A 57,671-nucleotide genomic window follows, 5' to 3' on the forward strand; every position below is an offset into this window, starting at 1 on the left:
GGAACACTATGGACGAGGGGTCGATACGAAAAGCCATCCAATTCCTCCATCGGTAGCGGCCGAGCAGGATACTCGGCTCACTACCTAGGGTACCGACGCGACAGTGTTGTCAAGACAGGGCTTGAACGCGCGTCTTGGATGTTCAGTGGGACGGAATTTTCCTGGCGGCGATCGCCTTCGAAAGTTCATCGGCAAGCGCCGCTTGCACCGACGCATGCTTTTCTCGCAGGACCTCGGCGTCACTCATAAGTTCGGGAAGGTCATTGACTAGAGACGCGATCTCCGCATCGCGTACGGCGGCCAACTCCGCCAGATTTTCAGGCCGCAATGCGCGCTCGAGGACGCCCGCGTCAATGCGGAAATGCTTACTGATCGCCTCGCACGCATGTACGAGCGCGAAAGACACTTGCTTTTCCTCGTCTAAGCCTTTGCTCTTAGGGCAAAAATAGCCCGCGTACAGAACGTCGCCGATTATTTCTGTTGCAACCCAGTCGGTGAGGTCTTCTTCGAACGCTCGCGTGTCGCTGCTGGCTGAAGCAAACATGCGCAACGCGTCCGCCTTTGATACCTCTCGCGAATAGATCTCGACGCGGCCACCTCCCGCCTGAGCGTCTACCCAGATCAGGGCTGTACTGTCGCTCGACATGTTTGCCCCTTTCGTCGGGATCAAAAGAGTTCCTTCTGGGCGAGCGCAAGACTTAGCGCTTCATTTTGGTCCGCCGTCAAGCTTCTCGCTTCGACGCGCTCTCGTTGATGATAGATCATCGTTCCGTACACGTCCGCCAGCACTCTTGCTCTCGGGCAGACAGCGAAGTCATCCGTCGCCGCCTGCCGCGATCGCCAATAGTTGATGGCGTTCTCAATATCAGTGATTGTGTACTCGTTCATCCTGCAGCTACCGTTGCTCGATCAAAAGCGGATGATAGTCCTCTTCGTCGGCTCTTGTCGGCGAGCCTCGACGATCGCATTGCATCCGTTGTGTTTAAAGCAGAGGCAACGGCTTTGGCGAGACGGTTGACCGGCCTAGTGCTTTACTTCGCCTTCCAACTCGAGGGCCAGTTCCGCCGCCAACGCAGCCTGCACGTTTCCGTGCTTTTCGCGGAGTGCTTCGGCACCGGCTAGAAGTTCCGGATGGTCCTTCAGGAACGAAGCCAGTTCGGCGTCCCTCGCGGCACTGAGCGCGGCCACGTTCGCGGGTTCTAGCGCGCGCTCCAACGTTTCGGCGTCGATGCCAAAATGCTCGCTGATGGCAGCGACCGCGTGCAACAGCGGGAACGCCACATCCTCGTGCGCGTCTTTGCCGCCCTCGACGAAGAAGTAGCCTGCGCAAAGCAGGTCGCCCTTGGCCTCGGCTGCGACACGCGAGGCAAGATCATCCTCAATTGCTCGCCTGTCCTTGCTGGCGGATTCGAACATCCGCAGCGCTTCTTCCTTCGTCGCTTCGCGCGAATAAATTTCAACGCGGCCAGTTTCGGGGCGTTCTAGCTGGACATAGATGGTTGCATCGTTAAAGCTGGACATACATTGCTCTCTAGTTAAAGAATCGTTTTGGACCGCGGCCGGTTTTGCAAGCGCGTCTTAATCGCTGCACCTGTCAGGTCCATATCGGCTCGCTTCGTCTGAATCGCGGCCCGCACCGCCTCATCGTTTTCAGTGGCCAGGATCTCGAGGTCGACGATACTGAACAGGCTTTCAAGCTCGGCGCGCATCTCGAACTCGCCGAACCGCTCGTACATCTTGACGAGCTGCCTTGCCTCGGCCGCGCGGACGTTCATCTCTTCCGCGAATTTTCCAAGGAACGTCGCCGCTTTGCGCTGCACGGCGACGTGAGACATCTGAGTGCCGCCTCTTGACTTAATAATCTCTTCGACCGCGCACCTCTTTATGTGGGCGAACATGCTCGCTCGCTCCATATATGCGGCCGTCGTTTCTTGGCTGTGTTGCGTCATTGATCGTTGTCGAAAAAATAGAAGTGGCCTGATGCCGACCCTACCAGTACATAACGGCACTAGAGGGACCGGTTTTGAGTGTTTCTTATACTTTCGTGCTGACCTTCTAAGCCTACCCAACGCCGCTGGAAGTCAAGGCTGCGGCCCGGCCAGCGACGACCTGCAGCCCTTCGTGCGTAATTCGGCGATCGTCTTTTGCGCGCGTCCCGTAGCCCGTTGGCGACGTTGGCGCTGCGATAGCGCGCCGTTTGCCAATGCGCTCGGGGCTCGCCGAGCGCGATGCGCTCATCCACACTGACGCGAGTTGACCACAGCGCGCGTTGCAACGTCAGGCGGGCCCGGCGTGCCACCCCGGTTCGTTAGCTGCGCGCGCGGGGGCAAAAACCGGCGCCCTCGCCGCCTCCATGCCTGATAATTCGTATTATCACCAATGCGTTTAATGGGTAAATGTGGGGCTCGGTGCATCTATGTGCCGTCGGGGGCCTTGGCGAACCAGAGCGGTCGGCTCGATCCGCACCCAAGCAAAATTTCTCGAACCGCCCAGACGGTGTAACCTTTGCATTAAGCGGCCAAGCCGGCGAGCACTTCGCCGGCGCAGCGCAGGAAGCCGTCGACTACTGTGACCAACTCGCTTGGTTCCTGGGAAGATGCTCGTTGGGGTCGTTGACCTCAATTGAATTGCCGTTAGCAAGTCGATCGATGAACACCACCACGTTGGTGCCCCCAGTGTGCGCTTGACTCGGAAAAATAATTCCGGTGCAGCCGATGTCCCGAACTAGGTCGCTCAATACCCAGGTCGGTGGCTCGACGTGCTGCTCGAACTTCCAGTACCGCCAGTCCTCGCGCCAATCGCGCCAAAGCTCATCCCAATTTCCTGTGTCGAGTTGACGCAGGTCTACCAGGCCCTTGAGATCGGCGACGTAAGAGCAAATCGTGCAAGGCGGAAGGAAAGGGGAAGTCTGCTGGTATTCGTGCAGCGCGGTTAGTACTTCCAGCGACAAGTACAGCGCCTCGACGCCTTCGCGGTTGAAGCGTCCACCCTTCAGCGCGGCGCCTGCGCCGCTCATGGGGCGGTCGGCCCAGCGCGGGGTGTGTGCGCGATAGAGCGTGGTTCCCTTCGCCAGATCGGTGAGGATCATCCAATGAAACCTGCGCTGATGGATTCCAGGTAGTCGATCGCATCGTCGGTCCGGCCGTCCTGCACCAACTGGAGGATCGTCCTATGCCGAAACGCCGGGATTGGATGGTTCTTAATAAGGAACAACGCGCGTTGAAGGTCCGGTTGAAGCGCGGCAGCCGCCGACACGACGCGCATCAAATCGCGAAGAGCGCCTTGCAACTTCGGCGACTCTGGATGCGTGCGCAGCGTGTTTCGGTGCACGCCGGCTATGGCGGCTAAATCTTGCTGCTGCAGGCCCAGCATGGTGGCGAGGTTTGCCGCCGAAAGCCGGGAAGTTCCGGCTTCCCGGGCAGATTCCAACACGTCCACAAAGTTGTCTGCGTTCATTTTGCGAGCTCCGGCAGCGATGCGTTGCGCACATTATACGCACAGTATAGGCATAGCGGCGACGTTTGTTTCACGGGGAACAAGCAGATCAGTCGGCTAACCGGAGTGTTAAATAGGCAACTACTTAACGGCGTTAATTATCTTTATGTCAAATCGGACGCGCGAGCGTCTTGCATTGACGCGGCCCATCAAGTCCCTTGTTCTCAATCTGTTCTTGCCAGCGCGCGAGCCGAGCCTTTTCCTGAGTTGTGCCGTACTCCGCTTCGGCAGCAGAGACAACACCGGTATTGCGCCGGCAAAGATCAACGCGCACACTGCCTTCCACGAGGCATGTCCAATATCGTTGGCCACGACACCAGAGCTTGACGCCGTTCCAAGCGTTTCGCTCGCTCAGCCCAAGCGTCGGCGCTCGCGCGAGCACATCCTTGAGAATCCCAACCCCCTGAGGAACCTCAGGAGCGGGACTCCGTGGAAACGCGTGCGGGAAATGTCGTTGCAGCGTAGTCACTGCGCGCGCGGCGGCGTCAGCAGACGTCCGCGGAGGTTTTAGCGGCTTCTTGTTTTCCCGTGTGACGGTCAATGGCGATGACGTCGAGGATGAAGCAACCGTTTTGCTGCTTTCGCCTCGGTTCATCTGCGCTTTGAGCGCAGCGAGCTGTTCGAATCCCATCGTGCGCGCCTGAAATCAGTCGGCTCATTTTGACCAGTCGCCTTCAAATATCACCGTCTTCAATCCCAACAACTGCAACTGCTCCGCCTGACCCTGAAGCCGAGACTAAGGCGACAAAGTTGACAAACGCGACAAAAGCGGTCATTGTGCTGGTATTGTGTCTCGCACGAGGCCGAACCATGTCCAAGCCAATGCCCGCCATGGAGTTCCCAGAAATCACCGCTGAAGACGCTCATCGTTTTGAACGTGCCGTACGCATCAATGACGAGGATGCCTTCATCGCCGAGCTGAACGCGTTGATTCGAGAGAAATTCGCGGAGGCCGCGCCCTCGCCGCGCCAGCTCACCTCGGACCTGCGAGCGAAAGCACGCGCGCTTCGGGCCGAGTCACCCTGGCAGCCGTCGGCGACCGATGCGCAGCGCGGACGTGCAGCGTTGTTGCGCGCATACGATGCACCCGGGAACATTCCGCTGACGGAGTTTGCGCGGTTCGCACACAAGTCGCGCCAACAGATCTATAAAGATCTGTCAGCGCAGCCTCGGCGCCTTCTCTCATTAGACGTGGGTCGTCGGGGTCAGCGACTGCCCGACTGGCAGCTTGATCCGCTGAAGCTGAAATTCACGCGCGAAGCGCTCGCCCGAGCGGCGTCGGTTAACTCATGGACGCTCTATCGTGCGCTGTCGTCTGGAAATGATGCGCTCGGTGGTCGCTCACCTATCGAAGCCGTGACGCCAGGCAACTTCGATCAACTTGTCGAGGTTGTCCTGAACACGGTCGGTATTCACGGTGAGGAAGCGGTTTGACTTCGTCGATTCCAAGCCGCGTCATTGCGGCCGGAGAACTGCTCCAACACATAAGCCGAATCGAATACGCCGCTACACCGCTCTATTTTGGCAGAAGCTCCGCAAATCGATACGATGATCCGACGGGTGACTATGGAGTCCTGTACTTGGGCTTCGACCTCCCGACCGTATTGATGGAGTCGGTCTTTCATCAGCACCAATGGCACCGAAGCCGTTCGCGGACCATTACGCTAAGCGAGGTTCGTGGACGCATTGTGCGTGCTGTCGGCGTAGTCGAGCCACTGAACTTGGCTGACATGACCGCGCCAGGCGTTATGGCGCGGGAGTTCGGCCTCAAATCTCGGCCAACTGGCGAGCCGGCGTTACATCCACACGCAGCGTATCTCTCGACAGATTTACGAGGCGCTCGACAACCGCGGCATCCCAGCCTTCGACGGTCTGCTCTATCCCTCGCGGAACAATTTCCCCGCGACATGCATCGCTCTCTTTTACCGGGCGCGAACGAAAGTCGTGGTGGTCGACGATCTCCCGCTGGCGCAACATGTCGACTGGCCCGCTTTCGTACATCAGTTTCGCATCGGGGTGGCCAAGGTCTGAGGCCGTTGACCGTTCCACGGGTCTTAATGCTTCCCCTTCCGCCCGCGTCGGTTCTCAAAGTTAGGAAAGCGGAAGACAAGAGGTCGTATTTTTTTCTTCAAAACGTCGAGATTTGAAGCCGCGGTCCGATCTATTTAGTATTACCAGGCGGTAATGATCAATAGGCGAAGTGGTCGAGCGTGTCGTGCAATGGCATCGCCGCCCAACAGGTAACCATTTACCCCATTCAAACAAAGGTGGGCTATAGGTCAGCGGGTCAACGTTGAAGCGCTTCTTATAATCCGCCTTGAAAGTGCGCCCTTCTGATGTTTGTTCAAGCACCGCACCGCCTTGAGCGCTCGGGCTGCTTGCGGTGTTCGCGCTGCTGGCCGTACCTTCAGTGAATTGCGGGCGTCGCCATTTTCGTCAAGGAACACGTTTGAACCGCCTTCTTGCATTTCCTATCAGCCACGTAAAGGGACACACATGACTCAGGACTGGAAACACTGAACGGGAAGCTGCATGGCCTTGCCGTCGCCATCAGCGTGATTGCGGAGGCACTGCCCCAATCGTCGTCGGCCGATGTGCAGGAAACCCTGCACGATCTGATCGGCGAAACCGCCTCTGCGGACCTGCCGGGCGCGACGCGGGATTCGATGCACGCCGTTGTCCGCCAGATCATCGATTCGATGGAAATCGGCTTGCGCCGCTGATTACGCAGCGCGAGCCGCCTTCGCCGGGTTCTTCACAGTCTTCGCGCGAGCAGGCTTGACCGCCGTCGCGCTCGGCTGAGCTTCCAGTCCGCCGACGATGAAGCTCGTCAACTGCTCGAGCGTTTCGTTCGCGTCCGTCGGATCGCATGTGTTCTTCGACAGCACGTCGATCCGATGCGTATCCGAGAACGCATACAGATACGCACCGATCATCGCCGTGACGCGCCAGTAGAGATCTCTCTCAGCCAGGCCGGGCAAGGCTCCGCGCAGTGCGCCGACATACGCATCGGTCGAATCGCCGTATGCGGTGCTGCGCAGGGCGTATGAAAATTCAGGCGGCTCGGTATGAAGACGCGCCTGCAAGCGGATGAACGCGCGGCCGCCGTCGGACTTGCGCAGTCCGACGAGCGGCAGCAGAAACGCCCGCACTATCTCGCGCACGCTCGCGGACTGACCGCTGTCAGTAAGTTCGTTCAGACGCTGCATGCGCTCTTCCGAAATCAGCGTCGCTCGGCGCAGGAAGACCTGTTCGAACAACTGCTGCTTCGTGCCGAAGTAATACGTGATGAGCGCCTGCGTGACGTCGCAGGACGCCGCGACGTCCTTGAGCGACGTGCCGGCATAGCCGCGTTGCGAAAAATCGACCTCGGCGGCGTCGAGGATGTTCTCACGCTGATTGACGTTGCCGATCGGACGGCCAAGCCTTTTGCGCGTGCCCGATGGGCCGCGTGGACCACGCACGCCGTGTGGTCGAACCTGTTGCGTGTCGTTTTTTTTCATGCGCCTGGGACCGAAGGCTCGACGCACTTAGAACGCGTGCCGCAACCCTGCAATGACCGCGAGTTGCGTTCCCGTCGACGAGGGCGAGAGCGTGTTGATCATTGCGTTGCTCAACGCGGAGCCTGCGGGCGCGCCATGCACATGCTGATAGACGCCCTCTAGATACACGTCGCTGCGCTTGCTCAAGGCGTAGCTGGTTTGCAGCATTCCCGTGTGCCAGACCGGGGAGGCGTTAGTCGCGCCGTCGCTGTATGCGCCGTCCGTGAAGGTATAAGCGGCGCTGACCGACCAAGCCGGCGTCACGGCATAGTGCGCATTCACTTCGTAGTTGTCGAGCCGCAGCGTGCCGCCAAGAGGCAGATAGCGGCCCGCGCCAATCGAGAGCACGCTGGCCATATCGTCGATTTGTGTATGGCTCCACAACGCGCCGACCGTCGCCGCGCCGAAAGAATAATTGGCTCCGGCGCCCCAGATCCGCTGCCGCCCCGCGATGAAATTCGCGCTGCCGTCCGTCGACGACAAAGCGCCCGCGGGATTGATGTCCCGCGCGCCGCCACCCGCATCGTTGAATTGCAGATAGCCGCCAGCGATCGCCAGGCCGCCGCGCGCGAACGAAACGGCCGCGCCATACGCGCGATTGTCGGCAAAGCCGCCCGCGGCATTGCTCATGGCATACATGCCTTCAACCGTCGTGCCGTAGAACTCCGGGCTGACATACTTGATGACGTTGTTCGGCACGACCGAATCTGCTGCCAGGTTGTCGTTCTCGAACGGATGAGCGGCAAGGCTGCCGCCCCACGTGTTGAAGCTCGCAGAGATAGGACCGAGCAGATCGTTGACGACATCGAACTGGCGGCCGAGCGTCAGCTTGCCCAGAGAGTCACTCTGCAAGCCGAACCATGCTTGCGAGCCGAAGCCATCGCCAGCAAAGGCTTGCGTACCGTTGTTCGAGTTGAAGCCTTGCTCGAGTGCGAACTGGGCATGCAGACCACCGCCGAGATCCTCGATGCCCTTCAGGCCGAAGACCGTATTTTGCGTCGACGCGCTGGACACCTGCCAGTTGCTGTATCCGCCTTGGTTGTTCGAATAGACGATCCCCGTGTCGATCAGACCGTACAGTGTCACGCTGCTTTGCGCATGCGCGCCGCCGCATAGCGCGGAGCAGGTAGCGGCGATGCTGAGAGAGAGAAATTTCTTCTTCAATTTTTCTTTTCCTTGGTCCTGTCAGAAGCGCAGCACGGCTTTGACCACTTTGCCGCTTTCCGAATCTTCCATGGCACGATTGATTTCACTGAATGGATAAAAGGCGACCAGCTTGTCCAGCGGGAAGCGTCCTTGCCGATACAACTCGATGAGTTGCTGAAAGAAAACATCCGGGTTGGACTCGCCTTGCACGATGCCGCGAAACGTCTTGCCGTGCGTCATGACATCGACGATATCGAGCGTCACATCCTTCTCGCCCGCGGGCACGCCGACCGTGCCACATACGCCGCGCGGCGCCAATGCATCGACGCATTGCCGGAGGATCTTTGCATGCCCGGTCGTATCAAAGGCATAGGCCACTCCCGCGCCCGTCAGTGCCTTGATCGACTCCACCACGTTCCGCTCGCCTGCGTGGATCGTGTCGGTCGCGCCCAGCGAACGCGCCATTTCCAGTCGCGCCATGTTCAGATCGACGGCAATGATCCGCGTGGCACCCGCCGCGCGTGCCGCCATGACCGCGGCGAGGCCAACTGAACCTGCGCCGAACACGGCCAGGGAATCCCCCACTTTCACTTTCAGCGCGTTCAACACAGCGCCCGCGCCAGTTTGGATGCCGCAGCCAATCGGCGCGAGCACGTCGAGCGGGAGATCGTGAGCGACCTTGACGACGTTGCGTTCGCGGCACAGGCTGAAGTTCGCGAAGGACGACTGCCCGAAAAAGTTGGCGAATGCCGGACTGTGCGACGCTTGCAAGGTCGCGGTGCCGTCGCCGCGCAGCCCGCTGAAGTTAAACTTGAAAAAGTGGTGACAGTAGGCCGGCGCATGCTCAATGCAACTCGGGCAAGCACCGCAAGAGTCGTAGTGCATAATGACGTGGTCGCCCACCTGCACCTTTCTGACGTTTGCGCCTACCCGCTCCACAATTCCCGCGCCCTCGTGTCCGAGCACGAGTGGGTGCGGCACCGGAAACTGCCGGTCACGCATGGCGGCATCGGTATGGCAGATGCCGGTTGCGACCAGCTTGACCAGAATCTCGTCGTCGCGCGGATCCTCCAGTTCGAAAGACTCGATCGATAGCGGCGCCTTGATGTCGCGTGCAATAGCTGCTGTTATTTGCATGACTGTCCTCTCTCAAAATGGGTAATGCGGCTGGCCTGTTTCGATCGTCATCCAGCGCAGTTCGGTGAACTCATGCACGCCCGCGCGCCCTCCTAGACGTCCATATCCGCTTGCCTTGACGCCGCCGAATGGCATAGGCGCTTCGTCATGAACCGTCGGGCCGTTGATGTGGCACATGCCGGATTCGATCTGCCGGGCGACTCGGATCGCGCGGGCACCGTCACGACTGAAAACGCCGGCAGTCAGGCCATATTCGGTGTCGTTGGCAATTCGCACGGCGTCGGCATCGTCGCCGGCCCGCACTATCGATACGACCGGCCCAAACGACTCTTCGTGATAGATACGCATCTCCGGCGTCACGCGGTCGAGGGCCGTCGCCTGCATGACCGGGCCACTGCCCTCACCGCCGGCGAGAAGAATCGCGCCCTTGGACACCGCGTCGTCTACCAGTTCGCGAAGACGCTCGACGGCCTGGGCACTAATGACGCTGCCCAGCTGAACCTTGTCCGTACGCGGGTCGCCCGCCTTCAAGGCGCGCGCCCGTACGCCAAACCGCTCGACGAAGGCATCGGCTACGGCGTCCTGCACCACGATTCGCTCGGTCGACATGCAGATCTGACCTTGGTTGAAGAACGCGCCGAAGATGGCCGCGTTCACTGCGGCGTCCACGTCGGCATCGTCGAGCACGACCAGCGGCGCCTTGCCGCCGAGTTCGAGCACGGCGGGTTTGAGTTCGCTTGCCGCCAGTTGCGCGATGATGCGCCCCACGCGCGTCGATCCCGTGAAGCTGACGCGCCGCACCGCCGGATGCGCCACCAGCGCGTGGACGACTTCCTGCGCGTTTTCGGGCGCATTGCTGACGACGTTGACTACACCCGGCGCCATGCCGGCCTCTTGGAGGACTTCCCCGATCAGCGCGTGAGTCTTCGGACACAACTCCGACGACTTCAGGATCACGGTATTCCCGCAAGCGAGCGGCAACGCGATGCTGCGCACGCCGAGAATGATCGGCGCATTCCACGGCGCGATGCCGAGCACGACGCCGGCAGGCACCCGCATCGCGACCGATAGGCAATCGTGGCGTTCCGACGGGATCACGTCGCCTTGAATCTGCGTACACATGCTGGCTGCCTCGCGCAGCATGTTGGCCGCAAGGCGCGTATTGAAAGCGGCCCAGTCGGCCGTGGCGCCGGTCTCGGACACCATGGCATGCACGAGCTTGTCTTTGAACGCCTCGAAAACATCGGCCGCTTTCAAAAGCAATGCGCGCCGTGCGCTCGGACTGAGCGCCGCCCACGCCGGCAGCGCGGCGGACGCGGCGTCCGCGGCCGCGCGTGCATCGCCGACGGACGCCGCAGCGGCGACGCTGGCGGTGTCGCCCGTCAACGGATCGCGTCGCTCGAAGCACCGGCCGGCTTCGGCCGCGCGGAGTTCTCCACCAATCAACAGGGATGCTTCCAACACGAGTTTCTCCAGAGGTGAATGCCGGCGTGCGATAGGCGCCGGCGCAATAGATCGATCGGTTTGACGCGCTTGCGTCAGTCGACGCGGGCCACGGTCGCAGCCGTCAGGTTCTTACGGTGACGGCCAGTCTGCCGCGCGAGCACGTAGTACACCGGCGAGATGACAAGAACGCCCACCAGCCATGAGATATCCGCACCGTTGAGCCACTTGGCGACTGGTCCCGTGTAGAGCGCGTTCGAGACGAATGGAACCTCGATGAGAATGCCGATCACATAACACGCGAGCGCTGGCGCGTTATATTTGCCGTAGATGCCGCCGTCGGGCTTGAAGAAGGCGTCCACGTCGTAACGGCCTTTGTGGATCAGGTAGTAATCGACGAGATTGATCGACGTCCAGGGGATCAGCACATAGAGCAGCAGCAGAATGAAGTTCTCATAGTTCTGCATGAAGTCTTCGGTCGCCGCGAGGCCCACTGCCATGCCGGCCAGGAACAGCACGGTGCCGATCGCGCCTCGCGAACCGGCGCGCGGCTTCCACTGCGGCCTGAAAGTTTGCACAATGGTGATGACCGACAGCGTCCCGCAATACAGGTTCATGGCGTTATTGCACGCAATGCTCAGCGCGAAAATGATGACGATGGGCAGTGCGATGGCGCCCATGGATGCGACGAGGCCCGACACCGCATCGCCTTTGAGAGCTACCAGCCCTACCAGCGCGCCGAGGATCATTGGCAGGATCGAACCTAGGGCGGAGCCGGAATAGGTCGCCCAGAAGGCCGGCTTCACGCCAGTATCGGCCGGCATGTAGCGCGTGTAGTCGGAAACGTAGGGCGCGTAGCCGAGTTGGTAAAGTGTCGCGATCGACAGCATTCCGATGAAGCCGGTGATCGTGAAGCCGCCCTTCGCCAGTGTCGTGGCCGGCATGCCATGCACGAGAAGGAGCCATGCGAAGGCCGCGAGCAGCGCGATGCCTGACACCCAGGTGAGAATGCGGCAGTAGGCGTGGATCAGGTCGTAGCCATAGATGGCGGCAGCGAGGCTGATCAGGCCGATGGCAATCAGGATCGGCCCGCTATGGGCGACGTGGAGGGCTGCGGCAATCGACAGCGCGCCCAGAACCGAATTTGCGGCGAAGAAGCCCACATACATGAACACGACGACGGCGATCACGAAAATGGCGCCGAACGCGCCGAACTGGCCGCGCGTTTGAATCATCTGCGGCACGCCGAGCTGTGGCCCCTGCGCCGCGTGCAACGCCATCAGCACGCCGCCTAACAAGGTGCCGGCGAGGATCGCGACAAGCGTCGATCCGGTGTCGAGCCCGAACAGCGTCGTGCCGAGCGCGCCGGTTATGATGGTCAGCATGTTGATGTTCGAGCCGAACCAGATCGTGAACAGATCCTTGAAGCTCCCGTGACGCGCCTCGGCAGGCACGGCGTAGATGGTTTGCTGCTCGACTCCTATTGCGCCGTCGTTTTTGTGTGACGTGTTGTTTCCCAGCATTATGTGCTCCGGTAGATTGCGCAACGCATCGCGGGTCCCGAACACCCATGCCCGCCGATCCGATCCTTGATAGCGGTCAAATTATATGGCCGTAAAATTAATAAACGCAACTAAGTCAAAATAGGATTTCGTTGAACGCGAGGCGACTTTTTTTTTGTTTCCCTTCAACTGCCCCAGGCTCAACGCTACTGTGCGTCGCCACGTGGGCCCGCAGGCGCGGAAGATGTCCGCGACCTCCAACATCGGATCCGACCGCGTGTCCGCTACTCGAGGCGCAGGCGCTCCAGCGGGCTGACGACTTCTTGCAACAAGTCGGTGGCGACCTGGGCGTAAAGTGCGGTGGTCTCAAGCTTCTTGTGACCCAGCAGCACCTGAATCACGCGAATATCTACCTTCTGCTCGAGCAGGTGCGTGGCAAAACTGTGGCGCAGCGTATGCATCGATACGCGCTTGTCGATTTGCGCGGCTTCGCCCGCAGCGCGAATCGCGCGATTGAGTTGCCGCGGAGTCAGCGGGTCGACAGGATCGAGTCCCGGAAATAGCCAGCCGCCATCCGGCATCTTGCCCTGCGAGCGGGCCACGCGCCACCAGACCCGCAAGCGCTCGAGCAGCACCGGTGAGAGCATCGCGTAGCGATCCTTACGGCCTTTACCCTGTTCGACACGCAGCGTCATGCGCTGGCTATCGATCTCGCCCACTTTGAGCGCGACCACTTCGCCGGCCCGCAACCCGGTGCCGTAGGCGAGCGACAACGCTGTCTGATGCTTTGAATTACCTGTTGCCGCAATCAGTCGCCGGACTCCTCGGGGCTGAGGATAACCGGCAGTACGCGCGGCACGCGCACCGGCTGCATCCGAGCCATCAATTGCGGCTTCTGAAGCGTAATGTCGAAAAAGAACTTCAGGCCGGTGATTGCAGCATTGAGAGAGATAGCCGATGTTCCGCGATCGACCAGATACAACTGGTAGTTTCGCAGGTCTTCGACCGTCGCGGTGTCGGGCGAGCGTTTGAGATAGCGAGCGAATTCACGCACGATGCGCAAATAGTTCGCCTGAGCCTTCGTAGAAAGCTGGCGCATGCGCATGTCATCTGTCATACGCTGACGCAGAGGGCTGACGCCCGGTTGAATGGAGGTCATGGTGCGGCTCCGTTGAAGAACGGGGCGGATTGCCCCGACCTTCAACATACGGAACCGCACCATCCACCTCTCAATACCCGCCAAGTCGAACCGCAGCCCCTACCGCGCGAGCGGTTTCGTTCGCCGACCCTCAACTGACGCTCGAAGCCTCATGAGCGCGACGGCCGCTCCTTGATGCAAAAAGACGCTCAAGAGGCCAGGTTGCCGTATGCGAGACGGTGAATTGGATCCGGATAGCCACTGAAACGATTTACGACGCCGCCTATCTCTCGAATCGTTGCTTTTGAGTCAAGGAGATACCAACCAGAGACTCTCAACTTCGGTCGGCCGCGGAGGCGCCGTCGCTTTTTCCCTCAGACAGCGGACTAAGCGTCCAGCGCCTGAACATGATCGTTCCCAATAGTGGGGCAGCGCAGCCGGAGAGAGCTCCTATCCCCAGCGCCCAACGAGGACCAAGTGATTTGCAACCCATCCAACGATGGGCGCGCCTATCGGCGTACCTCCCAAAGCGATGCCCAGACGCAGCGCCATCACTCGACCGCGCATAACAGGCTCGGTCGATAACTGCATCAGGCTGGTGCTTGTATTGGTGAACGTCGGCGCCGCCACGCCGGTGATTACGAGCACCCCAGCGAACATCCAGTAACCCGGCGCAAGCGCCGCAAGTGCGCAGCCCAGACGAAGACCGCGGCGCCGATAAGCAAGGCATGTAAGCCGGGCTTTTCACGGCCCGCAGCCAGGAACGCGCCCGACATCGTGCCGATGGCCATAATTGATGTCAGCAGGCCGTAGCCGCGCGCATCCGCGTGAAACACGCCGACCGCCATCGTCGAAATGAAGATGGGGAAATTTAGGCCGAAGGTGCCGATCAAAAATAGCATGACGAGATTCGCCTTTAGCTCGGGCCGCGACCACGCATAGACAAAGCCCTCGCTCATTCCCTTGCGTGACCGATGCGCGCGCTTGTTCCCCCGCAACTCGGATTGACGGAACCGCGACATCGATACCAGCACGGCGAAGAAACTAGCGCCGTTCAGCATGAACGCCCAGCCCGTCCCGATCGAACCGATGACGACACCCTCTACCTCAGGCCCGATCATCCTGCCCGCGTTGAAGGACGTCGAGTTGAGCGCCACGGCATTGTGCAGGTCGGCGTCGCCGACGAGTGCGCCGACGAAGGTCTGCTGCACCGGACCGTCAAACGCGGATGCGCATCCGAATAGAAAGGCGAACACGTGCACTTGCCACAATTAAACAACACCCGCGACTGTGAGAATGCCGAGCGCGAGAGCAAGCGCGCCCATCGTCGCCTGAGTGATCATGAGAAGCTTTCGCTGGTTCAAGTAATCTGCCGCAAAGCCTGTCCATGGCAGGAGCAATAGCTGCGGCCCGAACTGAAGCGCCATTACCGTGCCCACCGCCGATGCATCGTGATGCGTCAGTTGGGTCCGGAGAAGCCAGTCCTGCGCAGTACGCTGCATCCATGTGCCGACGTTCGATACCAAGGCACCCATCGCCCATAGCCGGTAATTGAATTTCCGCAGCGAACTGAAGGAGCGAAGTAGAGACCAACTTGCTCAATCACAGAGAATCCGGTGGGCAGAAATCCCGCGCATTTGCTTTGGGGGGGAGCGTATTTCTTCATCGGGTTCTCCCCTACACTGATCTTGTCGCTGCATATGGCAACTTAAATTTCCGATCAGGATAAACCATGCGCTCATTGTCCAAAGTCCTCGTTCCGTCTATTTCGCGGTTCCAGCGTAAGCGGCCAGTGAACCCGTTTTGACGAACGACGGATTACTCGACAGGCGCGACAGGCTGCAGTTATGCGGCAGCAATGTTGCCATGTCGCTTGCTTTGTGAGCCGGCAGGCGGGTCAGGATGTCCTTGCGATATGCATGGGATTGGCGCCCGCTGAGTTGCGCCGATCGAATGAGGCTCATGATCGCAGCGGCGCGTTGGCCAGCCCGCAGCGACCCTGCGGACAACCAGTTGGACCTGCCGATGGCCCATGGACGTATCTGATTTTCGACCGATTATGCCGACTCCCCGATTATGCCGCGTCCTGTATGCGCGCGACGGTGGGTAGGGTCGTTCGTGATTGCTGTGTCGGCATAACCGTATGATTTCTCAGGCTGGCTATCTCGCTGGCCAGGAGAGATCAAATGAAGGTGACACGCAGAGTCAGCGAGTCCAGCGGGCTGCCGGCCCGTCATATTGATGCATTTTTTGACCGTCTACGCGCCGCACACTATTCCGAGGTAACGCTTCGCAACAACCGAAGTGTCCTGTGTACGTTCTCTGGGTGGATGAGGAACAGGAACATCGACCTGACTGGTCTTGATGAGTCTGTCACGGCTCGCTTTATGAGGCGCATGATCGAGGCATCACAAGACCGTGCCCAGCGTGCGCGTCCGACGTTGCGACAGTTTATCGCCTACCTGCGCGCCGAAGCCATTCTCTGCCCGCCGACGTTAAGTGGCCAGTCGGAGATTAAGAACCTCTATTGGCGATACTTGGATTATCTAAGGCAGGATTGCGGACTAGCGAAGAACTCGCTGCCTGTCTATGGGTCTTTCATTCGCGACTTTCTCCACAGCCACGCGGCCGGCGACGGAAGCAAATTGCCAGATGCATCTGAGGCGGTAACGATCCGGAATCATCTTCTTGCGCGCAGTAAAGGTGATTGCAGCATGCGGCTCCCTTGAAAAAGGGGCGGATTGCCCCGACCTTCAACATACGGGATCGCACCATCCAACTCTCACTACCCGTCAAGTGGAACCGCAGCCCCTACCGCGCGAGCGGTTTCGTTCACCGACCCTCAGCGGCCGTTCGCGGTAGTACAGCCGCTATGTCTGTTCTGTGCGCGGAGCGGCCCTCCCTAGGCAAAGGACCGGTCCATAGCCGGTTTCTGGTAACCCGCCTTTAATGCGTCGATTACGAGCTGGACCGCTCGCGAAGACTTTCGCCCGGTCGAATAGTAGACGTGATGTCCCACGAAGGTCGGGTACCAGTCATCAAGCACCCATGCAAGCCTCCCAACGTGGACGTACTGCTCGACCAAATCCTTCGGCGCGTAGGCGAGGCCAAATCCTGCAAGAGCCGCATCAACCATTTGATACACGTTGTTGAACGTGAGCTGACCCTCGACTCTTACCTGTAATTCGCGCCGGCCTTTCGACAACTCCCAGGGCAGCAAAGATCCTCGCGTTGGTAAGCGCAGATTGATGCAGTTATGCAAAGTGAGGTCCTGCGGTTTCTTTGCCTGAGGCCTCGACCGCAGGTAGCTTGGTGAACCCACGATCGACATGGTCATGTCAGGTGCAATGCGAACTGCGACCATATCTTTCGCGACCTGGTCGCCAAGCCTTACTCCGACGTCGAAGCGATCGGCCACAATGTCGGACAGGCCGTAGTCATTCACCAACTCGATCTTGAGTTCGGGATATTCGCGAAGCAACGCCTGCAAGCGCGGCCAGACATAGGTGTTTGCGGCGTAATCCGTAGTGGTAATGCGCACGGTGCCGCTCGGCCGATTTGTCATTCCGCGTAAAGAAGCGACTTCTGCCTCGATTTCTTCGAACCGTGGTCTGATCGCAGAGAGCAACTGCTCCCCCGCCTCAGTTAAAGAGACGCTGCGTGTCGTGCGCGTTAGAAGTTGCAGACCAATGCTTCGCTCCAATCCTGCTACGGTTCGGCTCAGCGCCGACTGCGAAACCCCCAGTTGCGCCGCCGCTCGGGTGAAGTTGCGTTCGCGAGCGACGGCGATGAAACCGACGAGGTCGTTGAAATCTTCCTTCATTGATGCTCCCAAGCATAAGGGTATGCCGATTGCGCCATCTAGTGCATGGGTCAACATAGGCTTACATTATGGTCAGTGTTTTTTTCATCGGCGAGGACATCATGCAACTAAAACGCACTGGCTCACAGCCATCAATGAAAGGCCCCGAGGAATGGTTCACCGGTACTGTCCGGATCGACCCGCTCAATGCCCCTCCGCCGCCGGCGCGAGTATCGTGCGCTGCCGTCACCTTCGAGCCGGGCGCACGCACGGCATGGCACACGCATCCGCTCGGGCAGACGCTTCTCGTGACGGCCGGTTGCGGCTGGACTCAATGCGAAGGCGAAGCAAGGGTTGAAATTCGTGCGGGCGACGTGATCTGGTGCCCGCCGGGCCATAAACACTGGCACGGTGCGACATCGACTACGGCGATGACACACATCGCCATTCAGGAAGCACTCGACGGCAAGAATGTCGAGTGGCTGGAGAAGGTGACAGATGAGCAGTATCTCGCGAGCGGTGAACAGCAGTGAGGAAGCGCGCATCGGTGACCATTGCCATTGCGGTGCTGCTATCAGCGTCCTTCTCGGCGTCTGCTGCGGACACCGGGGGCGAATCAATCACGGTCGCGCATAGTGGCTCTCAGCCTTCCGTCTCGGGCGGCACGCAACGCTTTGCCGGCAACGTAAGAATCGACCCACTGTTCCAGTCCAACGCGCCGTCGCGTCTGTCGGGAGGAATGGTGACGTTGGAGCCCGGTGCCCGTACGGCCTGGCATACGCATCCGCTCGGGCAGACGTTGCTGATTACGTCGGGCAGAGGCTCGATCCAGCGGGGGGCCACGAGAAGCAGGAGGTCGTCGCCGGCGATGTGGTGTCAATTCCGCCGGGCGTGAAGCACTGGCATGGTGCAACGTCCACCACCGGCATGACACACGTCGCTCTACAGGAAGCGCTCGATGGCAAAAACGTCAACTGGCTTGAACAGGTAACCGATGCGCAATATCGCCAACCGTGACCCACAGGCACGCCGGATCGCGCGCCTCGTCGTGGTAGTTGGCATGGCGGTGCTTGTATGCGCCTGCGCTGATTCGCAAAGGATGAGAACCGTGCAAGAACCGATTACATCTGCCGACCCGAAGTCTGTATCGCCGGCGTTCGAGCGGTACACGAAGCAGACCGTGCTCGGCGGTTTGTGGAAACGGCCGGAACTCTCCGCACGCGACCGGAGCGTTGTGACACTGTCCGTGCTCATCGCCCGCAACCAGACCATCGAGATGCCGTTTTACTTTGGTCTTGCGCTCGATAGCGGTGTGAAGCCCGCAGGAATCTCAGAAATGATTGCGCATCTGGCCTTCTATTCCGGGTGGGCGAATGCAACGGCTGCTTCGCAGATCGCCAGGCAAGTTTTTGACCAACGTGCCATTGGTCCCGGCGAACTGCCTCCCGCCGATGTTGCACTCTTGCCTCTAAACGAGGCCACCGAGAAACAGCGCGCGGAGACGGTTCAGGAAAACTTCGGCGCAGTCGCCCCCGGCGTCGTTGATTACACGACGGATGCACTGTTTCGCGACCTTTGGCTGCGTCCCGGCCTCGCGCCGCGCGACCGGAGCCTCGTTACCGTAAGTGCTCTCGTAGCCAATGGTCAGGTCGCGCAAATTCCGTATCACCTCGATCGCGCGATGGATAACGGGCTCACCAAAGCCGAGGGGTCCGAAGTACTGACACAGCTCGCGTTCTACGCGGGTTGGCCGAACGTCTTTTTAGCGATGCCCGTGTTCAAAGATGTCTTTCTGAAACGCCCCAGCTAGCCGTCGCGCCGAACGAAAACCATCGGGCAGAAATCTCGGTCTTAACCGGCGCGCCCACGCGGGCCTCTGCTCGCGCGCGCCGACGCGCCAGCACAATATCGAGGTAAGTGGTGAGCGAGAACATTTACCGCAAAGTCGTTGTCATTACCGGCGCAAGTAGCGGGCTTGGCGCCGAGACTGCACGCTACCTCACCCGGCAAGGGGCGAAAGTGGTCTTGGGTGCACGGCGTCTTGACCACTGACTGCGCTTGCGAGCGAATTAGGGCTTGATGCCAAAGCGATAGTGCAAACCGACGTCACGGATCGGGCACAGGTCAAGGCGCTGGTCGATCGCGCTGTCGAGCTAAACGGGCGAATTGACGTGCTGCTGAATAACGCGGGTCTTATGCCGAGTTCCATGCTGGAGAAGCGGAAGGTCGATGAGTGGGATCAGATGATCGACGTCAATATCAAGGGTGTGTTGTATGGCATCGCGGCTGCGCTGTCGCAGATGCAGTCGCAAAAGTCCGGGCAGATCGTCAACGTTTCCTCTGTCGCTGGTCACAAGGTTGGCCCTGGCGGCGCAGCGTACGCCGGCACAAAGTGGGCCGTTCGCGCCATTTCGGAAGGGCTTCGCCAGGAGGTCAAGCCCTGGAGTAACCGCACGACCATCGTTTCGCCGGGAGCGGTGGCGACCGAACTGATCGACACGATCGCCGATCGGGGTGTCGCCGCGGGAATGGCAGCGGTCTACGAGGACGCGATTCCGGCCAGTTCGTTCGCGCGTGTGGTGGCATTCGCCATCGCCCAGCCCGATGACGTTGACATCAACGAAGTGCTATTCCGGCCTACCAGTCAAACGTATTGAGGTCTGGCACATACCCCGACCGGACTGCGCACATCGAAGTTCATTGGGCTCCCGTGCTGTGACGTACCAGAAGAGAGGAAATCATGACAGTAGTCTACGACTTCAAAGGAAAAGTCGCCTTCGTTATTGGCGCTGCAATGGGTATGGGGTTGGCGACGGCCCGCGCCTTTGCGAGAAGCGGCGCGGCGGTTGTTCTTGCTGATCGCGACGGCGATCTCGCGAGTGAGCAAGCCGCAAAGATCGCCGGCGAAGGCGGCGTCGCCTTCGGCGTGCGGTGCGACGTAACCGATGAAGCTCAAGTCGCCGCTGCAGTGGACCGAGCAGTCGCGAAATATGGCAGTCTTGACATGGTTTTAAACAACGCAGGCATTCAAGTGCCCCCCAGCGACGCAGCGGACGAAACAGCGGACAGCTTCCAGAAAGTGACGGCGGTCAACCAGTTTGGTGTCTGGGCTTGCATGAAGCATGAACTTCGAATCATGCGTGAACAAGGCACGGGGGCAATCGTGAATTGCTCGTCACTTGGAGGCTTGGTGGGCTTGCCGGGGCGCGCCTCCTACCACGGTACTAAGCAGGCCGTCCTTGGTATGACAAAAAGCGCCGGCGTCGAATACGCACCTCGCGGCATCCGCACCAACGCAGTTTGCCCAGGGACGATTGACACGCCTATGGTTCGGGACATGCTCAAGGACCAATCCGACGCAATGGCCGAAATCATGAAGCAACAGCCTATCGGCCGCCTCGGTTTGGTCGATGAAATTGCTGCCGCAGTCCTCTGGCTTTGCAGTCCGGGAGCCAGCTTCGTGGTCGGTGTAGGACTGCCGGTTGACGGTGGCTTCACGGCACATTGAGCTGAGATTGCAGGTTTCGCCAACTTTCAACCAACCGAGAAGTCATCACATGCCACATATCATCGTTGAAGCTTGGCCCGGAAAGACAGAAGAGCAAGAGCGACGTCTGGCGGAGGCGATCACGGAAGATGTGATGCGCAATTCTGGGCTGCGGCGAAGCGTCAGTTTCGGTGGGTTTTGAAGAGATTACGTCAGATCGCTGGAAGGATGAAGTCTACCGGCCGGACATCGAGGCGCGCTCGCATACGCTGTACAAAAAACCCGGCTACCCGATGTAAAGGGCAAAAGCAGCCATTTGGACTGACACCTAGGATCCGCCAGGCGAGTGGCCGAAAATGCCCGTTAGCGGCGCTCGAAAGGATAGCAGTGACTGGAACTGCAAACCGGCAATCGATAGGCGAAAGGTAAGCACCTCGCGGCGGCCGTGGTAGACGACTTCCATGCTTCCAGTGGCGGTGGTCCATGAGACGCTGCCCGCGCAAGTGGCGATGACGCCAAAACCTCGGTGCTCAAACGCACTGGGATACGCAGAATGTACCATTTCATGATACGCAGCATCGATCGCGCATGGTGAACGCATCGAGATCCGGCCCAAGAGCACCTGGAGTCAATGCGTGCACTTGTGCTGCGAAAAAGCTGTTCGGGGTAGCCATAGCCAAACCTCCTTCGGCCGCCTGCATGGCGGCATCTTTTGGAGGGCTGGCGTGAACGCCATCGCATAGCTGCCGAAGCAATTAATGACCAATGCATAGAAGCATTTTCTTCCCATCGTCGATGTTGAATTCTGCGACTGGCTTCTCAATCATCGTGGCCTGTCGTCGCGGATCCTCGACCGGCACAAACGTCTGATCTGCAAGTTGCTGCCGGCGTTGGGTACCAACACGGCGGAATGGGACGCTGCAATGGTGCGCGATGCCATCACTTCCGAAGTGAAGCGCAACAAGATTCCCAATGCCAAGTGTGTCGTATCGGCTTTGAGGATATATTTGCGGTTCGTCGCTTCAGTCGGCCTATGCCGCCCAGGACTGGACCTTACGGTGCCGACAGTTGCGCATTGGCGGCTGTCAGCTCTCCCCACATACCTGGCGCAGGCGGACATCGAACGTATCGTCAATTCATGTGACCTTGAAACGGATACTGGAGTGCGTAACCATGCGATTCTGCTTCTATTGGCTCGTCTCGGTTTGCGCGGCGGAGAAATCGTAGCCTTATGTCTTGAAGATATCGACTGGCGCTCGGCGGAACTCCGACTCATAGGTAAAAGTCGTCGAGAAGTCCGGCTTCGGTTGCCGCAAGATGCGGGCGACGCATTACTCAAATATCTCGCGAGCATTCGGCCACCAGCTCCCGTTGATCGCGTGTTCCTATGCATGAATGCGCCGTGGCGGCCATTTGCGACCTCCGCGACCGTGTGTTCGATTGTTGGCGTTGCATTATCCCGCGCTGGTATTGCTAGACCGCCATCGAAGGGGGCGAATCTTCTTCGACATGCAATCGCGACATCAATGCTGCGGGGAGGCGCTAAGCTGGATGCGATCGGGACAGTTCTAAGGCATCGATCACCCGAGACAACGGCGCACTATGCGAAGGTCGATCTAGCGTTGCTACGTGAGATCGCCCAGCCTTGGCAAGGAGGTGTGTCATGCTAACCAACGCTGTTAGTCGTTATGTCGAGCTGCATCGCGCCATGGGGTTCAAGTATCTGGCCCAAGATCGGCTTCTGCGCAGCTTCGCGGTGTTCGTCGATGCCCGCGAGGACGGATACGTTTGAGCACAAAGCGTCATCGACAGGACTGGACTGGCTCGATCTGGAGCGCAACGCCGGAATCGCCTGCTTACGGTGCGACGGTTCGCGTTGGTGATGCAGGCAGAGGTAGACAAGTTGCGTTTCTATCCGATTGTGAAAGTCGGTGTAACTTATCGTTTCTGAGCACCCTCAACGGATAGTCAAAATCAGAACCCGCTGTTGATTCCAATAGCGCGACACTCGTCCGTTCGCGATGCGAAACGAGAGATCCGCACGAAGCCAGCCGTCCGATGTCGCTTAGGCTACGCCGGATCATTGGGGCACATGACTGAGATCAATGAGGTTACTGCTACCGTCCCGGACGTCGCCGTCCAGAGACGGCAATAACGGCGTGGCGTCGTCCTTTTCTAGCCAGTTGTCGCTTTTGTATGTTGCGGTCTTCGCTTGCATGCTCGCGTACCGGTCGGCGGCAATTGCCCGGAGGGTGGAGGCGTCTCGAACGATGACGGGCCTCAGGAAGATCAACAAATTAGTCTTCGCACGACTTTTCGTCTCGTGCCTGAACAATGCTCCCAGAACGGGAATCTTGGATACCCACGGGATTCTGCTATTGCCGTTCGTGTAATTATCGCTAATTAAACCGCCGAGCACGACGATCTGGCCGTCGTCGGCAAGAATGGTCGTCTGGAGGGACCGTTTGTCGATGCTATAACCGCCCGCCTGATCCGCAGTTCCGTTCTGCACACTTGAATCTTCCTGGTAGACCTGCAGTGTGATGGTCCCTCCCTGATTGATCTGCGGCTTCACGTTCAGCATGACACCGACGTCCTTGCGGTCGTAGGTATTGAAAGCAGACACCGATGAGGATCCCGTGGTGTTCGTCGAGTACGAACCGGACTCAATCGGCACATTTGTTCCTACCAAGATTCGCGCTTCGTGGTTGTCGAGCGTAATCAGGCTTGGCGTCGAAAGGACGTTGACATCCGCATTCGACTGCAACGCGCGGAAAAGACCCTTTGTGCCGAGAATGTTTCCGAAGCCGGCGACAAGACCGACATTCGTCGTCGTCCCGGCGACCGCCTGTAAGCCAGCTGTGGTCAGCCATTCAATGCCGAATTCACCTTCTTTATTCGATGAGACTTCCATGATCAGCGATTCAATATAGACCTCCACTTTGCGCTGATCTAGCCTGGCGATGACCGTACTGAGATTTCGGAACACTGGCTCGGGAGCCGTGATGATCAAGGAATTGGTCGATACGTCTGCAACGATTTCACCGCTGCCTTTGTCGTCCTTGTCCTCGGCTAAGCGTGACTGCGTTCCATTAGCGCCGCCGGAAGGACTGCTAGCTTGAGACGACGCCGCACCCACTGAAGACGCGGAATCGGCACCGCTAGGCAACGGAGGCAATGTTCCATTGCTGCCCGGAAGCCCGGATGTACTTTGCGTGCTGCCACCGCTCCCTGTGCTGGGCTGGGGATCACCGCCCGGCGATTGCCCCAGAATCCGTCGAAGCGTCTTCGATACATCAGTGGCGTCTGCGTTGCGCAACGTGACGATATGTATGTTTCCCGGCGCCCTCGTCGGCGTGTCTAGCTTGACGACCAAGTTCTCAGCCTCGTCGAGTCGCGTAGCGCCGCTCGAGCGCAGCACGACGGCGTTGCTTCTAGGATCTGGCGCGATCACGACCTTTTGCGTCGGGTCGCTGTTGCCGATGCCGGTCAAATCGAGCAGCTTCTGAGCTTGTTGAGAGACGGCCGTTGCATCCGCGTAGTTGAGTTGAACCACAGCAATATGCGGGCTCGATGCAGCTTCGATGCCCGCAATAATCGAGGCTATGCGCCGCACGTTGTCCGCATAGTCGGTGACGAGCAGCGTGTTGTTGCTCGGATTTGCGCTGATCGCATTGTTGGGCGATATGAGTGGCCTCAGGCTCGGAAGAAGGCTGTTGGCGGATTCCCGGTGAAGCTGAAAGACCTGCGTGATGATCTGATCACCCTTTGCAATGGGTTGATTGCCGGCATACGTGGGAACGCCTTGCAGTTTTGCATCCGCTTCGGGCACGATCTTGAGCACGCCATGATCCTGCAGCAGCGAGAAGCCTTGCATTCGCAGCGCGGACTGCAGGGTTTTAAGCGCTTCATCCTCCGAAACCGGACGCTCTGAAACGAGATCGAGCTGCCCCTTCACCCGCGGGTCGACGATTATTGTCTTCGAGGTTGAAAGCCCTATGGCGCGCGCTACTTCCGTGATTTCCGCGTGCGAGAAATTCATTGTTACGGCGGCAAATGATGCGTGACAGAACAGCGCCAGGAAGACAACGCCAGCCCACGAAGCCGCGGGAGCGATGAGGCTTGGCGGACAAGTTCGGGCTCTGTAGTGAGGTTCGAGTCGAAATGAATGCAGGCAGGCAATCGTTTGCATTGGGGAGCGAGTTCCGCTGTTCGCGATGGAGAGGTGTCAAATGGATGCGGGCGTATCTCAGCGAAACGAATCGGCTCTGCGAAGCGTTTCTCGAGCCGCTTATCGGACTATCGGCCCGCCGCCACAGATATATGCGACGCGCGCTACATAATGAACCGGGCCTCGGGCGCCGATCTGAACCGGGCCTCGGGCGCCGATCTGAACCGGGCCTCAGGCGCCGATCACTATACTCGACGTACGATTCACAACGCTCGCTTGGTAAGGTTTGGTTAGGCAGCGTACGCCCGTCGGTTGCGCGCAACCTGCTGTAATAAGCGGGTAACCCACTTGCACATTCGTTTCCGTACACTTCGCGCTCTTCGTTACTTGAAACCGAGCGGATATGCGACCGACATTGATCATTGATTCGCTAGAAGGCTTCCGGCTCACGAACGACGGTAGCTTCCTTCTTGCCGACGCGCGCTGCGGAGCATCCGTCGCAATGCACTTTTCCGTCATGCACGAGATGCTCGCTGCGCTCGCCAATGCAATAGCGTGTTCCGAGCGAATGAGGAAAAAGGATCGAGCGCGCAAGTTCACGATGCGTTGTGCAGGGTGGGAAGTCACCGGAGACAAGCATGGCACCGGCGCTTTGATCCTCTCCTTCACGCTCGACGGCGGCGCACAACTCTCTTTTGGAATCCATCGTGAGAGCGCCATCCAGATGCATGAAGTGATCGGAGTAGCCACCGGGCAACTACCATCGTTCACCGTAAGCAGTTCCAACGGCTTCGTGCAGTAACGCGATCGTTCCCTATCTCCTTTCAGAAATACCGAATGAAGCAACACACCCTGCACTCGCTTGCATTTGCCGCAAGTGCGATTGCAAGCGCCCATTCGCACGCGAGCGAGAGTTTCATCGTGCGTGATATCCGTGTCGAAGGCACGCATCGCATCGATCCGACGGCGGTCTTTGCCTACCTGCCGATCAAGCGCGGCGATACGTTCACCGACACGCGTGCAAGCGACGCGATTCGGGCGCTGTACGACACCCATTTGTTCAGGGACGTGAGTGTTTCGACCGATGGAGAAGTAGTGACGGTACGGGTCGTCGAGGCCGCGTCGATAGCCGCTGTCGATTTTTCAGGCGTGCATGAGTTCGATCAGGAGAATCTGTCGAAAGCCTTGAAGGCCGTGGGACTGTCGCCCGGACAGCCTTACGACAAAGCATTGGTCAATCGCGCAGAGCAAGAACTGAAGCGTCAATACTTGACGCGCGGGCATTACGCCGTGGACGTGACGACGACCGCCACCCCGCTCGACCGGGGACGCGTGCAGTTGTTGTTTGCCGTTGCCGAGGGTCCTAGCGCCAAGATCAGGCAAATCAATTTTTTTGGCAACAAGAAATTCGATGCGCGAACGCTGACCGAAGAAATGCAGTTGTCCACGCCGAACTGGTTCTCCTGGTACACGAAAAATGACCTCTATCAGAAGGAGAAGCTTTCCGGAGATCTTCAAAACCTACGCTCTTTCTATCTGAATCGCGGCTATCTGGAATTCAGTGTGGAATCGACGCAAGTGTCGATCTCACCTGACAAAAAGGACATGTATCTCGCCTTGACGCTACACGAAGGCGAGTCGTACACAATTACGAGCGTCAAGCTGGCAGGCAACCTGTTGGGGCGCGAAACAGAGTTGTCGAAGCTAGCTAAGCTCAAGACAGGCGAACGCTTTTCGGCGGAGAAACTGGAACAAGCCACGAAGGCGCTCGTCGACAAGCTCGGAGAATACGGCTACGCATTCGCGACGGTCAATGCGCAGCCCGATATTGACCAGGTTCATCACACGGTCAGCCTCACGTTGCAGGTGGACCCCGGCAAGCGTGTCTATGTGCGTCATGTCGATGTCGTTGGGAATACGCGTACCCGCGACGAGGTCGTGCGCCGCGAAATGCGGCAATTCGAAAGCGCGTGGTTCGACAGCCAGGCGTTGAGGCTATCGAAGGACCGTGTCAGCCGGCTCGGCTATTTCACGGATGTCGATGTCACCACGATTCCCGTTGAAGGCCAGTCCGACCAAGTCGATTTGCAGGTCAAAGTCACCGAGAAGCCGACCGGCGCGATCACGCTCGGGGCGGGCCTTTCATCGACGGACAACGTCGTGCTGTCCGCCGGCATCACGCAAGACAATGTGTTCGGCTCGGGCACGAGCCTCGGAGTAAATATGAACACCGCGAAGACCTATCGTACGCTCAGCGTCACGCAGTCCGATCCCTACTTCACCATCGACGGCATTCAGCGCATCACCGATGCCTACTACAAGACGACCTATCCCCTCTACTATTCGAGTGACTCGAGCTTTCGTATTGTAACTGTCGGTGCAGACACGAAGTTTGGGATTCCGTTTTCCGAGTCGGACATGATTTACTTCGGCACGGGCTTCGAACAGAACCGCTTTAACACCGACTCCTCGACGCCTCAGGCCTATCTCGATTACGTAAGCGAATTCGGCCGCGTGGTGAACAACGTGCCAGTGACTGCCAGCTGGAAGCGCGACAACCGTGACAGCGCGCTCGTGCCAAGCCGCGGCTACTACTTCCAGACCAATGCGGAAGTCGGTACGCCACTCGGTAACACTCAGTACTATAAGACCGATGTCACAGCGCAGTACTATCACTCGTTCTCGCGCGGCTTCGTGCTCGGAATGAATTTTCAGGCGGGCTATGGCGCAGGCATCGGCGGCAAGTCCTATCCGATCTTCAAGAACTATTTTGCAGGAGGAATCGGGTCGGTACGCGGTTATGAATCGAGTTCGCTTGGTCCGCGCGACAAGACCACCAACGACCCGATCGGTGGCTCGACGATGCTCGTTGCCAACATTGAAATGACGTTCCCGCTGCCCGGCACTGGCTACGACCGCACTTTGCGCGTGTTCACATTCGTAGATGGCGGCAACGTCTGGGGCGACTCCGGCAATAGCACCGGCGCCAACGGCTTGCGCTACAGCTACGGCATGGGGCTCGAGTGGATTTCCCCGATTGGCCCCCTCAAACTCAGTCTCGGCTTTCCGATTGTGCGTCACAGCGGCGACACCTATCAAAAGTTTCAGTTCCAGATCGGCACCGCGTTCTAAGGTTTAGATCCTCGTGATACTTTGCAAGCGCCTTGCGCTGCTGTTGCTGAGCGCCCGCGCGCTTGCCATCCAGCCTGCTTCCGCGCAGACCGATTTGCGTTTGAGCACGCGACTGGACGATACACCCCCACCTTCGTTCACGCGCCCCGCCGTTTTTGGAATTTCCGATGCGCTGCGCGCCACGACCGACGTTGATGCATCGCTCAAAGGTCACGCCGAATTGCGCCGCTCGGGCCGCGTAATCAAGGGCGATGCACTGCATTACGGTACGGACACGGATCATGCCGATGCGTATGGAAACGTAAGGCTCATTCGTTCCGGCGATGTGTTCCACGGGCCGGAGGCGCATCTGAGCGTCGACGCGATGGAAGGTTATATGAGCGCGCCGAAGTATCGCTTCCGCTTGTCGAACGGCAGTGGAAGCGCCGAGCGGGCGGATCTCATCGACAGAGACCGTTCCGTCATTCACAACGGTACTTACACCGCCTGTGAATGTACGGATCATCCCGCTTGGTACCTGAAAGCCAGCCGGTTTGATATGGACAACGCCGCTGATAGCGGCATCGCGCGCAACGGCGTGCTGTTCTTTCAAGGCGTGCCCATCTTCGGGAGCCCTTGGCTGTCGTTTCCTCTGGACTCGGCGCGAAGAAGCGGGCTGCTTCCGCCAACCTTTTCCTATGGTTCCAGCAATGGCTGGGATGTCTCACTGCCCTACTACTTCAACATCGCCCCAAACTACGACCTCACTTTGACGACGCGCGCACTGTCGAAGCGCGGCGTCATGTTCACGCCCGACTTCCGCTATTTGTCGCCGACGTATTCAGGCGAACTGCGCATCTCGTACCTTCCCGACGACGCAGTCGCAAAGGCAAGCCGCTATTCGATCGTCTTCAAGCACGATCAGACATTCGGCGCGGGATTCGCGGGATACGTGAGTTACAACCGAGTCTCGGATACCGATTTCACCAACGATCTCGGCTCCGCGACGAATTATCTTGCCGGCACCCAGACCGTGTTCCAACAGGAAGCTGGCCTGACCTACAAGAGTGGGCCCTGGTCCGTCCTTTTGCGCGAGCAGCGCTGGCAGACCTTTGATTCGAGCCCGCCATATAATCGCGAGCCTGAAGCGGACGTCAGCTATGCACGTTACAACGTCAGCGGGTTCGACTTCGGCGCGCAGGCAAACGCGACACGCTTCACGATTTCCACCGCAGACACAACGCAAGGCGACCGCTTCGTCTTCAATCCCTATGTCAGTTACTCGATCAACCGGCCGAGTTTTTTCTTCAAGCCGATGCTGCAGTGGCACATGGCGTCTTATCACCTGAGCAGCATCGGCACCGACGCACCCTCGGGTCAGCCGCGTGACTTCACTGTCAACGTACCGACTGCGAGCCTCGATACCGGATTGGTTTTCGAACGCAACGTGCGACTCTTTGGCACAAATCTCATTCAGACGCTGGAGCCTCGCCTGTTCTACGTCTATACGCCTTATCGTAACCAAAGTTATGCGCCGCTCTTCGATACGGCCACTGCTGACTTCGGCCTTGCCGAAATCTTCACGACCAACACGTTTGTCGGCGGAGACCGCGTTGCGGATCAGGACCGCATGACGGCTGCGTTGACGACGCGTCTTTTAAGCCCAGAATCAGGGGCAGAACTGGCTCGCTTCGTCATCGCGCAGTCGTACTCATTTCGGCAGCAACGCGTAACGCTCGAGCCGAACGACGTCCCTTCGTCGGCTGACCATTCCGATCTAATCGCAGGCGCATCGTTGAACATCGGCGCGCGTTTCTCGATGGAACAGGCACTTCAGTTCAACCAGGAGCGGGATGAACTGGAACGCGCGACTGCGGGCTTCGTGTGGAGTCCGGCCGAGCGGCACGTGCTGAATCTCGGGTATCGCTATACGCGTGCCGATCTGGCAGTACTCGACAATCAGCCGATCAATCAGGTTGTCGCCTCGACGCAATGGCCGCTGACGGGCCACCTTTCGAGCATTGCCCGCGTGAACTTCGACATGCGCGCGCATCGGATCACAGCCGGGCTCATCGGCTTGCAATACGACGCTCAGTGCTGGTCACTTGGCTTTGCAGCGCAACGCTACATCGATTCGTCCGCGAGTTCGACCGCCGGCACGAGTCGCACGCGCGTATTAGTGCAGTTGCAGCTCAAAGGACTATCGACTGTCGATACCGGACTCACCGAGCAATTCAAAGCCAATGTGCCGGGCTATAGCTCCCCGGCATCGAAAGAGGCCGTGCAGTCAACATATAGCAACTATGAATGAGTCGCATGCAGAGCAGTAGAAGCGGCTTGTGGGGGGCTGTAGGTATAGCCTTGACCGCGTATCGTATGGATGAGCCGTGGATTGGCCGGGTCAACTTCGACGATTCTTCTTAGCCGGCATACGAGCACATCGACGGAACGCTCGGAGAGCGTGCATCCTTGCCCGCTCAATTGCTGCATCAGCCAAAGACGCGACATCACCATCATCGGATTGCGCGCGAATAGCGCCATTAGGTCGAGCAGCGTGTCGTGAAGTCTGATCACCTCGGACTTGCGCAGCAACGCACGCTGCGTCATATCCAGCACGAATTCACCGAGACGGAACTGCGTTCCGTTCACCGTCGCAGACACCAGAGGGGGAGATCGATGACGCAGCAGAGTGCGGATGCGTGAGAGTACTTCGCGTTCGTTGCATGGCAAGCGCACGAAATCGTCCGCGCCGAGTTCAAGGCAAATGACTGCATCCATCCAGTTCTCTCCGTCGCCGATGACGAGCATCGCGACTCCTGGATGCATCGAGCGCAGATCGGTCAGGACCGTTGCGATGGGTATGTCGGTCAATCGGTTGCTGAGCACGACGAGCGACGGCTTTGCGAGCTTTAGCGCGGCGTGGAGCGCGGAGCCGTTCGTGCAGGGCGTCGTGTGCGGATAGAAACCATCGAGAAATGCGCACAATGTCTGCAGCGTCGCTCGATCCGGGTCGACGACGACAATGCGATGCGTCATGCGTCGCTCGATCTTCGGGTCGTGCATGGCTCAGGCCCTCCGGAGCTTGGGCCGCCCGAGCGCGGCGGCATCCATGGCGACGTGACGCCGCCCGTTCGCATGGGCCCGCATGCGTTCGCGAATCTCCTGCTCCGTCGCGTCGACGCGCACAGCGAGAAACGATCGTTCACCTCTCGTATTGATCCATTCGATCACGCGGCAGGTCCCACCCCAAGGCCGTTCGATCGGTGCGGATACGCGGCAGCCGCGGATTTTCACTGAGTTGTCGGCCCGGGCGTTCGTGAGACGTCGAAGCTTATCGTCATCGGCCTTCAGACGCTTAATGCCGTGCCCCACCCAATAAGGGCGCTGCGTCGTGGCTTGCTTCCCTGCTGCACTGCGCATATGACTTCTCCGTGGTTACCCTATGAACGGTCTCCAAGATACGGGCCAAAACAGCAACGAGCATGGAGAAAATGTGGAAACCCAATGGAGATTTGTGACGAAGCTGCATGGTGGGAGGAGCCTTCGCTAGAATTGCACACTTATTTGTCATGGGACTCTTGGCCGCAAAGGTGCTGACATTGAAACTTCGCCTGGGAATCGCCTGGAAGATATTTTTTCTCGTGCTCGTTGCGTGTCTGGTGACTGCCCTGACGATGGCCTACGCGGTGCGTGTGAGCTTCGAGAACGGTTTTCTCCACTATGTGCGCGAACGCGATTCCGGGCGCATGAGCGCGCTGCTGACACGGGTGTCAAACGAGTACATCGCGCACGGGAACTGGGACTTCCTGCGCGACAACAACGAGGCATGGCTTGCCTTGCTCGATGACGCGCAGGAGCAATTCCTGAAGCGCGAAATCGACGATGCTCGTTCGAACACTGCCGCGTCGTGGCGGATCTTTCCTGGCAGTGGCAGCGTCGCGCGCATCCTGGGACCGTTGGGTCAGCCTCGCGACGGTCCGCATTGGGGCATGCATGCGCCCAGCCCGCGGCCCGGTTCGCTCTCGTATGCGCGACCTTCGAGCGATGCGTTGCCGCAAGAACCGGTCGATGGAGAGGCGCGACGCCGTGCCCCGCCGCGTCTGCGCGAGCGCCCGCCCTCTGCGTTGTTCGATGCCGACCGCTCGCTGATCGTGTCCACTGGTGATCTTCGCCCGCCTGATGCACCCGCGACGCCGATTCGAGTGCGCGAGCAGATCGTGGGATGGCTCGCGGCTGAGGGACCGACGCCATTGACGGATGCTGCCGACATCGCGTTCCAGGCGCAGCAGGTACGTGCGACATGGCAAATCTGCGGTGTCGCCGTCGTGCTTGCGGCGGCCGTTGCAATCGTGCTCGCCCGCTTCGTCTTGTTGCCTATCCGACGCCTGATGGCCGCAACGAATCAGTTGACCACGGGTGACTTCTCTATTCGAGTGCCTGAAAAGAATCGCGACGAACTCGACAGACTGGCGGCAGACTTTAACTCGCTAGCAGATTCACTGCAGAACGCCGAGCGCTGCCGGCGTGAATTCATCGCGGACGTATCGCATGAATTGCGCACCCCGCTCGCCGTGCTGCGCGGCGAATTGGAAGCGATTGAAGATGGCGTGCATGTATTCGATGCTGCGTCACTTGCGTCTTTGCAAGCGGAAGTGGGCATGTTGAACAAACTTATCGAGGATCTCTACGACCTCTCGCTGAGCGATGTGGGGAAACTCAGTTACCGTAGAGCTCCCGCGCGCGTGCACGCACTGGTACGTACTTCTGTCGAAGGAATGAGGCAGTCGATCCTCGCAAAGGGCCTTGCGATCGACGTGGAATGCGACGGCGGCCTTGCCGATGCGGACGTCGATATCGACGCCGCACGCTTCGTGCAGTTGCTCAAGAACCTGCTGCAAAACTCGCTGCGCTACACCGATTGCGGTGGGCGCATCCACGTCTCATTGACGGGGTCGCCGCGCGAATGGTCGGTCAATGTGCAGGACTCTGCCCCGGGCGTGCCGCCAAGTGTATTGCCGCATCTGTTCGACCGCTTCTATCGCGTCGATGAGTCCCGGAGCCGCCAGAGCGGGGGCGCGGGACTTGGGCTATCGTTATGCAGAGCAATCGTTACCGCACATGGAGGCCGCATTGAGGCGGCTCAGTCGTCCTACGGCGGCATCTCAATCACCGCATACTTTTCAACGACAGTCGAATAAAGAGCATGCCTGGCAACTCCGAAACGCTTGTTTTGATCGTCGAGGACGAGCCGAAGCTTGCGGCCGTGATGAGCGACTACCTTCGGGTGGAAGGCTATTCCGTCGAGGTATTGCACAACGGATTACAGGTTGTTCCGTTCGTTCGCTCGACGCCCCCCGCTTTGATTCTGCTCGACCTGATGCTGCCGGGTCTCGGGGGCCTGGATGTGTGCCGTGAGTTGCGGACGTTTTCTGACGTGCCCGTCATTATGCTGACGGCACGAGTCGATGAAATCGATCGCCTGCTCGGACTTGAGTCGGGCGCGGACGACTACGTGTGCAAGCCCTTCAGCCCGCGAGAAGTAGTCGCACGCGTCAAAGCAATCCTGCGCAGGACGAGGCTCTTATGGACGAATCAGAGTGCGGTCAAAGCGCGCGATCTCACGATCGATGCCGACTATCATCGTGCGACGCTGGACGGAAAACCGCTCAAGCTAACGCCGATCGAATTCCGTCTGCTGCATTTGATGCACTCGGCGTTGGGCAGGATTCTTCCGCGTGCGTACATCCTCGAGAACGTGTACAGCGATCATCGCGTCGTCACTGACCGCACGATTGACAGCCACATCAAGAATCTGAGGCGCAAGCTGCAAGACGTCAGGCCCGAAAGCGAAATCATCATCTCGGTGTATGGAGTTGGCTATAAGTTGGAGCTGTAGTGCGACATATTTTTGCGCGCCAACAATGCGATCGTCACCCGCGGCGAATCATAACTTTGTCCAGATGACGAGAATTGGTTGAATCTGTTATCTTGCCAATGATCGCGCTGCCCCCTTGACTGCAGAAAGTTCAACGAAAAGGAGACACGTTACATGTCAAAGCGCCCTGTTTTCGGGCGCCGTCGATTGTTGCGATCGGCGGGCGCACTCGCCGCGCTTTCCGTGGGTGGTGCGCGCTTCGCCTTGGCCGCTGATGACGCCACGAACAACGCCGCAAAAGCCGACGCGCGCGGCGACGCGATTACCGCGCGACTCGCGCAGTATATGGCGCGGGCTCGTTCGACGCACTTGCCGGCGCCCGTCGTGGTGGCGTGCAAGCACCGCATACTCGATACACTCGGCGCGATGGTCTCGGGTTCGCGCATGCGGCCGGGCATGCTTGCTGCGAAGTATGTGAGGGAGCTGGGCGGCACGCCACAGGCAAGCGTGATCGGCACACGCATCCGAACGAATATTGTCAATGCCGCGCTTGCCAACGCAATGTGCGCGCACTCCGACGAAACCGACGACTTCGAGCCAGTCACCAAGGCGCATCCCGGGAGTTCGGTCGTGCCGTCCGCGCTGGCCATGGCCGAATATGGCGCGCAAAGCGGTGAGGCGATGATCCGCGCCGTCGCGTTGGGCTATGACCTCGCCTGCCGGCTTCTGATGGCTCTGGGCCCTGACATCGTGCGCGGTTCACATCGCAGCGCTGAAGGCACTGCATCGACTTTCGGCGCACTTGGGGCGGCCGCGGCGCTCGCCGACCTCGACGAAACCGGCATGCGCTACGCCATCTCTTATGCGGCGCAGCAGGTGTCGGGCCTATGGAGTTGGGTCAAGGACCGTGACCACATCGAGAAAGCCTTCGACTTTGCGGGCATGGGCGCGCGCAACGGCGTCATGGCGGTCAGCATGGTGCAGTCAGGCATGACCGGTGTGAGCGACGTGCTCGACGGCACACATAATCTGTTCATCGCCCTGTCCTCGAAGCCGTCGCGAGAAGCCATGATCGATGAGCTCGGCTCGCGCTTTTATGTTACGGAGACGGCCATCAAGACCTACTCGGTGGGCTATCCCATTCAATCGCCGCTCGACGCCCTGTTGCATCTGCGCGAATATTACAAGCTCACGCCGGCCAACGTACGCACAATTGCGGTACGCATTCCACCAGACGCGGAAAGCATTGTCGGGGATAGTGCAATGCCCGACGTCAACTGTCAGCATCTGGTGGCGTTGGCGCTGGTGAAAGGCGCGGTGTCCTTCCGCGATAGTCACGACGCTGCGCTCATGCGCGATCCAGCCATCCTCAAGGTGCGAGCGAACGTGACCGTGCAGTCCGATCCGGCCTTGCAGGACCCGGCGGCGCCACGCGGTGCAAGAGTCGAAGTTACGCTCACCGATGGCCGCACCGTCGAGCACTACACGCGCTTTCCGCCGGGCACCAAGGAGAATCCGCTGTCGGACGGAGCGGTTGCCGCGAAGGCGCGCGATCTAATGTCGCCAGTGCTCGGCGCGACGCGCACCGCCGCGCTCATCCAGAAGGTCAGACGGTTGGAAACGCTTGAGGACATTCGTGAGCTCCGTCCGTTGATCGCAGATCGATATCCATTCGGGAAGAGGATACAAGAGCCATGAACACCGTCGATCGTCGCTGTTTTCTAAAAGCGAGTGCTGCCGGCGCGCTAGCATCGGCCACTGCTGGAACCCGCGCATTCGCGCAAGACAGCGATGCAGCATCAAGCGCTGCAACACCCTTGCCACCCGGCAAAAGCGACTCAAAGCCGCCCCCAGTCACGCGTATTCTCGCGGAATTCATTCATCGGACCGCTTATCAAGACCTTCCCGGGAACGCGCGCCGCGAAGGCGTTCGAACGTTGATGAACTGGGTGGGTGTCGCGGTCGGCGGCTCGCACGATCCGACCGTCGACCGCGCCGTGGCGGCGCTCGCGCCATTTTCTGGTCCGCCGCAGGCCAATCTGCTCGGCCGCACTGAGCGCTTCGACATCATGAACGCGGCGTTCATCAACGGTGTAAGCAGCCACATCTTCGATTACGACGACACGCATCTGAAGACGATCATCCATCCGGCCGGTCCTGTCGTCTCCGCCATCCTCGCCTACGCGCAATACCGGCCGGTTACGGGCAAGGACTTCCTTAATGCGCTAGTGCTGGGCGTGGAGACGGAGTTGCGGATCGGCAATTCGGTGTACCCGAATCATTATGATGTCGGCTGGCACATCACGGGAACGTGCGGCGTGTTCGGCTCGACGGCGGCAATGTCAAAACTCATGGGCCTGAGCGTGCAGCAGACGGTCTGGGCGTTCGGATTGGCGGCATCTCAGCCGGTGGGTCTGCGCGAATCATTCGGTTCGATGAACAAAAGCTTCAATCCGGGACGCGCGGCTGCGAACGGCATGTTCGCGGCGATCCTTGCGGAAAAGAATTACACGAGTTCGGATGGAATGATCGAGGCGAAGCGTGGCTGGGCCAACACCATCAGTACCAAGCAGGATTACCAGGAAATCACCGACGGGCTGAGCACGCACTGGGAATCGACGCTCAACACCTACAAGCCGTTCGCGTGCGGCATCGTGATTCATCCTGCGCTCGATGCGGCCATCCAGCTTCGCAACGAGAACCGTCTGAGCGCCGACCAGATCGATCGCATTGATCTGCGAGTGCATCCGCTGGTCGTCGAACTGACGGGAAAGAAATCGCCCCAGATGGGCCTCGAAGGCAAGTTTAGCATCTATCACGCAGTGGCCATTGCGATCATCGATGGCGCTGCCGGCGAGAAACAGTTCAGCGACGCCAAGGTCCGGGATCCGCAGGCCGTGGGCTTGCGCAAGAAGGTGGATCTCATAGTCGACCCGACAATCAGGCCGGAACAGGTGGACATGACCATCACGCTCAAGGACGGGCGCAAGCTGCACAAGTTCATCGAGCACGCGATCGGCAGCACCGAGGTGCCGATGAGCAATCAACAGCTTGAAAAAAAGTTCTCGGATCTTGCGGACGGCATCTTGCCCGCCGACCAGACGCGCAAGTTGATCGACACATGTTGGCAAGTCGAACAGCTTGGAAACGCAGCGGACATCGCACTGGCTGCCGTTCGGCGCTAGGCGGAAGTAGCCAAATCGGCGGACATGCCTTGCCCCCATGCAGGACATCACCCAACGCGTCGTGTCGGGCCGAGCAGGTCGTTGACGACATCAAACTTGGCCCAGCTTCCTCCCGGTGTCTTCGGCAATGACGCGCTCCTGCGCAATTTGCACAGCGATTCGATTCACATCGTCGCGCCTGATGCTCGCGCGGTGCTTCCTTGGTGCCAGTCAAGCGTCCAGGCGAGCTAACCCCGATGCCCCGGTGCATGCGCGGGTGTGACCGGAGGCGCGCCGGTTATCGCATTGTTCCTGCAGTGCCTGCGCCAATTCGAGCGCCCGATTCATGCTAAGCACCTTGCGGCGGCCGTCATAGACGCCGGCGCGGCACGAGATCAAAGTGGTGCCCATCATTTTCGATTTGATGGACACCACTGTGACAGAGTCGGAAGCGAAGCCGGGTAGCCGCAAGGGACGCCCAAACCATGATCCGGAATCTCGACGCCGGCTTGCGGCCGCGGCATGTGAGCCTGGCGTGTCGGTCGCAAAGCTGGCCCGGGAGAGTGGCATCAATGCAAACATGCTGTCCACATGGCGGCGCCGGTATCGCGAGCAATTGCAGGCCGAAACGACTTCCATGATTCCAGTGGCGGTGGTCCATGAGACGCTGCCCGCGCAAGTGGCGATGACGCCGGAAGCACGCGACGTTGGCAATCGGACGCCACTCACCGGGACGATCGAGATTCGAATCGGCAGCGTGGTCGTCAAGGTCGACGGCGGCGTCGATGCCGATACAATGATTTCGACAAAAGATTGCATGGGTAAAAACTCAACGTACAGACGTCCGCGATAATCGCCATGGTCCGGCTAGCAGGCACATTCTCGCCGCAATCGAGTTCGTCGAGACGCCCAACCAGAAAGACTGATGGCGCTGAAAGCAATCGGCATCGCGTGTGCACAGTCGCAATAGTGCAGCGCGCGCCGGTGCCGTCACAGCCTCATCCACGAAGGATGAACGTCTCATGGTTGTTGTCTGGGACACGGGTCGCGCCCACGAGCGCGATCGCTGCTTCGAGCTCGGTTTGAACTATCGCCAGCATGTGCCCGACGCAGACATTCCGTCAACGGCAGTACTCGCTGCCCGAGCAGCACCGCGAAGCTGGTTGCTTGGTTCATTACAATCTCGTATCCTTGTAACCGCTCCACGTCGATGGCCGTACCCCTCCGCGCTGTCTGCGGCGCACCTATTGGAGGCATTATGGATAGGGATCGGCCTACCTCGAGTCCGAGTGGCTGATGGCGGATTGAGATCATGGTTCAACCTCGGTGCAGACACGTTCGGGACGGAATCTCGACGTCGTCAGCAAGATTAGTCTCGGGGCCGCATTCGAATCCATCGAGCGTGGCCGATCACGCCCGCACGGGCGTCGCGTAGTTGCGACTCGACCCTCGAAATCGATGCTTGACGGCGACGAAGGCGATTCCGCCGACACAATCTGCGTCGGCAGGGTGCGCCTTCCTTTCCTCGTGGTTTTTGAAGCCTCCCATGGACGAGATGCCTTAAACGTTTGATGTACTGCTTTATGCACCCCTGGTGATTCTGTAACAGCTGATAGACCGCATGATTGACAGACGACCAGCGCCTGCGACAGTTCAATGGTTTATAAGCGTTTGCCGCCCGGACCTGTGCAAAACACGCGGCGGGACAGCAGTTCTTTGCGGTCTGTGCTACGCAACCTCATCTAGCTTCATATTTTAATAAGGGCTCGGCGCGACGCTCCCGCCCGCTACATCATGTTCAACTAGCGCTTTCGCAACGAAGCCGGACGAGCGCATGTCGTCCACGAATCGAGCAAGACAAGCGGAAGCCTCATCGCCTTTCCGCTTCGACATACCCATTGCCTGCCGGATGACCATAAATGGCGGTTCCAAGACACGCAGGGCGCCGCCCTGCTGCGCGGCTTGCTCAACGAGTTGCGGCCTTATGCCGGCAAGCACGTCCAGATGCTGTTTAATGAATGCCGGGAACACCGCAGACGATGGCGCGACCCGAATGATGCTTGCGTGATGAAGCGCACGTGACAGGAAGAGATCGTAGGCGCTGCCCTTGCTGACTGCGACAGTCACTCCGGGCTGATCGACTTGTGCGAGACTCGACACCGGCGAGCCGGCACGCACCGCATAGGCGCCTTCGATCAGCAGGTAGGGCGAGGTGAAGCTGATAGATTGACGGCGGCTGGGATCAATCGCGAAAAAGCCGACGTCAGTCTTTCCGCTGTCGACATCGTTGACCGCAGCCGACGCGGACGTGACGGGCACCAGTTCCAACGTCAGGTCCAACCTACGCGCTAGTGCGGTCGCCATGTCGACGGACACGCCTTCGGGCTTGCCTGAACTGCGGTTTATCCGGGCCAGCACGGGATTGCCGATGTTGATCGACGCGTGCAACGTACTGCCCTGTGCAAGGGCACGCTTGAGCGTGGCCTCGTAACCCGGTCCGGGACAGGCCAAAGCGGCAGCTGATGCCGATGTCTCTGCATTCGCCGTCGCACAGCCTGCAGCGAGCGCCATGCAAACGCCGCAAGCCCGCGCGTATGAAGGAAACGAAAAATGGAGGCGCATGGTTTATTGCATCGCCATAACGTGATGCAAGCGTTCGTCAAACGGGGCACCGAGCAACGGCTGCAGCCTACTGCGCAACGTCTTCACGTAGTGACGTTCGACGAAAGCGTTATACGCTTGTGTGGATGGCAGCACCTCGACAAGCGTGAAGTGGTTCTCGGCGCCGGCCTGCTCGAGAAGGTCAACATTAGCGAGTGCACCATCCTTTTTTGCGTCTGCCAGGAATGACCGGAGTAGTGGGAGAGCAGCATGCAGTGTGTCTGGATCAATGTCGACATGAACGACTGCATAGACCGCGCGGTTGGGCTCACGCTGCGGACCCTCGATGGGCGCCACGCTCGAGGCGTGAGCGATGCAAGCCGATAGAGCCAGTAACGCGGAAGCGATTGAAATCTTCATTCTGGTGATGAATAAGAGGAAGTTCAGTAGGTTAAAAGCGTAAGTGGGACCCGGCGTCAATCTTTTGCCGCTTCCTGCGTCGACAGATTTCGCAACAAAATAGAATGAAACAAGCTAGGGTCTTGCATCTGAGGCGCGTGGCCGGCGTCGGGGAACTCGATTAGGCGCGCGTGCGGAATCGTCGCCGCCGACTGACGTGCAAGCACAGGATAGTTCCCGAGTGTCGGCCGCAAATCGGGGGGTGCGAATTCCTTCCCAATGGCGGTCGTGTCCTTGTCGCCGATCATGAGCAAGGTCGGCACCTGGATAAGCGACAGCTCGTAACAGACCGGCTGCGTCAGAATCATGTCGTACAAGAGCGCGGAATCCCATGCCACGCGCGCGCGATCGGGGCCCCGATACATGCCGGCGAGCATCTGCACGGAAGGTTCGTATGCGTCGCTCCATGTGCCCGCGAAATAGGTCGACTTCTCGTACGCGCGAATGCGGTCCGCCGAGGCATGCAATTCGCGCTCGTACCACTGATCGACCGACACTGGAGGCACCCCCTTCGCGCGCCAGTCTTCCAGGCCGATGGGATCGACTACGACAAGCTCATCAGTATTTTTGGGGTACATCAGCGCATAACGGACGGCGAGCATGCCGCCCGTCGAGTGACCGACCATGACTGCATGCTCGATTCCCAGCGACTCAAGAAGAGCCAGAGTGTTCAACGCCAGCTGCTGAAATGTGAATTGATAGCGCTCCGGCTTGCTCGACTTGCAGAAGCCAATCTGATCCATTGCGATTACGCGAAAACCCGCATTGCTCAACGACTCAATCGTCGGCCCCCATGTTGCCGAACAATAGTTCTTGCCGTGTAGCAGCACTGCAGTGCGACCGTTGGCTTTCCCTTCACTCGGGCGCACGTCCATATACGCCATCTGCAGTTCTTGCCGTTGCGACGTAAATGCAAAATGCGAGACGAGATACGGATAAGAGAAACCCTGCAGCTCCGGCCCATAGACCGGGGCCTTAGCTGTATCGAGGTGCTCGTCCGCAAATGCGCCCACGGGCCCACTAAGCACAATAGCGCCCGCTAGAAGGAATCGGGACGCCGTGCGAAGCGTCCAGTGGCTCGAAATCTTCATTACTTGGATACGTCGTGTGAAAGGATTACTGCATGCCTCTGACGAAGATGTCGACCTATGCGGAGCGCGCCAGTGTTGGGTCGTTCGGCGCGTAGTGCCCGAAAGAACTTACGCCGAGCATGCCGTCCAGGTGCTTGCCTGCTGGGCGGTCTTACCTTGCCGAGGGTGCGATTACGACGACGGTGCGCTGCTTCAACCAGCACGAGACGACTTGGGCGAGTCTGCGTCGACGCCAACGCGGGATCGACGCTCTAGCTAGATTTTTAAGCGATTTCAGACGCCGCGCTGGCGTCGGGGCAAGCAGCAAGTCCGAATAGACCATATCCGCAAGCGATCGGAAGTGCCCTCATTTGATAACTGTCGAAAGACCGTTACTGAAAGCAAAGCTGCAACGGTAAGTGAGCATGTTAGCCAAAAGTAGCCGATAGCTTCGGGGCCCTTGCGCATACCTGCTATGCATTTGTCGCCATGAGCTTATTGTTCGATGCTCGCATACTCTTGACGACAAGAGCACGGGTGTCGGGAGAGCAGCGGAAATAAGCCGCTCCGAAGAAACGCTCCGTGCATCAAATAGGAGACTTATATGCGATCGTGGTACAGCTCCATGCAGCCTGCACACAAGCGCACCTTCTGGGCATGCTTTCTAGGCTGGGTATTGGATGCGATGGACGTACAGTTCTTCGCCTTCATAATCCCGACGCTCATGACCGTGTGGGGCATGAGCAAGGCGCAGGCGGGCATTATCGGGACGTCGGCGCTGGTGGCTTCTGCGCTAGGCGGCGTGGTCGCGGGCTTGCTCGCGGACCGAATTGGCCGCGTTAAGGTGCTCAAGCTCGCCATTCTTTGGTTTTCTCTTTTCACGGGCCTTTCGGCCTTTACCAACGGCTTCCATCAGTTGCTCGTCACGCGCAGCCTGCAGGGCATCGGCTTCGGCGGCGAGTGGGCGGCGGGCGCGATTCTTATCGGCGAAGTGGTCGACAAGCGCATTCGCGGCCGCGCCGTGGGTTCCGTGCAGAGCGGCTGGCCGGTCGGCTATGCCATCGCGGCGCTGCTGTACTGGGGCCTCTATTCCGTGCTCCCAGAAGCGACTGCGTGGCGTGTACTGTTCCTCGTCGGCATCCTGCCCGGTCTGCTCGTGCTGTGGATGCGCCGCAATGTCGACGAATCCGAAGCCTTCGAGGCGGCATCGGCGTCGAATGAAAAACGCGGCTTTGTCGGCACTTTCGCGCTGATCTTTTCGCCCGGCGTATTCCGCCTCACAGGACTCGCCTCGCTGATGGCCGCAGGCGCACTCGGCGGCAACTACACCATCCTCACATGGCTCGTCACTTATCTGCGGCAGTCGCAAGGGCTGACGGTCAGCATGACGTCAGTGTTTCTTGGCGTGAATATCGTCGGCTCATTTGTCGGTTATGTCGGCATGGCTTATCTGAGCGATGGCCTCGGCCGCCGCAAGACCTTCGCGTTGTCGGCAGCGGGCGCGACACTCACCGTGCTGGCTTATACGCGGCTGCACCTGACATCGGCTGAACTGCTCGTGCTCGGCTTTCCGCTCGGACTGTTCCAATCGGGCATCGTGTCCGGCATGGGCGCGTGCTTCACCGAACTCTTCCCCGCGCAGATTCGCGGCACCGCCGGCGGGTTTTCGTACAACTTCGGGCGCGGCATCGGCGCGCTGGTGCCGGCTGCGGTCGGCATCACGAGTACCTCGCTCGGACTCGCACCGTCAATCGGCATGTGGGCGGCGCTCGCTTACGTGCTTGTTTTCATTGTCGCGATATTCCTGCCGGAAACCCGCAACAAGGAGCTTGAAGTCCATGTCTGATCACAATCAAAACCCCAAACCACGGAACGGCGGCCAGATTCTCGTCGATGCCCTCGCCCGCAACGCCGTCGATACCGTCTACTGCGTGCCCGGCGAAAGCTATCTCGCCGTTCTCGACGCGCTTCACGACGCGCACGGCATTCGCACCATCGTCACGCGTCATGAAGGCGCGGCATCGAATATGGCCGATGCCTACGGCAAGCTCACTGGCCGTCCCGGCATCTGCTTCGTCACACGCGGCCCCGGCGCGACGCACGCAGCCAACGGCGTGCATACCGCGAGCGAAGACTCCACGCCGATGATTCTGTTCATCGGTCAGGTCGAGCAGAGTCTCATCGGGCGCGGCGCTTTTCAGGAAGTCGATTACCGGCAGATGTTCGGCGGCGTCGCCAAGTGGGTGACCGAGATCGACAGCCTCGAACGCATTCCGGAGATCGTGTCGAAGGCGTTCAGCATTGCCATGTCGGGACGGCCGGGGCCGGTGGTCATCAGCCTGCCGGAAGACGTGCTGTTCGACTCGGGCGAAGTCGCCGATGCCGCCCCCGTGCGCATCGTGCAGGCCGCGCCGACGCCCGCAGCGATGGATGAATTGCAGACGCTACTGAACGAAGCGCAGAAGCCGTTCGTCATCGTCGGCGGCACCGGCTGGGACAGCGATGCAACCGCCGCGTTCAAACGTTTTATCGTGAAGAACGACTTGCCGGTGGCGGCATCGTTCCGTCGTCAGGACTTGTTCGACAACCGCGATGAACACTATGTCGGCCAGATTGGTCTCGGTTTGTCGCCGAAGCTTGCGGACCGCGTACGCAATGCCGACTTGCTGCTAGTGATCGGCTCGCGGCTCGCAGAAACGGTGTCGCAAGGCTACACGCTGTTCGACGTGCCTACGCCGCGTCAGACGATGGTTCACGTCCACCCCGATCCGGAAGAACTCGGGCGCGTGTATCAGGCGCGCCTGCCGATCAATTCGGGCATGCGCGCGTTCGCATCGGCGCTCGACGAGATGAGCAAGCGCGATGCATCGCCAGCACAACGTCCGTGGCACGCGTGGACCGCCGACGCCCGCGCCGACTACGTCGCGCATTCGACGCCGCCCGCTGCGTCGCCGGAACTCAATGGCGTCGATCTGGCAAGCGTCGTGTCGCACCTCGACGAAGTGTTGCCCGACAATGCCGTCATCACGAACGGCGCGGGCAACTACACGGTGTGGGTGCATCGCTTCTATCGTTACCGGCAGATGGCGACGGAGCTTGCACCGACTAACGGCGCGATGGGCTACGGCTTCCCCGCTGCCATCGCGGCAAAATTGCTGGACCCGGCCCGCGATGTCGTGTGCTTCGCGGGCGACGGCTGCTTCATGATGTATCCGCAGGAGCTTGCAACGGCCATGCAGTTCGGCGCGCCGCTCGTGGTCATTGTCGCGAATAACAGCATGCTGGGCACGATCCGCATGCATCAGGAACGCGAATATCCGGACCGCGTATCCGCCACGCGGCTGGCCAATCCTGATTTCATTGCGATGGCGAAGTCGTTCGGCGCGCATGCGGAACGGGTTGAGCGCACGGAAGATTTTCCGGCAGCGTTCGAACGGGCGCGCAAGGCGGGCGTCGCTGCGCTGATCGAACTGAAGACCGATCCCCTGCAGATCACGCCTGCCAACCGCCTGACGAAGGTTTAAGCAGGATCAGCCCGGTGCGAGTTCCGTGCCAGGCCAGTCGCCGTTGCACACCAGCGCTTCGGCGCATTGACGGATGATGCGCGACACCGCGAACGCGCCATCCACGCCCGCGCGATGCTGCGGCCAGAACATGCCGACATCGCGCGTCACTGGCGGATTCTCCAGCCGCAGACACTTCACCCGCCCCGCCGCGACTTCTTCGACCACCGCCGCCGAAGGCAACACCGTGCAGCCGCGATGCGCGAGCACGAGGCGCTTGGTCAGCGAAATGGAGCCATCGCATTCCACTGCGATACGTGGCGTAAAGCCGTGCTTCGCCGCAAGCGTTTCCACCAGCAACCGCAAGCCGTGATGCGTGCTAGGAAGGATCAGCGGTACGTTGCCCAAATCCCGAACGTCGAAACGCGCGCCATCGACAGGATAATCATTCGGCGTGACGAGGCAGACGTTCTCGGTCAGGAGCGAATCGAATTGAAACGTGCCGCGATGCTCCGGTACATACAGCAGCGCAACATCGATCTCGCCGTCTCTCAGCGTGCCGAGCAACTGGCTCGCGAGTCCTTCAACGAAACGCACTTTCGTCACTGGAAACCGCACTTCCAGCGCCCGTGCAAGGGAGCCGAACATAATCCGTGCAATGGTCGGCTGTGCCGCAATGCTGAGCCGGGTCGGCCCGAGCGCAGATGTGCCGCGCAGCGTGCGGCCTGCTTCGTAGAGCAGGCATTGCATGTCGAGCGCATAGATCAACAACTGCTCGCCGCGTTCGGTCAGGGCCACGCCGCGGCCACTGCGGCGAAAGAGGCGCACGCCGAGTTCGGCTTCGAGTGTCGCGATACGGCGGCTCACCGTAGACTGATCGGTACCTGCGTCGAGCGCGGCGCGGGAGATGCTGCCGGCGCGCGACACACGGGCGAACAAATCGAGGTCGTCTGAGTTCATGCAGCGATTCTAAACGCTCTTCATTCGGTTTCCTTGGCCACCGCCGCAGCTTTGAAGGTAACGGCAATTCGAGGCGCATCAATGAAGCCGGAATTTTCCTGCACCAACAATCCTTACAAGAACCAGCAGCGGCAGCATCGTTCGACGAATTTTGAAAGGGAAAACGCCGGGCACCTCGATCAATGCCATGTTACGAACCGTATCTCATCGACTTGCCGCACGCGTGGAGGCTTGCAGGGTATGCTCTATTCGTCAGCCGCCTGCGTCCTGTGGTACACGAAGAACTCACGCCGGCAGGTTCGGCATTCTGTGTACGGTCCTTTCGTCCCGCCATCGGGATCGACGACTCATGAACTCAGACGATCTCGCTTTTTTCTGTCTTGTCGCGGACGCTGGCAGCATCGCCGCGGCCGCTATCTCAGCAGGCTGTGACGCGTCTACCGTGAGCCGACGAATTGCACAACTCGAAATTTCTCTGAAGACACGTCTTTTCAACCGCAGCGGACGCGGACTCACTCTTGCACCACAAGGCGTCAACCTGCTGGATTACGCGCGGCAAGTCGGAACGCTGATGGAAGCGGCGCGTGGTTCAGTCGAACATGCGCATAAGCAAGGTCCTGCTCGCGTGCATCTCGCCGCTCAGCCGACCATTGCAAAGAACTTGTTTGGGCGGCTGTTCCACGCGCTCTCGACACGCTTTCCCGAAAGCCAGCTTCACTTCACTGAAGCCAAGGCGAACAAGATCATGGTCGACCTGCAGGCCGGCAGCATCGATATCGCCATTATTTATTTGCCTGCCTATCCGGGTAGTCTCACTTATGAGCCAATGCTCTTCGAACGGCTATGCTTGATTACGCCACCCGGCTTTCCGGTCGATGAAAAGACCCTGCGCACGCATGCCTTTGCGGACATTCCCTTTGTGCTTCCAAGTACAACGCACGGGATCCGCGTGCTTGTCGAAGAAATGCTGGCGCACAGTGGATGCAAACCGCGCATCGTGCTGCAAAGCGACAGTTCGATCGCGATCAACCTCGATCTGGTCGCGCAGCACTGTGGATGCACCGTGCTTCCACTCGCCGCGGCGCAAGAGCATATTGCTAGCGGACGCGTTTCCGCATACCCGCTTGAGGGCCCGCTTTCCGAGCGCTGCATTGCGCTCGTCAACGGCCGCACGACGATCTCGGCCGGCGACCTGTGGACCATCAATGCATTGATACGAAAAGTGGTCGCCGAAGTGCTCAACGAAGGCACCTGGCAAGGGACACGCGCGGCGGCTCAGAAAACATCCCGACAAAGGCGCGGCCCTTAGGTGACCAAGCGTAATGACACCGCCGTGACCACGACGCCTCAAGATTGAAGCCTGACCGCTTCGGGCATGGGTTCACTTTCGTTCGCGGCGGGGACCGCGTGTTTGTCGCCCAGGTCTTCGAGCGCGACCCGATACGTCTCCCGTGCGGTGTACGCTGCGAGCGCGGATACGGCCGACACAGCTAACGCGATCCCGCCGACGATGAGCGGAATGCCCCGCGTACCCGGCGGCGCCACCATCGCGAAGAGCGCTGGCAAGAGAGCGGCGGCGGCGGTGCCAACATTCTGCGAGATCGCCATCGCCGACACCCTGATGCGCGTCGGAAACAATTCGGGGAAAAAGCTCGGAAACACAGCGTTGAAACCTTGGTAGGCGACGCCCCACATCAGCATGGCGAGGATGACGACGAGCGGCATGCTTTTAATGCTGATGGCATAAAGATACGCGAACGAAAGCAGTCCGCACACGATCGACCCGACGATAACTGGGGGTCGGCGGCCCACTTTGTCCGACAAACGGCCAACGAACGGAATCACGAGTACGGCAGTCGCATTGCCAAGAAGAGAAATCCAAAGATAAAGACTGGGTGAGAACCCGACGCCGTAGGCCGGCTGAACGGCGTACGCGGCGCCGAAAATAGTCGTGACGGCCGGAATGACGTTCATCGCCGCCATGCAGATCACCCGCAGCATGTCCGGCCAGCTTGTGCGTACCGCTTCGACGACGGGTGCCTTGGGCGTCTTGCCGCGCCGTGCTTCATTGGCGAAGGCCGGTGCCTCACCTACTTCGCGCCGAATGTACCAGGCCATTGCAATGATGAGCGCGCTCAGCCAGAACGGCACACGCCAGCCCCATTCGAGAAAGCTCTCTTTCGACATAAATGCTTCGAGCGGCAAGAAGACGGCAGCCGCAAGAATCTGTCCGGCCTGCACGCCTTGTGTCGTGAAGCTGGCGAAGAAACCGCGCTTACCGAACGGTGCGTGCTCCAACGAAAGCGAACTCGAACCCGAAATCTCGCCTGCGACCGCGAAACCCTGCACGAGACGCAGCGACACCATCAGAATCGGCGCTAGAATTCCCACCTGGTCATACGTTGGCAGCAGGCCGACGCCTACCGTCGACAAGCCCATGAAAAGCATGCATAGAACCAGTACGCTACGGCGACCGAACGTGTCGCCGATATGCCCTAGTACGATCGCGCCGATGGGTCGCGCGACATAGCCGACGCCATAAGCCGCAAGCGAACCAATGATGGCGATCGCCGGGTTCCATGAAGGAAAGAAGAGCTTCGGAAATATCAGCGACGCGGCCGTCGCAAAGATGAAGAAGTCGTAGTATTCGAGCGTCGAACCGATCCAGCCGCTTGCGGCCGCCTTCTTTGGTTGTTGTATGGCGGCGCCGTTGTCTTGCACACTGTTCTGCATGCTTGTCTCCTGTGTTTCGAGGTCAGTGTTCCTAATCTTCGATCATCGTCTTTATTCGAGCGTGCGCCACTGCGGGGCCTTCAATGCCATGCCGTTTCAATGCATCGGCGATGAATCCGTTTTGCTTCATATCGTTCAGATGTTCCGCAATACAGTCGAGCCGGTGCGCTCCATCACGCTGCGACACACCGACTGCCTGCTCGATCACCATGAAATGTCCATCGATCATGCGAAGCCCCGACTTTTCGCGGCACGCATTCTCGAGCAGCGGGCGGATGCCTGCGGCAACGTCACGGCCATTCTTCAAAAAGGTTTCGACGACATCATGAGGACCGGCCGTTCGATCGAATCGGGCATGGTGTAACGCGCGCGTCAGATACAGATCGTATGCACTGCCCACGCTGACGACGACCGTGTGATCCGCGCGATCCACGTCTTCGGCGGACATGATGGACGAGGGTTCCTTGACGAGATAAGCGCCTTCGATGAGCAGATACGGCTCGGAGAACGCAATATGCGCGGCACGCGCTGGGTCCACGGCGAAGAAACCGATGTCCGCATCGCCGGTTTTCACCGCCTCGACAGATTGCGCCGCCTTCTCACACACGACCCACTGAACTTCCGCGCCGAGTCGGGCCGCCAACTCACGCGCTATATCAACCGATACACCCTCCGGCGCGCCGGAGGCATCGTTGCGGTGCGCCAGCATTGGGTTACCGATATTGATGGACACGCGCAGCAATCCATCCATGGCGAGCCGCGACGGCCCTCGCCGTCCGTCCGTGTTCGTGCGAGTCACAGCGGCCCCTCGTATTGCAGGATGTTGAGACCCGCGTTCTGATCGGTCAGATACATGAGACCGTCCTCGGCGACGTAGCAGTCGTTTGTCTGCGTCACGAGCGTTTTTCCGGGCCGCGGATCTATTAACTTTGTCGGATTGGAGGGTACGTAATAGCCGACTTCCTCCGGGCGAAAGTGGTCGGATATGTCATACACCCGCACGCCCGCGTTGTAGTATGTGGCGAATATCAGCCGCGAGCTTCGAAACGATCCGGGTCTCATCTCGTGCAGATTGTGCGGTCCGAAAGCTCCGCCTTTCGCGCAGTAATCGTCCTCTTCAGGAACTGGAAATGTTGCGACACTTACCGGATTGGTCGGCTCACGAACGTCGTACATCCACATGTAGCGGAGTCCGTCCTTGCAATGCTCGAACGTCGGTTCGTCAGCGAGCACGAGCAGATTTCGGTCCGGGATGGGCAACGGGGAATGCGTGCCGCCGCCGAAAGGCGGATCGGTATTTCGATGCACCAAAAGCTTCGGGTTTTCTGGATCGCCGATATCCATGATGGTGAGCCCGCCGTCGCGCCAGGCGCCGTAAGCGAGGTTGCCCGCGACGACCACATGATGGAGCGCGTAACGTCGACCGGCTTTCCAGTTCGGCTTTTCACCACCGGCGGTCCACATACCCGGAATCCAGCATCGTCCGACTACTCGCGGCTTGGTCGGATCGATCAGGTCGACAACAGCCAGTATCTGATCTGTAAAGCCCGAAAAGTGAATCGATGCATAGGCATAGCGTCCGCCGACATACCAGATTCGTTGAGGACCAAGTCCCTTGACCGGCATGAAACCGATTTCTCGCGGCTTTTCTGGCTTCGATATGTCGTACACACGAATGCCCGACGTAAAGCGGCTGAGCTGGTTGTTTAGGATATCGGCGGGCGAGAAGTTGAAGTAGTTCTTGCCTTCTTCGGCGAACTCCTTCATCGACCAGACGCTCGGCGCGTTCACGGTCAAAAGCAGATCGCCGTGGGCCTGTAGATGGAATGCACGGGTGCCGGGCGGGCACTCGATCACGTCGACCACGCGCGGATTGCGCGGGTCGCGCACATCGACCGTGGAAATGCGGTTAGTAAAGCCGTGGCCGATGTACGCGTAACCGCGCTGGACCATGATTTGAACACCGTCTGATTTTCCTTCGAGGTCCGAGTGGCCTACGAAACTGATGTTCTTCGATAAAGGCGCATTCATTGCGTTACTCCTCCTGCGTGTCGTCCCGTTTTGCGTGGTGCTCAGTGCCCACTGTTGCACAATCGGCAGCCGGTGGACATTGCGAGAGACGCACACCTGCATTGCGCGCTTTGCACGGCGGCAACCCGCCCAAAATGCGCTTCCAGTGCTAAATTTTTCCTCACGAACGACACGGCCGGTTCGAAACAACGGCCGCTCACCTATCGACGAGGGAAGACATGCCAGCAAAAAATCTGGGCGCCTACAACATCGAAGATCTGAGGGTGCTCGCTCGGCGGCGTGTGCCCAAAGGCGTCTTCGAGTTTGTCGACAGGGGCAGCGAGGACGAAGTCGCGCTGCGCAATAATCGGGCTGCGTTTGAACGCATCAAGCTTGTCCCGCGCACGCTCGTCGATGTGTCGCGGCGCACGACGGCCACAGAACTCTTCGGTCACCGGCTCGCCATGCCGGTGGCCGTTGCCCCGACAGGGGTCGCAGGACTCATGTGGTATCAGGGCGAACTGGAACTCGCGCGTGCCGCAGCGGCAGCAGGCATTCCCTTCACATTGGCGACCGGTTCGATGACCGCGATGGAGACGATCGCATCGGAAGCGCCTGGCAGACTGTGGTTCCAGCTTTACATGTGGCCCGACCGGGCCATGTCGCATGCACTCGTCGAACGGGCGCGCCTCGCGGGTTTTGAAGCGCTGGTGGTAACTGTCGACGGCGTAGTCGCGGGCAATCGCGAATACAACATGCGCAATGGCTTTACCGTTCCGTTCACGTACACGAAGAAAAACATCATTGATGTGCTGCGGCATCCGCGATGGATGATCGGCGTATTGGGACGTTACATGATGAAGAATGGATTACCGCGGTACGAGAATTACCCGACGGAACTCAAGAACAGGATCACCGCCGCTCCGGTTGGCAAGGGCATGATGCGCAACGACTCACTCACGTGGGACGATCTTCGCGAGCTTCGCAGGCGCTGGCCGCATACGCTTATCGTCAAAGGAATCATGCATCCCCGCGATGCGCTGCTCGCGCGGACCTGCGGAGCGGATGCGGTAGTCGTGTCGAACCATGGCGGTCGCAATGTGGACAGCACACAAGCGCCCATCGACGTGTTACCGCGCATCGTGGATGCCGTAGGCAACGACATCACGGTTATGATGGACAGCGGCGTCAGGCGAGGAAGTGATGTGGTTAAGGCACTGGCGCTTGGCGCCAAAGCCGTGATGGTCGGTCGCCCCACGCTTTACGGCACCGCCGTGAGCGGTGCCGCCGGCGCGGGTCGCGCAATCGATATCTTCCGAGAGGAGATTGACCGTATGTTGGCGCATTTAGGATGCAGCGCAGTTGACGAGCTTAGCCGTGAGCATGTGGCGCTTGCGGATGGATTACTCCGCAACCAAGGCTCAGCGCTGGAAGAAACCGCCGCGGCATTTCGCATTCAGAAAGTCAGTTGAGACGATATCGGGCACGACAGGAAATGCGCCAGCATTCGAGGTGGACGCGAAGCTGGGCCAGGGCGACGGCGAAACTCCCGCTATTCTCCCTTTTGAAAGGTGGCACTCGGTTGGGGTATGGTGGGAGCAGAATTCGTTCAGGTCAGTAAGCCGTGAGCGCTCGACCTTGCCATTGAGATGTGGCGAGCGTGGCGGAATCGGTTGAAGTTTTGATGCACTCGCTCATAAAACGCCGCTGCACAGCTTCGGCGAAGAACTCGCCGCCCCTATCAGTCTAGATACGCTAGATAGGAAACGGCATCTCCTCGATCACGCGATCAAGGAAGAGCAGTGTATTACGGGCATTTCTGCGGGGATAGACAGCCTGTACGCGGAAGCGAGAGCAGTCGTCGGTGGCCACGTACTAATAGGCGCCTCGCGCAATCTTCATTGTGTCATCTGGACCCGATCTCCCGGATCGGGGCGGCTATAGCGTTTGAGATGTGCCGGCCGCCTGTAACGTACCCACGGCTTCACAGACGCTTCGCATACAACCTTGTGAATGGTTGAAGTCGGCCCTCGACGCAAATGAAGCCGCTATCAGTACGCTAGATGAGTTCACTCGAACAGATATCGGATTTCATCTCGTGCTCGCAGAGCTTTCGGAGAACGCCATTTTTACGTAAGCACCTCGCGACGGCCGTTCACAACGGACTTTCGCGTCAGGCATGATCGGGAATCGGCTACCTGGTTTTCACTGGCCGGCAATCAGGCAGTAGACGCGGGTAAGTCACGGTGCGGGGGCAGCTTGCTGGCCATGTTCCAGGGCAGCAGTTCATCGACGCGGTTGATGGGATGGTCCGCGATATGAGTCAGGACGTATTCGAGGTAGGCGCGCGGGTTGATCCCATTGAGCTTGCACGTTCCGATCAGACCGTACATAGCGGCGGCCCGCTCGCCCCCGCTGTCGGAGCCCGCGAACAAGAAGTTCTTCCGGCCCAGACTCACGCAACGCAGCGCGTTTTCGGCCAAGGCGTTGCTGATCTCGGCGCGGCCCTCTTCGCCATACAGCACGAGGGCATCCCACTGGTTGAGCGAGTAACGGATCGCTTTGGCCAGCTCGGATTTCTTCGACAGCGTCGTGAGCTTGTCCGTCATCCACGCCTTGATCGCCGCCAGCAGCGGCACGCTTTTCTCCTGTCTTACTCGCAGCCGTTCAGCGACCGGTTTGCCACGGATGTGAGCCTCGATGCCGTAAAGCTCGCCGATCAATTCGAGCACCTGCCAAGTCGCTTCGGTGGGCGTGCGGGCGTGAACGTCGTATATGTACCGTCTCGCATGATCCCAACATGCAACCTCACGGACCTTGCCGCGCTCGTACAGCTCGTTGAAGCCCGCAAAATGTTATGCGTAACATTTCGCCGGCTATGTTGCGTCCAAATTTATGTGGCGGCGACGGTTTCGAGTCAGAGCCCGTCCGATGACCGCTGACTCGTGCCCGCACATAAAAAATTCCTCCGACAAGCTAAAGTTGCTTTAGAAACGACATCAGTGACGGGAGCGTGGTCGCGCGCCTTGATGCCGAGGGCAGGCCCGAGATGTCGACGCGAGCAAGCGCCTTTGCTTTCATTTCCAAGTCGACCTCGGCGTAGATGTGTGTTGTATCCAACGAGACATGCCCTAGCCACGCTCGGATCGTGTTGATATCGACGCCGGCACGTAGCAGATGAACCGCAGTCGTGTGGCGAACTGAATGCGGACTAATACGTTTGTCTTTCATCGTAGGATGTGTGTCGGACGCAAGCTTGGCATATTGGGTAACGACGCGATGTATGCCGAACCGTGTCATCGGCTGATTTGTCCGTCCACGGAACACGGTGTCGTCTGCACTACGCTCGGTTACGAGTTGAGTCAAGACGGAGGACGTCACAGGCCACAAGGGACACACACGCATCTTGTTTCCTTTGCCAAGAATCCGAACAGAGGCCGGCTCAGTGAGCTGCAAGCGTCCGATGGTCAACTTCGCAGCTTCATCGGCGCGAGCTCCACTGTTGTACAGGAACAGAAGCAATGCGTAGTCGCGCGTCCCGATCGCCGTGCGACGGTCCGGCATTGCCAGTAAAGCATCCATCTCGGACTTCTCAAGATAACCGATCAATGTCTTGGCCGTTTTCTTGAATGGAATTGACCGTACCTCACTACACCAAGACAGATGGACAGGCGAATTCATACCGATGAAGCGGGCCAGAGAATGGACCGCGCTCAGCCTCAGATTGCGCGTGGCGCCACTGCAATGCCGATCGCATTCGACGTGATCGAGAAACTGGCGCACGATTGTTGGCGAGAGGTCCTCAACAGTCATCCGATCGATTGCAATGCCGCCGAGTTTGGCCGCAAGCGGTAACAACAATGTCAATGTGTCGCGGTAGCTGGCCTGCGTGTTGAGCGAGAAATTCCGCTCCTTCACCATGTGCTCAAGCATGAAGCGCCGAATCCAATGGCCAAGTAGGTTCTTGTCATTCATGAGCGTCTCCACACTGCGCGTACTGTGCGAAACGCCGACTTGCTTGCTCGAGCAACTCGGGCGTCATGCGCAGATATCGCTGCGTTGATTTGATCTCGACGTGGCCCAGGTAGGTCGCTAGTTGAGGGAGTAGCCGCTGCACGTCCTTTCCATCGCGATACCATGCAAGTACCCGATGTACTGCTGCGGTATGCCGCAAATCATGCAGCCGGGGCGGATGCAACTCACCCTCGGGACACTCGATTTCAGCCATCTGGCGCAGGCGTTGAAACAGGGTAATGACTTGCGAATACGGCCACCTCTGCCCGGTGCGTGACGCGAACAGCCGCGAGTCGCTTCCCTCGGGCATCGGCAGGCCTCGACGGCGCTCGATATGCGCCGCCAATTCCGTCGACAACCGCTGCCCAATCGGTACCAGACGACTCTTGAAGAATTTCGTATCGCGCACGACGATGACGCGGTCGATCAGGTCCACATCCACAATGGTTAAGCGGAGAGCTTCGCCGATGCGCAAACCGCTGCCGTATAGCAGGAGAATCAATGTCCTATACATAGATGCCTGCTGCGGACTACGGTAGTTGTATAGCAGAGGCGTCGCATTGATCAAGCGACGGAGCTCTCCGGTCGAGTAAACATAGGGGGTTTGGGGCGGAGGCAGAGTCGGCACGTTTGGGGGAAGCGGACATGTCGCGCTATATCCCCTGGCGATGGCAAACCGGTACAGGCCTGCAAGCACGTTGTATTTGAGCCGCCAAGTGGCTGTGAGCGGGCCTGCTCCTTGTAGAAATCTGACGACGGCATCTGGCCGGACGTCGGCAATGTCGACACTCCCCATCTGATGAGCAAACTGCCGCAAGAGTCGGTTGGCAGCGTCAAATCGCAAACCCAACGACCGTTGCATTGCGACGTATGCCGTCACCACGTCGATCAGTTCCATGACAGCTCTCCCAAATCGAAGTCGCCGACTTCGCGTAGCGCGCGCATATCGACCTTGGCATAAGTCATCGTGGCAGATGCACTTTGGTGGCCGAGGTGATCACCGATCTCCTTGAAACTCAGACCCTCGCCGACCAGGCGTACGGCACAAGCGTGGCGCAATGCGTGCGGGCCGCAATGCTTTGCCTTGATTCCCAGGGCTTTGAACCTGTCATTGACCACGTCGAATACGGCTTGCGGGGTCAGCGGCCGCTGGGGCGCATATAGCCCGAGGAAGATCTCTTGCGCAGAGGTCTTTGGGCGAACGGTATCAATATAGCGAGACAGTGCTTCGGCGACCGTCGGCAACAGCGGATAGACCTGCGGCTGCCGGCGTTTCAGGCGAAACAAATGCAGCGTTCGCCCAGCCCAGTTCACCTGATCAAGGCGCAAGGTCGCGACCTCGCCACGGCGCATGCCGTAGATCGATAAGAGCATCAGAATCGCGCGGTTTCGGATGTCAGCAGGCTTGTCGGTCTCGGTAGTTGCCAGGATCCGTTGCACGTCGGTCCATCCAGGTGCACATGGTAGCGATTCCTGCGTGTAGACACGCGGCGAGCGTAGCGCCGTGGCAAGGCGTGAGTCGCATAAACCTTGCGTGGCCGCGTAACGCAAATATACTCGGAGGGCACCCGTTACGCCCTTCATCGAGACCCGCCCCCAACGCGACGCATTCTGAATGAAGTAGGCGTCGATATCGTCTGGCTGCAGATCCTCAAGGCGACGATCAGAGTCGACGCACCACTGAAGAAACAGCCTGGTCTTGCTTTGCCACTGACCGACCGTGGAAGCGGTGAACCCTCGCTCATCGCGCATCCATTTGATGTAACTGTCGAGATCGTCCTGAAATGGAAGAGTTACGGCTGGCTCACGCCACCACCCAAGGAATCGTAACCACGGCCTGGCAGCTACGATCATCCTGTATGCCGTCGTGACGCCCGTATGCATTAATGCGCGCTTGCGGACGATCTCTTTCAACACACTGATATCGACTCCTTCCGATGCAGTCGCGGGTAGAAGGCGTGCGATCCAGATGAGCTCATTTCTTTTTATACACAGCGACCCGGGCGTTGCACCCGACTCGGCACAGTGACGTAGATATCGCTCCCGTTCCTCCAGAAACGGCGCCTCGCGATGGCGATTACCTTCGACCTTTGCAGGGGCTGGCTTCTTGGGCATGACAGACCTCCGAACGATGGTTGGGAGGTCACAAAGCTCCGAAATTTATGTAACGTCAATAGACGGGAAATGCGCCCGTTTCCTTGGCGACGATTGGGCGCCGCCACATAAATTTGGACGCAACATAGCCGCCGTAGGCGTCGGCCTGCAGGATGCCCTCGAATCCGGCGAGATGGGTCTGTGGATGGATGCCCTTGCGGTCGGGCGAGTAGGCAAACCACACCGCAGCCGGCTCCTTCGAGCCCGAACGGCTGTCGTCGCGCACGTACACCGAGAGTCGCCCGGTCTTCGTCTTCTTGTTGCCCGGCGCAAGCACCGGGATCGGCGTGTCGTCCGCGTGCAGCTTCGACGTTGCCATCGTGTAGCGGCGCAGCGCCTCGGTCAGCGGCTCGCAAAGCGCCTCGCACTGGCCGACCCAGCGTCCCATGCTGGCCGGGTCGAGCTTCACGCCATCGCGCGCGGCAATCTGCGACTGCCGGTACAACGGAGTGTGGTCCGCGTACTTCGAGACGAGGATGTCGGCCAGCAGGCTTGGATGGGCGATACTGCGCGTGATCGGCAGGCCAGGCATAGGCGGCTGCGAGAAGTGGTGGCCGCACGGACAGACCGTCTTGTGTCGGATCGTGCGAATCACCTTGAACATCGCCGAGACGCGAGCGAGTTGCTCGGACACATCTTCTCCGAGCGGCTGCATGGCGCTGCCGCACTTCGGGCAGGTCGCGTCGGCTTCCAGCACGCGCTCTTCGCGTGGCAGATGCGGCGGCAGCGCTTCTTTCGGCGACGCGTCACCGACAGGCGTGCTCGCACTCGGTTGGCGAGCACGTCGCACATCAGCGACGCCACGCTCACCGGTCAGATCCTCAAGGGCGGTCTCGAGCCGCGCGACCTCGCGGTCCAACTGCTCGGACTTGCGTCCGAACTGCATGCGCTTGAGCTTGTCCATCTGCGCTTTGAGTTGCTCGATCTCGAGATCGCGCTCGGCAAGCTGGGCACGGGCCTCGGCCAGCAAGGCCCGCAGGGTTTCGACATCGTCAGGGAGTTCGGCGCCGTTCGACATGCGGCGCAGTTTACGAGCCTTCCGGGCGGTTTACAACATCGACATTGCAGCGGTCCGACGCGGCTGCCGCCAATCGATGCCTTCGAGCAACATCGAGAGTTGCGCCGCCGTCAGATAGACCTTGCCGCCATCGGCA

The 57,671-nt window shown here is 59.4% G+C and carries 48 protein-coding genes and 10 pseudogenes (2 of these 58 running past the window's edge); 24 read left to right on the plus strand and 34 right to left on the minus strand.

Features of this window, described 5'->3' with window-relative positions:
* The 8 genes from LDZ21_RS29310 to LDZ21_RS29345 form a co-directional block, all read right to left on the minus strand.
* Positions 1–37 carry the start of a hypothetical protein gene (locus LDZ21_RS29310; RefSeq protein ID WP_244797975.1) on the minus strand. Its footprint begins 266 nt before the window's first position, so only the first 37 of its 303 coding nucleotides appear in the window; its start codon is at positions 35–37; its stop codon lies beyond the left edge, outside the window.
* Positions 38–142: 105 nt separating this feature from the next.
* Positions 143–646: a hypothetical protein gene (locus LDZ21_RS29315; protein ID WP_244797976.1), complete on the minus strand. Its 504-nt coding sequence runs from the start codon at positions 644–646 to the stop codon at positions 143–145.
* A gap of 20 nt (positions 647–666) precedes the next feature.
* On the minus strand, positions 667–888 hold the full coding sequence (locus LDZ21_RS29320) for a DUF3717 domain-containing protein (RefSeq protein ID WP_244797977.1): 222 nt from the start codon (positions 886–888) through the stop codon (positions 667–669).
* A gap of 135 nt (positions 889–1,023) precedes the next feature.
* Positions 1,024–1,521 carry a hypothetical protein gene (locus LDZ21_RS29325; RefSeq protein ID WP_244797978.1) on the minus strand — a complete coding sequence of 166 codons (498 nt, stop codon included), beginning with the start codon at positions 1,519–1,521 and terminating at the stop codon, positions 1,024–1,026.
* Between the two features lie 14 nt (positions 1,522–1,535).
* Entirely contained in the window at positions 1,536–1,835 is a 300-nt protein-coding gene (locus tag LDZ21_RS29330) for a hypothetical protein (protein WP_244797979.1), read from the minus strand.
* 728 nt (positions 1,836–2,563) lie between these two features.
* Positions 2,564–3,088, minus strand: a complete 525-nt coding sequence (locus LDZ21_RS29335; protein ID WP_244797980.1) for an RES family NAD+ phosphorylase — start codon at positions 3,086–3,088, stop codon at positions 2,564–2,566.
* On the minus strand, positions 3,085–3,456 hold the full coding sequence (locus tag LDZ21_RS29340) for a DNA-binding protein (protein WP_244797981.1): 372 nt from the start codon (positions 3,454–3,456) through the stop codon (positions 3,085–3,087). Before LDZ21_RS29340 ends, LDZ21_RS29335 begins: the two co-directional genes overlap by 4 nt.
* A gap of 148 nt (positions 3,457–3,604) precedes the next feature.
* Positions 3,605–4,126 (minus strand): ProQ/FinO family protein, encoded by a 522-nt coding sequence (locus LDZ21_RS29345; RefSeq protein WP_244797982.1) that lies wholly within the window; start codon positions 4,124–4,126, stop codon positions 3,605–3,607.
* A 179-nt stretch (positions 4,127–4,305) separates the two neighbouring features.
* On the opposite strand from LDZ21_RS29345, the gene LDZ21_RS29350 reads away from it, so the two are divergent.
* The 3 genes and pseudogenes from LDZ21_RS29350 to LDZ21_RS29360 all read left to right on the plus strand — a co-directional run bounded on the left by LDZ21_RS29350 (position 4,306) and on the right by LDZ21_RS29360 (position 6,218).
* Positions 4,306–4,929, plus strand: coding sequence for an integrase (locus tag LDZ21_RS29350; RefSeq protein WP_244797983.1), 624 nt, complete (start codon positions 4,306–4,308; stop codon positions 4,927–4,929).
* Positions 4,926–5,526: pseudogene (locus LDZ21_RS29355) on the plus strand (RES family NAD+ phosphorylase). The gene LDZ21_RS29350 and the pseudogene LDZ21_RS29355 overlap by 4 nt, the downstream one beginning before the upstream one ends.
* Positions 5,527–6,050: 524 nt before the next feature.
* Positions 6,051–6,218 carry a hypothetical protein gene (locus tag LDZ21_RS29360; protein WP_244797984.1) on the plus strand — a complete coding sequence of 56 codons (168 nt, stop codon included), beginning with the start codon at positions 6,051–6,053 and terminating at the stop codon, positions 6,216–6,218.
* On the opposite strand, the gene LDZ21_RS29365 is transcribed toward LDZ21_RS29360, so the two are convergent.
* The 8 genes and pseudogenes from LDZ21_RS29365 to LDZ21_RS29400 form a co-directional block, all read right to left on the minus strand.
* Positions 6,219–6,998, minus strand: coding sequence for a TetR/AcrR family transcriptional regulator (locus tag LDZ21_RS29365; RefSeq protein ID WP_244797985.1), 780 nt, complete (start codon positions 6,996–6,998; stop codon positions 6,219–6,221).
* 27 nt (positions 6,999–7,025) lie between these two features.
* Positions 7,026–8,201, minus strand: coding sequence for a porin (locus tag LDZ21_RS29370; protein WP_244797986.1), 1,176 nt, complete (start codon positions 8,199–8,201; stop codon positions 7,026–7,028).
* Positions 8,202–8,222: 21 nt separating this feature from the next.
* On the minus strand, positions 8,223–9,320 hold the full coding sequence (locus LDZ21_RS29375) for an NAD(P)-dependent alcohol dehydrogenase (RefSeq protein WP_244797987.1): 1,098 nt from the start codon (positions 9,318–9,320) through the stop codon (positions 8,223–8,225).
* A gap of 12 nt (positions 9,321–9,332) precedes the next feature.
* Positions 9,333–10,781: an aldehyde dehydrogenase gene (locus LDZ21_RS29380; protein WP_244797992.1), complete on the minus strand. Its 1,449-nt coding sequence runs from the start codon at positions 10,779–10,781 to the stop codon at positions 9,333–9,335.
* 77 nt (positions 10,782–10,858) lie between these two features.
* The gene (locus LDZ21_RS29385) at positions 10,859–12,286 is read right to left on the minus strand and encodes a purine-cytosine permease family protein (protein WP_244797708.1); all 1,428 of its coding nucleotides are present in this window, start codon (positions 12,284–12,286) and stop codon (positions 10,859–10,861) included.
* 263 nt (positions 12,287–12,549) lie between these two features.
* A pseudogene (locus LDZ21_RS29390) lies at positions 12,550–13,424 on the minus strand (tyrosine-type recombinase/integrase).
* Positions 13,425–13,737: 313 nt separating this feature from the next.
* Positions 13,738–14,938 (minus strand): annotated as a pseudogene (locus LDZ21_RS29395) (MFS transporter).
* Positions 14,939–15,166: 228 nt separating this feature from the next.
* Positions 15,167–15,457, minus strand: a pseudogene (locus tag LDZ21_RS29400) (transposase domain-containing protein); the annotation flags it as partial.
* A gap of 132 nt (positions 15,458–15,589) precedes the next feature.
* Between LDZ21_RS29400 and LDZ21_RS29405 the strand changes: the two are divergent.
* On the plus strand, positions 15,590–16,132 hold the full coding sequence (locus LDZ21_RS29405) for a hypothetical protein (RefSeq protein ID WP_244797709.1): 543 nt from the start codon (positions 15,590–15,592) through the stop codon (positions 16,130–16,132).
* A gap of 173 nt (positions 16,133–16,305) precedes the next feature.
* On the opposite strand, the gene LDZ21_RS29410 is transcribed toward LDZ21_RS29405, so the two are convergent.
* The gene (locus LDZ21_RS29410) at positions 16,306–17,226 is read right to left on the minus strand and encodes a LysR family transcriptional regulator (RefSeq protein ID WP_244797710.1); all 921 of its coding nucleotides are present in this window, start codon (positions 17,224–17,226) and stop codon (positions 16,306–16,308) included.
* Between the two features lie 101 nt (positions 17,227–17,327).
* On the opposite strand from LDZ21_RS29410, the gene LDZ21_RS29415 reads away from it, so the two are divergent.
* The 8 genes and pseudogenes from LDZ21_RS29415 (at position 17,328) to LDZ21_RS31255 (ending at position 22,484) form a co-directional block, all read left to right on the plus strand.
* On the plus strand, positions 17,328–17,738 hold the full coding sequence (locus LDZ21_RS29415; RefSeq protein ID WP_244797993.1) for a (R)-mandelonitrile lyase: 411 nt from the start codon (positions 17,328–17,330) through the stop codon (positions 17,736–17,738).
* 86 nt (positions 17,739–17,824) lie between these two features.
* A pseudogene (locus LDZ21_RS29420) lies at positions 17,825–18,222 on the plus strand ((R)-mandelonitrile lyase).
* Entirely contained in the window at positions 18,200–19,015 is an 816-nt protein-coding gene (locus LDZ21_RS29425; RefSeq protein ID WP_244797711.1) for a carboxymuconolactone decarboxylase family protein, read from the plus strand. The pseudogene LDZ21_RS29420 and the gene LDZ21_RS29425 overlap by 23 nt, the downstream one beginning before the upstream one ends.
* A gap of 110 nt (positions 19,016–19,125) precedes the next feature.
* A pseudogene (locus LDZ21_RS29430) lies at positions 19,126–19,862 on the plus strand (SDR family oxidoreductase).
* A gap of 83 nt (positions 19,863–19,945) precedes the next feature.
* Positions 19,946–20,713, plus strand: a complete 768-nt coding sequence (locus LDZ21_RS29435; RefSeq protein ID WP_244797712.1) for an SDR family oxidoreductase — start codon at positions 19,946–19,948, stop codon at positions 20,711–20,713.
* Positions 20,714–20,762: 49 nt separating this feature from the next.
* Positions 20,763–20,991, plus strand: a pseudogene (locus tag LDZ21_RS29440) (tautomerase family protein).
* A 624-nt stretch (positions 20,992–21,615) separates the two neighbouring features.
* Complete coding sequence (locus LDZ21_RS29445; RefSeq protein ID WP_244797713.1) at positions 21,616–22,362, plus strand: tyrosine-type recombinase/integrase; 747 nt, start codon at positions 21,616–21,618, stop codon at positions 22,360–22,362.
* Positions 22,356–22,484 carry a hypothetical protein gene (locus LDZ21_RS31255; RefSeq protein WP_280519451.1) on the plus strand — a complete coding sequence of 43 codons (129 nt, stop codon included), beginning with the start codon at positions 22,356–22,358 and terminating at the stop codon, positions 22,482–22,484. Before LDZ21_RS29445 ends, LDZ21_RS31255 begins: the two co-directional genes overlap by 7 nt.
* A 288-nt stretch (positions 22,485–22,772) precedes the next feature.
* Here LDZ21_RS31255 and LDZ21_RS29450 read toward each other — a convergent pair whose 3' ends face one another.
* Entirely contained in the window at positions 22,773–24,884 is a 2,112-nt protein-coding gene (locus tag LDZ21_RS29450) for a secretin GspD/PilQ domain-containing protein (protein WP_244797714.1), read from the minus strand.
* Between the two features lie 382 nt (positions 24,885–25,266).
* Between LDZ21_RS29450 and LDZ21_RS29455 the strand changes: the two genes are divergently transcribed.
* From LDZ21_RS29455 to LDZ21_RS29465, 3 genes are all read left to right on the plus strand, one after another.
* Entirely contained in the window at positions 25,267–25,665 is a 399-nt protein-coding gene (locus LDZ21_RS29455) for a hypothetical protein (protein ID WP_244797715.1), read from the plus strand.
* A 35-nt stretch (positions 25,666–25,700) separates the two neighbouring features.
* Positions 25,701–27,995: an outer membrane protein assembly factor BamA gene (bamA, locus tag LDZ21_RS29460; protein ID WP_244797716.1), complete on the plus strand. Its 2,295-nt coding sequence runs from the start codon at positions 25,701–25,703 to the stop codon at positions 27,993–27,995.
* Between the two features lie 220 nt (positions 27,996–28,215).
* Positions 28,216–30,285, plus strand: a complete 2,070-nt coding sequence (locus LDZ21_RS29465; protein WP_244797717.1) for an LPS-assembly protein LptD — start codon at positions 28,216–28,218, stop codon at positions 30,283–30,285.
* Here the strand turns inward: LDZ21_RS29465 and LDZ21_RS29470 are convergent.
* Positions 30,276–31,037, minus strand: a complete 762-nt coding sequence (locus LDZ21_RS29470; protein ID WP_244797718.1) for a response regulator transcription factor — start codon at positions 31,035–31,037, stop codon at positions 30,276–30,278. The two genes, LDZ21_RS29465 and LDZ21_RS29470, sit on opposite strands and share 10 nt — an antisense overlap.
* Positions 31,038–31,040: 3 nt before the next feature.
* Positions 31,041–31,394 carry a DUF2866 domain-containing protein gene (locus LDZ21_RS29475; protein WP_244797719.1) on the minus strand — a complete coding sequence of 118 codons (354 nt, stop codon included), beginning with the start codon at positions 31,392–31,394 and terminating at the stop codon, positions 31,041–31,043.
* A 149-nt stretch (positions 31,395–31,543) separates the two neighbouring features.
* Between LDZ21_RS29475 and LDZ21_RS29480 the strand changes: the two genes are divergently transcribed.
* From LDZ21_RS29480 to tnpA, 5 genes are all read left to right on the plus strand, one after another.
* Positions 31,544–33,172 carry an ATP-binding protein gene (locus tag LDZ21_RS29480; protein ID WP_244797720.1) on the plus strand — a complete coding sequence of 543 codons (1,629 nt, stop codon included), beginning with the start codon at positions 31,544–31,546 and terminating at the stop codon, positions 33,170–33,172.
* A gap of 5 nt (positions 33,173–33,177) precedes the next feature.
* Complete coding sequence (locus tag LDZ21_RS29485; RefSeq protein ID WP_244797721.1) at positions 33,178–33,870, plus strand: response regulator; 693 nt, start codon at positions 33,178–33,180, stop codon at positions 33,868–33,870.
* Between the two features lie 153 nt (positions 33,871–34,023).
* Positions 34,024–35,547, plus strand: coding sequence for an MmgE/PrpD family protein (locus tag LDZ21_RS29490; RefSeq protein WP_244797722.1), 1,524 nt, complete (start codon positions 34,024–34,026; stop codon positions 35,545–35,547).
* Complete coding sequence (locus LDZ21_RS29495; protein ID WP_244797723.1) at positions 35,544–37,034, plus strand: MmgE/PrpD family protein; 1,491 nt, start codon at positions 35,544–35,546, stop codon at positions 37,032–37,034. Before LDZ21_RS29490 ends, LDZ21_RS29495 begins: the two co-directional genes overlap by 4 nt.
* 379 nt (positions 37,035–37,413) lie before the next feature.
* Complete coding sequence (tnpA, locus tag LDZ21_RS29500) at positions 37,414–37,866, plus strand: IS66-like element accessory protein TnpA (RefSeq protein ID WP_244797724.1); 453 nt, start codon at positions 37,414–37,416, stop codon at positions 37,864–37,866.
* Positions 37,867–38,768: 902 nt separating this feature from the next.
* Here tnpA and LDZ21_RS29505 read toward each other — a convergent pair.
* Genes LDZ21_RS29505 through LDZ21_RS29515 form a run of 3 tightly spaced genes read right to left on the minus strand, consistent with a single transcriptional unit; the run spans position 38,769 to position 41,164 of the window.
* Positions 38,769–39,584, minus strand: coding sequence for a transporter substrate-binding domain-containing protein (locus tag LDZ21_RS29505; RefSeq protein ID WP_244797725.1), 816 nt, complete (start codon positions 39,582–39,584; stop codon positions 38,769–38,771).
* A gap of 54 nt (positions 39,585–39,638) precedes the next feature.
* Positions 39,639–40,034: a putative quinol monooxygenase gene (locus tag LDZ21_RS29510; protein ID WP_244797726.1), complete on the minus strand. Its 396-nt coding sequence runs from the start codon at positions 40,032–40,034 to the stop codon at positions 39,639–39,641.
* A 56-nt stretch (positions 40,035–40,090) separates the two neighbouring features.
* Positions 40,091–41,164: an alpha/beta fold hydrolase gene (locus tag LDZ21_RS29515; RefSeq protein ID WP_244797727.1), complete on the minus strand. Its 1,074-nt coding sequence runs from the start codon at positions 41,162–41,164 to the stop codon at positions 40,091–40,093.
* Between the two features lie 604 nt (positions 41,165–41,768).
* Between LDZ21_RS29515 and LDZ21_RS29520 the strand changes: the two genes are divergently transcribed.
* Together LDZ21_RS29520 and LDZ21_RS29525 are read left to right on the plus strand one after the other, a co-directional pair.
* Positions 41,769–42,989: an MFS transporter gene (locus LDZ21_RS29520; RefSeq protein ID WP_280519460.1), complete on the plus strand. Its 1,221-nt coding sequence runs from the start codon at positions 41,769–41,771 to the stop codon at positions 42,987–42,989.
* Positions 42,982–44,667 carry a thiamine pyrophosphate-binding protein gene (locus LDZ21_RS29525; protein ID WP_244797729.1) on the plus strand — a complete coding sequence of 562 codons (1,686 nt, stop codon included), beginning with the start codon at positions 42,982–42,984 and terminating at the stop codon, positions 44,665–44,667. Before LDZ21_RS29520 ends, LDZ21_RS29525 begins: the two co-directional genes overlap by 8 nt.
* A 6-nt stretch (positions 44,668–44,673) precedes the next feature.
* On the opposite strand, the gene LDZ21_RS29530 is transcribed toward LDZ21_RS29525, so the two are convergent.
* Entirely contained in the window at positions 44,674–45,606 is a 933-nt protein-coding gene (locus LDZ21_RS29530; RefSeq protein WP_244797730.1) for a LysR family transcriptional regulator, read from the minus strand.
* Positions 45,607–45,955: 349 nt separating this feature from the next.
* Here LDZ21_RS29530 and LDZ21_RS29535 point away from each other — a divergent pair, with 349 nt between their 5' ends.
* On the plus strand, positions 45,956–46,915 hold the full coding sequence (locus tag LDZ21_RS29535; RefSeq protein ID WP_244797731.1) for a LysR family transcriptional regulator: 960 nt from the start codon (positions 45,956–45,958) through the stop codon (positions 46,913–46,915).
* 38 nt (positions 46,916–46,953) lie between these two features.
* On the opposite strand, the gene LDZ21_RS29540 is transcribed toward LDZ21_RS29535, so the two are convergent.
* The 3 genes from LDZ21_RS29540 to LDZ21_RS29550 are packed head-to-tail and all read right to left on the minus strand — an operon-like array spanning position 46,954 to position 50,370.
* A complete protein-coding gene (locus LDZ21_RS29540; protein ID WP_244797732.1) occupies positions 46,954–48,339 on the minus strand; it encodes an MFS transporter in 1,386 nt (461 codons plus the stop codon).
* 31 nt (positions 48,340–48,370) lie between these two features.
* Positions 48,371–49,090 carry a transporter substrate-binding domain-containing protein gene (locus LDZ21_RS29545; RefSeq protein WP_244797733.1) on the minus strand — a complete coding sequence of 240 codons (720 nt, stop codon included), beginning with the start codon at positions 49,088–49,090 and terminating at the stop codon, positions 48,371–48,373.
* 44 nt (positions 49,091–49,134) lie between these two features.
* Entirely contained in the window at positions 49,135–50,370 is a 1,236-nt protein-coding gene (locus tag LDZ21_RS29550; protein WP_244797994.1) for an LVIVD repeat-containing protein, read from the minus strand.
* Positions 50,371–50,588: 218 nt separating this feature from the next.
* Between LDZ21_RS29550 and LDZ21_RS29555 the strand changes: the two genes are divergently transcribed.
* Positions 50,589–51,821, plus strand: coding sequence for an alpha-hydroxy acid oxidase (locus tag LDZ21_RS29555; RefSeq protein WP_244797734.1), 1,233 nt, complete (start codon positions 50,589–50,591; stop codon positions 51,819–51,821).
* Positions 51,822–51,926: 105 nt separating this feature from the next.
* Here LDZ21_RS29555 and LDZ21_RS29560 read toward each other — a convergent pair.
* From LDZ21_RS29560 to tnpB, 7 genes and pseudogenes are all read right to left on the minus strand, one after another.
* Positions 51,927–52,370 (minus strand): annotated as a pseudogene (locus LDZ21_RS29560) (DDE-type integrase/transposase/recombinase); the annotation flags it as partial.
* 198 nt (positions 52,371–52,568) lie between these two features.
* Positions 52,569–53,201 (minus strand): annotated as a pseudogene (gene tnpC, locus LDZ21_RS29565) (IS66 family transposase); the annotation flags it as partial.
* 124 nt (positions 53,202–53,325) lie between these two features.
* Positions 53,326–54,324, minus strand: coding sequence for a tyrosine-type recombinase/integrase (locus tag LDZ21_RS29570; RefSeq protein WP_244797735.1), 999 nt, complete (start codon positions 54,322–54,324; stop codon positions 53,326–53,328).
* Positions 54,317–55,261, minus strand: coding sequence for a tyrosine-type recombinase/integrase (locus LDZ21_RS29575; protein ID WP_244797736.1), 945 nt, complete (start codon positions 55,259–55,261; stop codon positions 54,317–54,319). Before LDZ21_RS29575 ends, LDZ21_RS29570 begins: the two co-directional genes overlap by 8 nt.
* The gene (locus LDZ21_RS29580) at positions 55,252–56,478 is read right to left on the minus strand and encodes a tyrosine-type recombinase/integrase (protein ID WP_244797737.1); all 1,227 of its coding nucleotides are present in this window, start codon (positions 56,476–56,478) and stop codon (positions 55,252–55,254) included. The genes LDZ21_RS29575 and LDZ21_RS29580 overlap by 10 nt, the downstream gene beginning before the upstream one ends.
* A 124-nt stretch (positions 56,479–56,602) precedes the next feature.
* A pseudogene (gene tnpC / locus LDZ21_RS29585) lies at positions 56,603–57,535 on the minus strand (IS66 family transposase); the annotation flags it as partial.
* Positions 57,536–57,565: 30 nt separating this feature from the next.
* A protein-coding gene (gene tnpB / locus LDZ21_RS29590) for an IS66 family insertion sequence element accessory protein TnpB (protein ID WP_244797738.1) crosses the window boundary here: on the minus strand, positions 57,566–57,671 show its end. 239 nt of this gene lie beyond the right edge of the window; only the last 106 of its 345 coding nucleotides appear in the window; its start codon lies beyond the right edge, outside the window; its stop codon occupies positions 57,566–57,568.

Source organism: Caballeronia grimmiae (genome assembly GCF_022879615.1).
Taxonomy (GTDB): Bacteria; Pseudomonadota; Gammaproteobacteria; order Burkholderiales; family Burkholderiaceae; genus Caballeronia; species Caballeronia grimmiae.

Bases quoted from the DNA above. Each gene is read 5' to 3' on its own strand.
- LDZ21_RS29365 (WP_244797985.1), bottom strand. From the start codon at position 6,998: ATGAAAAAAAACGACACGCAACAGGTTCGACCACACGGCGTGCGTGGT.
- LDZ21_RS29515 (WP_244797727.1), bottom strand. From the start codon at position 41,164: ATGAAGATTTCGAGCCACTGGACGCTTCGCACGGCGTCCCGATTCCTT.
- bamA (WP_244797716.1), top strand. From the start codon at position 25,701: ATGAAGCAACACACCCTGCACTCGCTTGCATTTGCCGCAAGTGCGATT.
- LDZ21_RS29475 (WP_244797719.1), bottom strand. From the start codon at position 31,394: ATGCGCAGTGCAGCAGGGAAGCAAGCCACGACGCAGCGCCCTTATTGG.
- LDZ21_RS29415 (WP_244797993.1), top strand. From the start codon at position 17,328: ATGCAACTAAAACGCACTGGCTCACAGCCATCAATGAAAGGCCCCGAG.
- LDZ21_RS29325 (WP_244797978.1), bottom strand. From the start codon at position 1,521: ATGTCCAGCTTTAACGATGCAACCATCTATGTCCAGCTAGAACGCCCC.
- LDZ21_RS29345 (WP_244797982.1), bottom strand. From the start codon at position 4,126: ATGGGATTCGAACAGCTCGCTGCGCTCAAAGCGCAGATGAACCGAGGC.
- LDZ21_RS29470 (WP_244797718.1), bottom strand. From the start codon at position 31,037: ATGCACGACCCGAAGATCGAGCGACGCATGACGCATCGCATTGTCGTC.
- LDZ21_RS29340 (WP_244797981.1), bottom strand. From the start codon at position 3,456: ATGAACGCAGACAACTTTGTGGACGTGTTGGAATCTGCCCGGGAAGCC.
- LDZ21_RS29520 (WP_280519460.1), top strand. From the start codon at position 41,769: ATGCAGCCTGCACACAAGCGCACCTTCTGGGCATGCTTTCTAGGCTGG.
- LDZ21_RS29505 (WP_244797725.1), bottom strand. From the start codon at position 39,584: ATGGCGCTCGCTGCAGGCTGTGCGACGGCGAATGCAGAGACATCGGCA.
- LDZ21_RS29580 (WP_244797737.1), bottom strand. From the start codon at position 56,478: ATGCCCAAGAAGCCAGCCCCTGCAAAGGTCGAAGGTAATCGCCATCGC.
- LDZ21_RS29530 (WP_244797730.1), bottom strand. From the start codon at position 45,606: ATGAACTCAGACGACCTCGATTTGTTCGCCCGTGTGTCGCGCGCCGGC.
- LDZ21_RS29535 (WP_244797731.1), top strand. From the start codon at position 45,956: ATGAACTCAGACGATCTCGCTTTTTTCTGTCTTGTCGCGGACGCTGGC.
- LDZ21_RS29450 (WP_244797714.1), bottom strand. From the start codon at position 24,884: ATGCAAACGATTGCCTGCCTGCATTCATTTCGACTCGAACCTCACTAC.
- LDZ21_RS31255 (WP_280519451.1), top strand. From the start codon at position 22,356: ATGCTAACCAACGCTGTTAGTCGTTATGTCGAGCTGCATCGCGCCATG.
- LDZ21_RS29495 (WP_244797723.1), top strand. From the start codon at position 35,544: ATGAACACCGTCGATCGTCGCTGTTTTCTAAAAGCGAGTGCTGCCGGC.
- LDZ21_RS29550 (WP_244797994.1), bottom strand. From the start codon at position 50,370: ATGAATGCGCCTTTATCGAAGAACATCAGTTTCGTAGGCCACTCGGAC.
- LDZ21_RS29375 (WP_244797987.1), bottom strand. From the start codon at position 9,320: ATGCAAATAACAGCAGCTATTGCACGCGACATCAAGGCGCCGCTATCG.
- LDZ21_RS29540 (WP_244797732.1), bottom strand. From the start codon at position 48,339: ATGCAGAACAGTGTGCAAGACAACGGCGCCGCCATACAACAACCAAAG.
- LDZ21_RS29425 (WP_244797711.1), top strand. From the start codon at position 18,200: ATGCGCAATATCGCCAACCGTGACCCACAGGCACGCCGGATCGCGCGC.
- LDZ21_RS29555 (WP_244797734.1), top strand. From the start codon at position 50,589: ATGCCAGCAAAAAATCTGGGCGCCTACAACATCGAAGATCTGAGGGTG.
- LDZ21_RS29445 (WP_244797713.1), top strand. From the start codon at position 21,616: ATGGTGCGCGATGCCATCACTTCCGAAGTGAAGCGCAACAAGATTCCC.
- LDZ21_RS29410 (WP_244797710.1), bottom strand. From the start codon at position 17,226: ATGAAGGAAGATTTCAACGACCTCGTCGGTTTCATCGCCGTCGCTCGC.
- LDZ21_RS29315 (WP_244797976.1), bottom strand. From the start codon at position 646: ATGTCGAGCGACAGTACAGCCCTGATCTGGGTAGACGCTCAGGCGGGA.
- LDZ21_RS29570 (WP_244797735.1), bottom strand. From the start codon at position 54,324: ATGAATGACAAGAACCTACTTGGCCATTGGATTCGGCGCTTCATGCTT.
- LDZ21_RS29510 (WP_244797726.1), bottom strand. From the start codon at position 40,034: ATGAAGATTTCAATCGCTTCCGCGTTACTGGCTCTATCGGCTTGCATC.
- LDZ21_RS29330 (WP_244797979.1), bottom strand. From the start codon at position 1,835: ATGTCTCACGTCGCCGTGCAGCGCAAAGCGGCGACGTTCCTTGGAAAA.
- LDZ21_RS29405 (WP_244797709.1), top strand. From the start codon at position 15,590: ATGAAGGTGACACGCAGAGTCAGCGAGTCCAGCGGGCTGCCGGCCCGT.
- LDZ21_RS29385 (WP_244797708.1), bottom strand. From the start codon at position 12,286: ATGCTGGGAAACAACACGTCACACAAAAACGACGGCGCAATAGGAGTC.
- LDZ21_RS29480 (WP_244797720.1), top strand. From the start codon at position 31,544: ATGGGACTCTTGGCCGCAAAGGTGCTGACATTGAAACTTCGCCTGGGA.
- LDZ21_RS29490 (WP_244797722.1), top strand. From the start codon at position 34,024: ATGTCAAAGCGCCCTGTTTTCGGGCGCCGTCGATTGTTGCGATCGGCG.
- LDZ21_RS29455 (WP_244797715.1), top strand. From the start codon at position 25,267: ATGCGACCGACATTGATCATTGATTCGCTAGAAGGCTTCCGGCTCACG.
- LDZ21_RS29320 (WP_244797977.1), bottom strand. From the start codon at position 888: ATGAACGAGTACACAATCACTGATATTGAGAACGCCATCAACTATTGG.
- LDZ21_RS29485 (WP_244797721.1), top strand. From the start codon at position 33,178: ATGCCTGGCAACTCCGAAACGCTTGTTTTGATCGTCGAGGACGAGCCG.
- LDZ21_RS29575 (WP_244797736.1), bottom strand. From the start codon at position 55,261: ATGGAACTGATCGACGTGGTGACGGCATACGTCGCAATGCAACGGTCG.
- LDZ21_RS29335 (WP_244797980.1), bottom strand. From the start codon at position 3,088: ATGATCCTCACCGATCTGGCGAAGGGAACCACGCTCTATCGCGCACAC.
- LDZ21_RS29435 (WP_244797712.1), top strand. From the start codon at position 19,946: ATGACAGTAGTCTACGACTTCAAAGGAAAAGTCGCCTTCGTTATTGGC.
- LDZ21_RS29525 (WP_244797729.1), top strand. From the start codon at position 42,982: ATGTCTGATCACAATCAAAACCCCAAACCACGGAACGGCGGCCAGATT.
- LDZ21_RS29350 (WP_244797983.1), top strand. From the start codon at position 4,306: ATGTCCAAGCCAATGCCCGCCATGGAGTTCCCAGAAATCACCGCTGAA.
- LDZ21_RS29545 (WP_244797733.1), bottom strand. From the start codon at position 49,090: ATGGATGGATTGCTGCGCGTGTCCATCAATATCGGTAACCCAATGCTG.